Origin of the sequence: Microcoleus sp. CAWBG58 (genome assembly GCF_020883045.1) — a bacterium.
GTDB lineage: Bacteria > Cyanobacteriota > Cyanobacteriia > Cyanobacteriales > Microcoleaceae > Microcoleus.
In genome coordinates, this window is sequence record NZ_JAHRFA010000034.1 from 6,971 (window position 1) to 57,848 (window position 50,878).

The following is a 50,878-nucleotide window of genomic DNA, read 5'->3' on the forward strand; positions in this document are numbered from 1 at the left end:
GACGGCTTTCAATTTCGACAATTATGAAACAAGTGTATGAGATTGGTTCGTAGTGAGGACTTTAGTCCTTTCTTTTCTGAGGACTAAAGTCCTCACTACAAACCTTTTCGAGCGCAAATTACCAATTACCAATTACCATGAACAGACGCCAATTTTTAATCCAAACTGGACGGCTTTCAATTTCGACAATTATGAAACAAGTGTATGAGATTGGTTCGTAGTGAGGACTTTAGTCCTTTCTTTTCTGAGGACTAAAGTCCTCACTACAAACCTTTTCGAGCGCAAATTACCAATTGCCAATTACCATGAACAGACGCCAATTTTTAATCCAAACTGGACTGCTTTCAATTTCGACAATTATGTCTGTTGGACTCCACGGTTTAGCCGTGAAAGCCGCCGCACCCAAGAACAGCAAACGATTAATTGTGATATTTTTGCGCGGCGCAGTCGATGGCTTAAACGTAATTGTTCCCTACCAAGAAGCGAATTACTATCAATCTCGACCCAAAATAGCTATCCCAAAACCGGGGCTGCAAGGCGGTGCGATCGACCTTGACGGCCGTTTTGGACTCCACCCCGCACTCAGCGCGATCGCCCCGCTGTGGCAGCAAGGAACCCTCGCATTTGCCCACGCTTGCGGTTCTCCCGATCCCACCCGATCGCACTTCGAGGCCCAAGACTACATGGAAAGCGGCACTCCCGGCAAAAACAAAACCCCCGACGGCTGGATGAACCGCCTGCTGTCAGTCATATCCGCCAATTCCCCCGTCCAAGCCCTGAATGGTGGCACCTCCACACCCCGCATCCTGTCGGGAAAAATGGCAGTTGCCAGCTTTAGACTAGGTAAAAATGCCAACCGCCCGATCGCCATTGACAAACCCCAAATCGGTACCGCATTCGATCGACTTTACAGCGATAGCGACCAACTTGGGAGAGCATACCAAGAAAGTCGCGCCGCCCGCCAAACCCTGCTGGCTAACTTGGATGCAGAAATGAAAGCCGCCAACAACGGCGCACCCTTAGCCGATGGTTTCCCCGGCGACGCGAGGCAATTGGGGCGGCTGATGGCGAGAGACTCCAGCATTCAGCTAGCTTTCCTCGCCCTCGGAGGCTGGGATACCCACATCAATCAAGGAAGTTCCCAAGGCCAATTAGCCGCAAGATTGCGCCCTCTGGGACAGGGTTTAGCGAATTTGGTGCAGGGATTGGGTAATGTTTACTCCGAAAGTGCGATCGTAGTTATCTCAGAATTCGGCCGCACAGTGCGCGAAAATGGTAACGGCGGCACGGATCACGGACACGGAAATGCGATCTGGCTTTTGGGTGGTAAAATTAAGGGCGGCAAAGTTTATGGCGAGTGGCCGGGATTGGATGAAAGTCAGTTGTATCAAAAGCGCGATTTAGCCGTGACGACGGATTTTCGAGATGTAATTGCGACTGTGTTGCAGAGTCATTTACGACTGGATGGGGAAAAGGTCGATCGAGTTTTTCCCGGTTACAAATCAAATCGAATCGTTGGGTTGGTGTCAACAGTTGACAGTTGACAGTTGACAGTTGACATTGAGAAAGCTGTAGGGTGCGTCGTCATTCACAATCTCTGAAAAAAAATCGACTTTTCGAGTAGCGACGCACCTGTGTTATCGCCAGCAGAGTGCAAACAACATTCGTTTGACTCCGCCAACAATTATGTCGTACAAAGACTTGAGAAAAATGCTATTACTCTGAAATAGAATCGCTATCGTCTCGGTTTCTCGGCGGCGGTGCACCGTGAAAAGTTGCAATCAACAAACAGATAATCCCAGCATTAATAAACACATCTGCCAGATTAAATACCGGGAACCGAATGATCCGAAAATCGATAAAATCTACAACGTGGCCCAAAATAAATCGATCGATCCCATTACCCAGTGCGCCCCCCAAAATCAAACCGTAGCCAGCTTGTTCCCAGCGGTTAATTCGCGGCCCGAACCAAGCCAATACAATCAATCCCACACTCACGCCTAAAGACAGCCAGCGCAACCAACTCGCCCCGCCGTTGCTAAACAAACTAAAAGCCGCACCGGTATTAACAACATAAGTGAAGTGAAATATCCCCGGTAACAGCGGCTGAGTCTGCGGAGGAACCGTCAATTCAAAATTTTGCACCACCCAAAACTTAGTTAGGTGGTCTAAAATTAAACTGATAATAGCAGCCACCCAGAATAACGGATTTCTTTTAAAACGCATGGATTAGTTAAACAGTTGACAGTTGACAGTTGACAGTTGACAGCGAAGTGATAAGAACGGAGATTTAAACTCCGTTCTTATCACAATCTGCCGACCTGAGTAAGGGCTTCAAACCCTTGCTATTCCGTAATAGAACACGGGGCATTGGACACGATATAATTTATTGAAATCTCGCGTTTCATGGCGAGCAGAATGCAGTGTAGCAAAGCAATCCCAGCCCTAGCGAGATAATCTTCGGGTTTTGCAATGATAGTATAACCTGATTTGACATAATTACCAACAATTCCTTCTTCCTTCTTCCTTCTTCCTTCTTCCTTCGCAATTAATAAAACATCAAGCGGCGCAAAGTAAATGACAAAAGTGCGATCGCACAAACTACAGCCAATTGTCCCGGTAGAGGATAAACTGAATATTTTAGAATCTCATTGAATAAAGGTGTTTTTTTGCCCGGAATCAGCAAGTAACTAAAAATTAGATAAATTAAGCCGATCGCGTGAACTGTAAATAAACCGCACAAACAACTAAAAGCGATCGATTCCAACCGCGAAGCCACCTTAAAAGCAACCCAGCCGCACACCCAAGCACCAGGAACAAAACCCAACAAATACCCAAAACTTGCTTCTTTAATATAGCCGATGCCGCCACCTTGAGCAAAAACTGGCCACAAAGTCAATCCTAATACCAAATAGGCAATTTGCGAGAGAGCAGCCGCATTTTTGCCGCCCATGCAGCCTACTAGCAATACTGCTCCAATTTGATAAGTAACACCTAAAGAGTATGCCTGAAGTCCGCGATCGTCCCAAAACCCGATCGGCATTGTCACAGATGCAGGCAAAAAAGTGCCTCCTATGGTTAGGAGCAAACCAATAACAGCCCAGATTAATTCGATAGGAGCAGGCATTATAGCAGAAGGAAGAAGGAAGACGGAAGAAGGAAGATGCAAGCTGGAATGCCCGCAGCTTTTCAGTTCTTTATACTAGCACTACTGTCAAAACAACCACCATTGTATGGTTTTCTGGTTCTTAAGCCTGGATGTGGCGATCGCTTAATGGCGGATTTTTCGCGATCGCATACTTCTTTTCCTACCAATTTATCATGTACTATCTTATCTGATTGCACCTGTCAAGCTCATCAAGGCTATTTTATTGATTAATAGTATTAATACTAAAATAATATTAAAATGTGATTAAATGTAAAGATTTTTAACCTAACCTTTACTTTCGCACGATATGGTGGTGGGGGATACCTGTATAACGATCGTAAATTTTCTTTACCTATGCTTTTTCGTCTCAACTTGATTAATCCGAATCGTGTTACCACAGCAATTTCTGCTATGGCGATCGCCCTCAGCTTAGCAGCGTGCGGCGGCGGCAGCACAACCACCAGCAGCAGCCCCAGCCCCGGCAGCGACACCGCAGCAACCCCCGGCGCTTCCCCCGTTGCAGCTACCGGCACAGCAACTCCCAGCAAACTCGCCCTAGCCTCAGACGTGGCCATCACCGCAGCCGGTGCGTCATTCCCCGCCCCCCTGTACCAGCGTTGGTTTCAAGACTTCAACAAAATCAACCCCAAAGTACAAATTAACTATCAATCAGTAGGCAGCGGCGCCGGAGTCGAACAATTCACCAAAGGCACAGTAGACTTTGGTGCCAGCGACACCGCCATGAAAGACGACGAAATCGCCAAAGTGCCAGCAGACAAAGGCGTGATTTTGTTGCCAATGACAGCCGGCAGCATCGTCATCGGCTACAACCTCGCAGATGTACCCGAACTGAAACTTCCCAGAGACGTTTACACAGAAATCTTCCAAGGTAAAATTACCAAGTGGAACGACCCCAAAATTGCAGCAGCCAATCCGGGCGCTAAATTGCCAGACCAAGCCATCACCGTCGTCCACCGTTCCGACGGTAGCGGCACCACCGCCGTCTTCACCAAACACCTGAGTGCCATCAGCCCCGACTGGAAAACAGCAGTAGGCGACGGCAAAACAGTAGAGTGGTCCAAAACTGGTACCTTTGTCGGTGCAAAAGGCAACGAAGGCGTCACAGCCCAAGTCCTGCAAACCGCAGGCGCAGTTGGCTATGTAGAATACGGCTACGCCAAAAACAACAATCTCAAATTTGCATCTTTGCAAAACAAAGCAGGTACATTTGTAGTACCTAACGACGAATCAGCTTCAGCAGCTTTAGCGACAGTGCCCTTACCGGAAAATCTGCGAGCATTTATCGAAGACCCAGAAGGCGCTCAATCCTATCCAATTGTCACCTACACTTGGATGCTAGTTCCTAAAACAGTTGCTGACTCCAACAAAGCCAAAGCCATTGAAGCAATGGTTGAATACGGCTTGAATGAAGGTCAAAAAGTTAGTTCTGAATTGGGCTACGTTCCTTTGCCTGCAAGTGTTAAAGAAAAAGTAGCCGCAGCGGCCGACGGCATCAGCCCCGACTACAAAATTGAAGTTGCCAAATAGGGATTGAAGGAAGAAGGAAGAAGGAAGAAGGAAGAAGGAAGAGAGATATTTCTGTAGGGGCGGGTTCACCAACAATAACTGCCTAAAACCAATAATCTCGTCAACCCGCCCCCACCCAACGGTAAATCGCAATCTACGTCTTTCAAAATCAAAGGGGCGGGCTTCACCAGAAATATTTGTTGAAAAGTCAGGGGATTAATCAACCCGCCCCTTTGATTTTTTTATTCTCTTTCTTTCTGCTTTCTTCCAGCTAGCTTTTTCTTAAAATTAATCTTTCTCACTACTATTATTTGGTTTTTTGTTTATGGTTTCAGATAATAATAGCCCTCAATTAGAGAGCCGATCGCGCTCAGCAGCAGAAAAGTCGTTAGACCAAGCCTTTATCTGGCTGACGCGCATTTTGGGCATCGGAGTGGGTGCAATCTTGCTGGTAATCGCCGTGACGGTTGCTTATAGAGCCTTACCTGCGATTAAACAGTACGGTTTGGGATTTCTATTTAGCAGTAGCTGGAATCCGGTTAAAGAAGAGTACGGCGCGCTGCCGATGATTTATGGGACGATCGTCAGTTCGGCGATCGCGCTGCTAATTGCGGTACCATTAGGAGTAGGGACTGCTATTTTTTTAAGCGAGGACTTTCTGCCGCTCCCAGTACGCACAGCTTTAGTTTTTTTAGTAGAACTTTTAGCCGCCATTCCCAGCGTAGTCTACGGTTTGTGGGGAATTGCTGTATTGATTCCCATTATTACCAGCATCGGAAAGTTTCTCAACGGTAACTTTGGATGGCTGCCGATTTTTAGCACTCCGCCAGTTGGCCCGGGAATGTTACCCGCCGGAGTAATCTTGGGAATCATGACTTTGCCCATTATTACTGCTATTTCCCGCGACTCTTTAGCCAGTCTCCCGCCCGAATTGCGACAAGCATCTCTAGGTTTGGGAGCAACTCGCTGGACAACAATTTTTAGAGTGCTAGTACCCGCAGCTTTTTCCGGGATTGTCGGCGGAATCATGCTCGGCCTGGGCCGCGCGATGGGAGAAACAATGGCAGCCACCCTGTTAATTGGCAATTCCAATCAGTTAAGTGCTTCTCTGCTAGCTCCAGCAAATACTATTGCTTCTCTGATGGCAAATCAATTTGCCGAAGCTTCAGGTTTGCAAGTAGCAGCTCTGATGTACACGGGGCTAATTCTGTTTATTCTGACGCTGATTGTGAATATCTTGGCAGAGTGGATTGTTTCTAGAGTCAAAGCCAAGTACAACTAAAAGTTTGCTGCAATTTCCCATACAGTTTTGATTTATGTCAAATATCCCGTCGGAAGATCAAACTTCTTTTGCCTCGCAGACAAGCAGTTTCAAGAAGGTTAAAGGCAGTCCGCAATCGCTGTTCAATACCGCGATGACGGTATTAGCAGGAGCCTGTTTGACAATTACTTTGTTGCCTTTGTTTGCAGTGCTTTCTTACGTTACAGTCCAAGGTTTCAATCGCCTAAATTTAGATTTGTTTACCAAACTTCCACCCCCGCCTGGACTTTCGGGAGGCGGTATCGCGAATGCAATTCTCGGTACATTGATGACGGTGGGAATTGCTTCTTTAATTGCTGTTCCTTTTGGTGTACTGGCCGCCGTTTATTTGTCGGAATTTAGCAAAGGATCGATCGCACGTTGGGTGCGCTTTGCTACTAATGTCCTCAGCGGAGTTCCTTCGATTATTGCTGGGGTATTTGCCTACGGTTTGTTTGTGGTAAATATGGGAGGCTTTTCGGCAATTGCAGGCGGTGCGGCGCTGGCCGTGCTGATGTTGCCGACGATTGTGCGGACTACTGACGAAGCTCTACAAATCGTCCCGCAAGATATTCGATGGGCGTCGGTTGGTGTGGGTGCATCTAATTATCAAACGGTATTGCAGGTGGTTTTGCCTGCGGCAATTCCGGCTATTTTAACCGGCGTGACGCTGGCAATTGCTCGCGCTGCGGGAGAAACTGCTCCTTTGATTTTTACGGCGCTGAATTCCCCTTTTTGGCCGGGAGGATTTGATAAGCCAACTCCGTCACTTTCGGTGTTGGTGTACAACTTTGCAACGGTTCCTTTTAAGGCACAGAAAGAGTTGGCTTGGGCTGCATCTTTAATTTTGGTGTTCATGGTTTTGTTGACGAGTATTCTGTCTCGCTGGGCTACTCGCAAAAAGGTTTATTAGTCAGTTGACAGTTGACAGTTGGCATTAGTCAGTTGACAGTTGACAGTTGACAGTTGACAGTTGACAGTAGTCATTAGTCATTAGTCATTAGTTATTAGTCAGCAGAAAGAAAGAAGAAGTAAGATTTGTCGATTTTCATTATTTTCCCCTCCCACTCTCCCCCTCTCCCCCTCTCCCACTCTCCCACTCTCCCACTCTCCCACTCTCCCACTCTCCCCCTCTCCCCCTCTCCCCCTCTCCCTTTCATTTTCTTGTTATTTTGTAAAATTCGATTGGAGTATTTAGTGTATGATGAATTTGGAAAAAAAGACTGAAACGGTATTGCAAGTAGACAATATCAATATTTTTTACGGTGCTTTTCAAGCTGTAAAAAATGTTTCGATGGAGATTCCTAAAAATCAGATTACTGCTTTAATTGGGCCGTCTGGCTGCGGTAAAAGTACAATTCTTCGATGTTTTAACCGCCTGAACGATTTAGTTAACGGTTTTCGTTTAGAGGGCAGAATTGATTACCAGGGTCAAAATCTTTACGATCCTGATATTGATGCTGTGGAGGTGCGCCGCAAGATTGGGATGGTGTTTCAAAAGCCGAATCCTTTCCCGAAGTCGATTTATGACAATATTGCTTACGGTGCGAGGGTGAATAACTATAAGGGAGATATGGATGAGTTGGTGGAAAAGTCGCTGAAACAAGCGTATCTTTGGGATGAGGTGAAGGATAAGTTGAAGCAAAGCGGTTTTTCGCTTTCGGGTGGCCAGCAGCAGCGTTTGTGTATTGCTCGGGCGATCGCCATTAATCCTGATGTAGTATTGATGGATGAACCTTGCGCTTCTCTGGACCCGATTTCTACGATTAAGGTTGAGGAGTTGATGCGGGAACTAAAGGAAAAGTATACGATCGTCATCGTTACTCACAATATGCAGCAGGCTACCCGAGTTTCTGACTTGACTGCTTTTTTCAATGCTAAACTCTCTGACGATGGAAAGCGGTTTGGCTATCTTGTGGAGTGTGACAAAACTGAGGTGATTTTCCAAAATCCGAAGGAAGAGTCTACTATGGATTATGTTAGCGGCCGTTTTGGTTGATTTGCCGGAGTCTCCAACAGGTTGAAACAATCACGCTACACCAACGACTACAATCAAATTGGTTCGTAGTGAGGACTTTAGTCCTCATCCCTCACAGGACTAAAGTCCTTACTACGAACCAATTCGGACATAATATAACTTAAGAATCCCGGTTTCTTGGAGGAGCCGGGATTCTTGGTTTTTATGTTTAAAAGCTCGATCGTACTTTTTGCAGATACAATTCGCTGATTTTTTTTGGAAGAAGTTTTAAAAGAGTTCACATTTTCTTCATCCAATACTTTAACAGGTTTTCTTTGACCATGTTTTGCCGCATCACTTCTAGCAAGTATTCCTGAGCTTGGTCTTGACTCAATGTTTTGACTTGTTCGCGCAGCACTTGTAATTTAAACTGCTGTTCCATGCTGAGGCTGGTTGTAGGCATATCCATAAAATCGCTCCTCCAGTTTGTTACGTGAGATCCGAGATAGATCGGAATGACGTTTCGCAGACTTTGTTGTGTTCCCTCTATTGTAAACTATCATAACATCTGCTTGACAATATGTCCAAAGTACACATTTTGAAACTAATTTGTGCCGCAAAAGTACATCTAAGTGGGGGGAGCTTTATCATAAAACAGGGATAAAAACCGGGAAGCCTAAGCCAAAGGAGCTATTTTGTATGGATGCAATGGAGTTTTTTGTGAGCAGTGCAGGGGAGTGGCGATCGCAGCGCAGCACTCACCATCTGGCTTTTCGCCAAGCGGAGATTGGGGATTCAAATATTCAGGTAACGGCGCTGGGTGCAGATGACGATCGGGTGGCCCAGATTTGCCAGATGCACGAGGTCGATCCGAGCCGCGCTGCTGGGGGAGCGTTTGTGACTTGGAACGGCACTATGGCGTGGGATAAGGATGATGAGAATCATAAGGGGTCTACGGTATTCGCGATCGTCCCCGATCCTGAAAATCCGCGCCAGGGTTTGATGTTGCGGGAACGGGGCTATGCGGAAATTACGCCGGTGGCTGGCCGTTTTGAGATGGATGATGAGGATGCGCTGCTGCTGATTACCGAATATGAGACGATGAGTTCGATCGAGCGTTTTTGGTTTGCGACTCCCAACGTGCGGATGCGGACAAGTGCGGTAAAGCGCTTTGGCGGTTTCAGCACATCGACTTTTTGTACGGAAGTTCGAGTGGATCCCCGATCGGACGCAGCGGCCCAATCAGCCGAGAAGGAACCGGTTGCTAGCGAGTTTTACTCGGCTCTGGGCTGGTAGTTGAGTCATTAGTCATTAGTCATTGGTCATTGGTCATTACTTTGCGTTTCGAGACTCAGCCGACTGCTGACTGCTCACTAATGACTGCTGACTGCTGACTAATGACTTCCCCAAGGTCAACAAATGTTACAGATTGTTGCAAAAATTCAGGAAAATCGGATTTAGATTGCGGGAATCCCCTAATCTGTATGTTGGTTAGTTGTATCCGTTATGCTGGCAGCTCGCGGTGTCAACTATATCTGAAATTTGAGATAACGGAGATTTTAACGTGGCGCTTCCTTTATTAAGCTACGCCCCCAAAAGCCAAAACCAGCGCGTTGCTGGTTATGAAGTAGGGGGCGACGAGCAGCCCAGAGTTTTCACAACTGAAAATGTGCTCTCGTCCGGGGACATGGAAAACTTGATTTGGGCTGGATATCGCCAGATATACAGCGAACACCAAATCCTGAAGAGCAACCGCCAAACGTCTTTGGAGTCGCAACTCAAGTTCGGCCAAATTACTGTGCGGGATTTCATTCGCGGTTTGGCGACTTCTGCTCCTTTCTTGGAACGGAATTACCAAACTAACAGCAACTACCGGTTTGTGGAAATGTGCGTGCAGCGCGTTTTGGGCCGGGATGTGTACAGCGATCGCGAAAAGATTGCTTGGTCGATCGTGGTTGCAACCAAGGGGCCTCAAGGGTTTATTGACGAGTTGGTCAATAGCGATGAGTACCTGGACAACTTCGGCTACGATACAATTCCTTACCAAAAACGCCGAATTTTGCCTCAGCGTGTTGGAGGGGAAACTCCTTTCAACTTGAAGACACCCCGCTACGGTGCGTACCACCGCTCGCAGCTTGGTTTCCCACAAGTCATTTGGCAGTCAACGGTGCGCCGTTTTGTGCCTCAAGAACTACAGCCGAAAGCTGGCGATCCGGCAAACTATTTGAATATGGCTCGGAATATGTCCATGCCTGCTACTCCGCCGCAGCGCGTACCTCTGGCTAATATCAATATTGCCACGATGGTTCCTCGCCGCTAATTGATACTGCTTGGTACTATTGTTTGTGTCGGGCGATCGACTGAATCTATCAGTTTTTAGGCTGAGAGAGTTTTGAGTCTTGAGTTTTGAGGTTTGAGTTTTTTATTAAACTCGGAATCCAAAACTCAGGACTCATAATTTTTTGGGAAGAAGTTCGGCACCGAGCAATAGACTCAATGCATAAATCTTTACTTGATACAAAAACCGCAGATGTCAGGCAGATTAACGCCGATCAACGCCGATAATTTTAAAATAGTTTCCGAATCAAGGCCGATTGGTTCGTAGTGAGGACTTTAGTCCTTCTTTCTGAGGACTAAAGTCCTCACTACGAACCTTTGTTGCGGGTAATTGACAGAACATAATATCAAATATGAGCTCGCAGGCGCAATATTTTTAGCAGGGTGTTGAATTGATCGGGTAAAGGCGCGATCGCCTCAATCAACTCTCCAGTTAACGGATGCTGCAATTGCAGCCGCCATGCGTGGAGGGCTTGTCCGGTTAAATTGACGCCGATCGAACGGTTGGAACTGTACATCGGATCGCCGACTATGGGATGCTTGATTTCGGCTGTATGGACGCGAATTTGATGGGTGCGGCCGGTTTCTAATTGATAGTGGATTAGGCAATAGTTGCCGATTCTTTCTTTGATTGTCCAGTGAGTAACGGAGGGGCGGCCGCCTTTTTCTTCTGGTACTACTGCCATTTTTTTGCGGTCTGTAGGATGCCGACCGATCGGCAAATCTATTGTACCTGTTTCGGCGTTAGGAACTCCGTAAACTACGCCTAAATATTCCCGGCGGGCGGTTTTGGTTTTGAGTTGGGCTTGCAGGTTTTGGTGGGCTATGTCGGTTTTGGCGATCGCGATCGCACCTGTTGTATCTTTGTCTAATCTGTGGACGATTCCGGGGCGTTGAACTCCGCCGATTTCTGCAAGGGGACAGTGGGCTAACAGGGCGTTGACTAAGGTGCCGTCTTGATGGCCGGCTGCTGGGTGGACGACTAATCCGGCGGGTTTGTTGATGATTATTAGGCTGTCGTCTTCGTAAAGGATAGAGAGGGGAATTGCTTGGGGTTCTAATTTTGTGGGCTGGGCTTCGGGTAAAGTGATGTGGATGCGATCGCCCGTTTTGACTGATATTTTTTTCGAGGTGCAGGTTTCGTCATTGACTTTGACGTTGCCCTGTGCTATGAGGGTTTGGATTCGCGATCGGGATAAATCTGGGATCTGGTCTGACAGCCAAATATCTAATCGCTGATTAACATTATTTTGATTCAATTCCCCTGTATTTTCAACTGTATACATTTGTTCCGTGTCTATTTCTATCATTTACTTTTTAGAATTGTGATGGTAATTCATTGTATAATTACAATTTAATATAGCACATCTAAATCATTTTTGTGGATTGTTTATGCGACTTTCGCTATGACGGATCGCCAGAAACCGGGTTTTTACCCAAATACTTCGTGATAGCGCATAAACTGCGAAAAACCCGGTTTCTTTGGCTGTAATGAGTGCCCAGAAACCGGGTTTTTGCGAGAAAAATTCGTGATAACGTAGAAACTGCGAAAAACCCGGTTTCTTTGGCTGCGATCGGTAAATCCTTATATAATTATAAGTTAATCAAGCTCATCGCAAAAAATGGCACAAAACTCCCTACGCATTAATCATATTGACGATTCCATCCAACTATTCTGGCAGCGGGGCAACTCAGCACCCCGTTTCGCCCCTCCCGTCACCTTTGAACATCCGTTTGACAGCAAAGCATTAGACAGTTTGCGCTGGTATCTCGAAGAATATCTGCGCTTTCCCTACGCACTAGAACCGGAAAAGGCTAAAAAAATTGAACAGAAATTGCAAGCTTGGGGACAGCGGCTATTTGACTTAGTATTTCGCAGCAACGACAAAGCGCGGGAGTTTTTTCAGGAAGCGACACGCGCCGGATTGGATAAGTGCGAAATTAGCATTGTTTCCGACAATCCCGCCGTCCTCAATTTGCCTTGGGAATTGCTGTTTTCCCCCGATTATCAATTTCTCGCACCTTTGCTGGCGGGGATGTATCGCAGTCTGAGCGATTATGCGGTTCGGGCAGAATTGGGAACAATGTCTGACGAACAATTAAATATTTTATTAGTGATTGCTCGACCCTATGGAGAACGCGATATTAATTTTCAAACTATCGCCCGCCCCATGCTAGAGGCACTCAAACCTATTAAAAAACAGGTGAATCTCACTGTATTGCGTCCCCCTAGTTTAAAGCAGTTTGAAGCAGAACTTAACGCCCGGAAAGGCTTTTATCATATCGTTCATTTTGACGGACATGGAGATTTTCAAGCTGACAGCAAAACTGTTCAAACTCAATACGGTAAATCGGGAGAAGGCGTTTTAGTTTTTGAAGATGTTGATGGCAACCCAGAAATAATTACTGCTAGGGAAATTGCCCAATATTTGACAGATTGCCACGTGCCGATTTTTATTCTGAATGCTTGCAAGTCGGGACAAGCTGGGGAAGAAGCCTTTTCTTCCGTGGCGGGACAGTTGGTGAAGTTGGGCGCGAAAGGTGTTGTTGCTATGGCTTATTCCGTCTATGCGACAGGCGCAAAACACTTCATGGCGCGGCTTTACGGGGAATTGGTGCGGGGACAAGACATCGCCTCGGCGGTGGCTGCGGGGCGCAAATCTATGTCGATAGAAAAGCTGCGTCCCAGTCCCAAAGGGCTTTTACCGCTGCAAGATTGGCTGGTGCCGGTATTGTATCAGCAGGAACCTTGCCAGCCTTTCACTCCGAAAACTGTTCCTGATGATTGGCCGGAAGATGACGAAGATGATGCAGAGGCTTTGCTGGCGGTAGATTTGCCAGAAGTTAGCGGTTACGGTTTTATCGGGCGAGATTACGATATTTTGTGTTTGGAAAGAGCTTTTCGCCAAAATCGTATTGTTTTGTTGCAGGGGATGGGCGGCGTTGGGAAAACTGAGTTAGCCGGAGGGTTTGCGCGGTGGTTGGGTGATACTCAGGGGCGAAAAGGTGGCGTTTTTTTCACTTCCTTTGAACGCGGTGCGGGATTGAGTCAGGTAATTAATCAAATCGGTAAGGCAAAGTGGGGCGAAAAATTCGCTTCAGCTACTGCGGAAAAACAGCAAGATGTGGTGCGAAAATATTTGCAAACTAATCCTTGTTTGCTGATTTGGGATAATTTTGAACCGGTGAATGGGTTTCCCCAGGGGAATCCGCCGCTTGTACCGGCTGGGGAAAGAGAAAGTTTGAAACAGTTTCTCAAACAGTTGCGCGGGGGACAATCTTGGGTGCTGATTACCAGTCGGCGCGAGGAAAATTGGTTGGATTGCGGTTACGTCTTGCGGGGGTTGCGGGGATTGGTGCAGCCGGATGCGGAAGAGTTGGCGGCGCGGATTCTGCGGGAAGCGGGGGTTGACAGGGCGAAATTGCCTGGGGAATATCTGGAGTTGCTGAAACTGTTGGGCGGACATCCGCTGTCGTTGAGGGTGGTGTTGCGGCATTTGAAGTCGCAGACTCCGGTGCAGTTGATTGAGGCGCTGCGGCGGGGATTGGATACTTTTCAGGGTGCAGAGGAGGAAGGGAGAGAGAAATCTCTGGCGGTGTCGCTGGATTATTCATTTGCTAATTTGTCGGAAAAAGCGAGGCAGCATTTGCCGTTTTTAGGGCTATTTTGCGATCGAGTGTTTGCACATTGGCTTAATAATTTTTCAGCAAATCCAGATCGTAATTGGGGACAAGCATATCGGGCAGTGTTTGGAGAAAATTTGCAGCAATCTGATTGGATTGGACTATTGAATGAAGCGACTGCCGCCGGAATTCTGGAAGATTTGGGGGACACTATTTACAAAATTCACCCAGCATTGCCTTGGTATCTGCGACAACAGTTAAACAAAATGGGTTCGCAGGAGGTAATCAGTAATCTGGAAAAAAAGTTGCTGGATTTCTACGCAGGATTCGCGGATAAATATCGTCGGGAACTCATCAGCAATGCGGAACTAGCAAGCTTTGTACTGCGAGTGGAAGAACCGAATTTATTGCGACAGTTGCGGCTGGCAGAACAGCAACAGGAATGGGCTGATGCTCAAGCAATTCTGCAAGCTTTGGGAGAGGTGTATGAAAGGTGGGGACGCCAATCGGAATTTAAGTCTCTGCGAGAACGGGCGCTCAAGCAAATTGGCTTCCACTTGGCAGAAGCAAAGGCAAAGGGTAAAGATGCTTTTAATTTCTGGATATATCTGCGAGGAGAAAATGCGAATGAAGCTCTTAAAAATGCTGATTTGGAAACAGCAAGAGCAGTTTATAATGAAATTCTCGACCATGAGCTGACAGCTTTAAATAACCCTTCATTCAATAACAATATTGCTGGTACATATCACAATCTGGGAATGGTAGCCGAAGAGCAACGGCGCTTTGAGGAGGCGATCGATTTTTACAATAAAGCTCTCAAAATTTTTGAAGATGGGGAGGATTTTTACTCCGCTGCTAGTACATATCACAATCTGGGAAGAGTAGCCGAAGAGCGACGGCGCTTTGAGGAGGCGATCAATTTTTACAATACAGCTCTCCAAATTAAAGAAGATAAGGGGGATTTTTACTCCGCTGCTGGTACATATCACCATTTGGGAACAGTTGCCCAAGAGCAGGGGCGCTTTGATGATGCGATCGCTTTTTACAATACAGCTATCCAAATTAATAAAAAAGCGAGGGATTTTTACTCCGCTGCTAAGGGCTATCACCAACTGGGAATAGTAGCCGCAGAGCAACAGCGGTTTGACGAGGCGATCGATTTTTACAATACAGCTCTCCAAATTAAAGAAGATAAGGGGGATTTTTACTCCGCTGCTGGTACATATCACAATCTGGGAAGAGTAGCCGAAGAGCAAGAGCGCTTTGACGATGCTGTTGCCTATTTCCAAAAAGCATTTGAAGCTACAAGTGCAGCGAAGGATTGGCGTAAAGCTTCCCCAACTTTAACTGCATGGGGCGAAACTCTGGAATCCCGATCAAATTGGACTGAAGCAGCGAAAATTTACCTTCGCGCCTTAGCCATTGACATCGAGCATAATAAAGAGTGGATAGAATCGGGTATCGCCAATTTAGGGCGAATGCTTCAACAGTTGGGAGACAGTCAATTTAAGATGATTTGGCGAGAGTTTACGGGTAATGAGTGTCCAGAACATTGGTTTTTAGATATTCAGAAAGCCAGTTCGATCGACCCCAGTTAAATACACACAATTCCTGTAGGGGCGGGTTCACCAACAATATTAGCCTAAAACCGATAATCTCATAAACCCGCCCTCACCCAACGATAAACCCCCATGTACGTCTTTCAAAATACAAGGGCAAGGATAGCAAAATTCGATCGCACAAGTCCGAGATTCATTATATCGCTGAGCGATCGAGATTTCAGGTACATTGAAATTGTAGGTGAGGTGGGGGCGGGTTTACAAGATTGTTGATTTTGCCCAGAGATGGTTGGCGAACCCGCCCCTACAGACATTGCGTTCGATCGGGCATATTAGAGATTGTCGGATCGCGCAAGTCATGACTGGTATAATTATTACATGAAAATTGTTTGAGTAACTTACGGGCTATCTATAACATGGAACCGATACTAACTGATGCCGAAATAAATGAAAAGCGGGCGATGTTGCAAGATTACGCTCCCGCACAACAAGCCTTTGCCATGCTGGAAAAACACAACGGCAGACTTGACACCAGTTTTGATGAATTGTGGTTTAGGGGTGAAAAGATGGCAGTTCCCCAACAGCCAAAAAGTGGTAAATCCCTATTGCAAGTCACGCTGAAAACTCTCCGCGCTGAACTCTGCGGCAATGATGGTTTGCGCGCTCAATTCAAAGACTACACAAAAAATCCTGGAAGTGCGCCTTTACTTACGGGATTAATTGTTGCGATTGTTAGCTTGGGCGCTTCTTCGGGAATCCCGATCGATCCTAGTATTGCTACTATTGTTGTTCTGTATCTGCTCAAAATTGGTCTCAATATTTTTTGCGAATATACTGAGACAGCACAGTAGAAACTAGGCACGATTCAGATTAAATTAATATCCTGTTAAATTACCGACAATTATCGCAGTGGCCGCAACGCATTGACTTAGCTTCTTTTGCAAAGCCAAAAGCTTGCAACAAAAATTGCCACCTGCACTGTCGGTGTTTCAAATATTTTGCCATTTCTGCGGCAGCGGTAAAATTTGATTCGGCGGCTTGTTGCTGTGCAGATTTATTAATAACATAATTGAAAGGATCTTCCCATTTTAACTGTCCGCTGCTGTGTAAAATCGAAAGGGCGATCGCACTTTCGGGAAATTCCCGCCCCACAGCATCTGCATCGCCCTTCGCTGGGAGTTGTTTCGCCAACTGCTGCGCTTCTCGAAATTGCGATCGTAATTTGTCTTGAAAAAATTGTGCTCTTTGTTTGTCATCGGGATAAAGCAAACCCGTCGGTTCGCTAATCAACGTCAGGGCGATCGACGACTTACCGTCCCGTCCGCCTCTACCTATTTCCTGAATGTATTCCGATAATAGCAAAGGTGCTTGAAAATGAACAACCCAGCGCACATCCGGCTTATTAATTCCCATCCCGAAGGCGCAGGTACAAGTCACAAATTTAAGGTCATTATTCAGCCAAGCTGTTTCTATTTTTCGGCGCGACTCTGGACTCAAACCTGCATGATAGGCTGCGGTTTTATAACCCGCACCTGCCAAAAAATCCGCCAAATTCTCGCTATCTTTTCTCGTGCGGACATAGACTAAACCAGCTTCTTTTGGTCGAGCTTTGATAAAATTTAATAACTGTTGTCTCCGCCCTCTGGGTGTCCAGACAGTTTGCACTTTCAGGTGAAGGTTAGAACGGTACGGACTGAGCAAAAATGCTTCTGGCTTGTGCAGTTGCAAGACTTTGTTGATTGTTTGCTGCGCTTGGGGGTTGGCGGTGGCGGTGAAAGCTGCGATCGCAATTTTACTACCTTCCGGCTTAGATTTTAACAAAGCCGGCCGTACTGTTCCCAAACGGCGGTAAGCGGGTCGAAATGTGTCGCCCCACTGAACTAAACAGTGAGCTTCATCTAATATTAAACCGTTGATTGGGATGTGCGGCTGACTGATAATTGCCCAAACAGGTTTGCTGAGTAATGTTTCGGGAGACAGGTACAGCAATCTCAACTTGTTTTGTTGCAGCGATTGCATAGTTTGTTGCCGTTGCTGTGCTGGTAATTGACTGTGGAGGAGGCCAGCGGGTAAATTGCGATCGCGCAATTCTTGCACTTGATTTTCCATGAGTGCGACTAACGGCGAAATTACCAAAGTTAAGCCTGTTTGTAATAAAGCTGGCAGTTGAAAGCAGATTGATTTGCCACCACCTGTTGGCATAATTATCATTGTATCTTTCCCGGCTAACAAACTGCTGACGATTTCTCCTTGGGGCGGCCGAAAGTCGTCGTATCCCCAGATTTCTTTGAAGGCAGCGCGGGCTTGATTTAATAATGTTGGTTCTGGTTGGTATTTCATTTGGTTAATTCCCAAATCAGACCTGTCAATTATACCTGAGTCCATAGGGTGCTTAAACAGTTGACAGTTGACAGTTGACAGTTGACAGTTGACAGTTGACAGTTGACAGCGAAGTGATAAGAACCGAGATTTAAACTCCTTTCCGATCGCAATCTACCTGAAGGCAGGGGCTTCAAACCCCTGCTATTCGGTCAGCAAAAGTCTGATATGTTTTTAGCAAAGATTTTATAACTGACGCACCCTACAATAAATTTCGTTAAATTTGACTGTACAATTTAAATGCACTTGTAGTTAAGGATTTTTTGGCAAATTTGGATCTTTGCGACAAGTCGAAAGCGGTAATTGCTCGCCACCTCGTATTGCAATAATTCTCCTTAGATTCTTATTTGTTACCACATTTAAACAAGCACAACCGTATCCGTAATTGACATTAGTTTTGACATATTCATCATCCTTAAAAGGAGGAAGATTATCCATTCCTCTAGCTTGATATCCCCCTTGGGCTGAGATTAGCCAATTATCATCTTTATCTTTGAGAAACCAATTTGCAGGTGTCGGATTTTGCAACCACCCGCACCTGGTTTCAGTTGCTTTGGCAGGAGCAATTGCGATTGAAAAAGATGAGATAATTGCAGGTATCAACCACTTTAGTTTCATAGCTTTACATCCTAATTTTTAACTAATAATTATAACAAAGACTGCACAGAACTTGCGAACTTCGACAAAAGAAACCGGGTTTTTTAGCTAATTGGCGGGTGACAACGAAATATTGTCGCAAAAACCCGGTTTCTAAACACCCGCGCGCAATCTAAAATCTAAAATTCCCTAAGACTCGCCAGACTCGCCGTCTCGGCGCCCGAGCTCGTATACGCCACCGCCAATACAGGCGATCGTCCCCATGGATACTGCCCAACTGGTACCCAGCGACAATTCGACGCCCCAATTGCACAATCCGCCCACAATCAAAAAGGGCAGAATACTCAACAGGGAAGCATAAAAGGCATTTTGAGCTTCTCTGGCTTGGCGGGTTCTCTCAAACTCCGCTTCCGAGGTGTAGAGGGATCTTTCGGCAAAATTCATCCAGCGGTTGAGTTGCAGGATTATCCATTCTGTGATGGGTGACAGCCCCCAATACAGGGCCAAAGACCATAATGACGCACCGGCGATCGCAGTTGCATCTATGGCAAAACTAAAAGGAAAAATTTCAGTAAGCATTGCTTGATGTGTGTTATAAATTTGAGATTTCAGACTAGATCCAAAATCCTGGAACTACTATACTGTCCAACAAAAGCTCGATCGAATTCAAGCACAGCACGAATTTGGCTGGCACATAATTTTCCCTTCCCGGCAGCATTTAACCCGGAGCCTTGACACCTGTTCTGTATGCAGTAAGATACACGTTGGTCAACTGATTCGCTAGTGCGTAGAGCACGCGAGGCAATCTTGCAGCGAATTGGCACATCAGACAACGCAGATTCGCAAATACATTCAACTTTTAGGAGTTCAAGAAATCGTGCAAGACTCTACAAACGGGCTGACAGTAAAACGCTTTTTTCGTCCCAAATCGCTGCTGGTGGTAGCAGCTTCCATCGGCATTGGTTTACTTGGTATGGGATGGCGGCAGGAGTTAGTCCGGGCTCAGCAAACCTCACCAAGCAAAGTCGCTACGGGTAATTTATGGCAGGAAGCCTCTTTCCCAGTGGAAAGTTTTGAAGCCTATACTTCCCCCTTCGGCCCTCGCGGCGGGGATTTTCATTACGGTTTGGATCTGGCGGCCCCGGAAGGCAGCTACATCCGCAATTGGTGGGGGGGTCAAGTTGTGGAAGTTTGGGAAGATGGCCGGTGCGGTACTGGTATGGTAGTGCGATCGGGAAATTGGGATCACATCTACTGTCACCTCAAAGGTAGGGTGCAAACCGCTAACGGCGGGCGTTATTATATCGATCGCGAAGGCGGCCTGCAAATTTGGCAGGGTCAAACTGTGCCGGCCGGTGCGAGAATTGCCAGAGTGGGGATGACAGGGCGCACGAGTGGGCCTCACCTGCATTGGGGATTGAAGTACGGCGGCCGCTGGGTAGATCCGGCTTTGGTACTTCGCGAAATGTATTCCAATCAGTCTTAATTAGTCATTGGTCATTGGTCATTGGTCATATCATGTCTGCTTGATTACCATAAAAAACCGTTTGTAGTGCGGACTTAAGTCCGCTCGCTTGTTGCGGACTTAAGTCCGCACTACGAACCAATTTTATAGTGGTCGATCGACCTGACACGATATCATTAGTCATTAGAATCGAATTCCATTGATTCGCAAACAATTTTGAAACGCACCTGCGTTTATCTGTGTTTATTTGCCTTTGATCTGCGGTTAACCTATCCAATCAAACATTAAAGGCAATTCACATCTATTAGTCATTAGTCACCAATCAAAGAGAAGAAGTAGTAGACCATGTCTGCCATAGCCTGACTAATGACTAATGATATCATGTCCAGTCGATGACCATCACAAAAAAGGTTTGTAGTGCGGACTTCAGTCCGCTTTCTGCTGCGGACTGAAGTCCGCACTACAAACCTTACTTATTTCGCGGTTAATCGACCGGACATGATATGACTAATGACTATTGAAAACTGTCAACTTAAGAGGGCAGGCCCGCACCATCCACTGCCCCTACAACTGACAATTGACTAATTCACGTTGGTGCTAGCTCTTTTTTAGTCAACTCGGTGTATCGATCGACAATTCGCCGGAATTCCTCACCATCGATGGTTTCTTCATCCAACAGCGCTTCCACCAGCTTGTCTACCAAAGCGCGGTTTTCGCGGATAATTTGGCGGGCTTCTTCGTAGCAGTGAATCGCGATTTCTCGGACTTGCCGATCGATCTTCATCGCCATTGCTTCAGAATAGTCCGATCGCGAATTCCAGTCTCGACCCAAAAACACCTCATTGTTCGGACTTTCCAAAGCCACAGGCCCCAAATCCGACATTCCGTAAAGCGTTACCATCTGTCTCGCTAGTTTGCTGACTTCTGTGATATCGCTGCTGGCGCCCAGAGTTACTTCCGCATCGCCGTAAACTTCTGCCTCCGCAGCCCGTCCGCCCAAAGCTACCGTAATCCGGCTTAACAGCCACGCCCGACTCCTCAAACCTTCGCTGTCAAGCATTTCTTCGTCGAGCACGTAGTTGGCAAAGCCTGCGATGCCACCGGAACGAGGAATGATTGTTACTTTTTCTAGGGTGTCGGTATTTTTGAGCATAGTTGAGACGAGGGCGTGTCCGATTTCGTGGTATGCTACCAGCCACTTTTTCTTGCTGTCGAGCAGCGGATTCAGAGTCAGCCCGATCGTAATTCGGTCGATCGCGTCGTTAACTTCTAAAGTACCAATCGTGTCTTTGCGTCGCCTCGCGGTGAGAATTGCTGCTTCGTTGAGCAAGTTTGCCAAGTCAGCGCCGGAAAAGCCCGGAGTGCGACGGGCGATCGTATCTAGGGCAACTTCTTCGTCGAGTTTTTTGTTGCGCGCGTGCACTTCCAAAATCCCCAAACGCCCTTTGTAGCTGGGCAAATCTACCGTTACTTGGCGATCGAACCTACCGGGCCGCAGCAGGGCAGTATCGAGCACGTCGGGGCGGTTAGTAGCTGCAATCACAATTACGCCGCTGTTACCCTCAAAGCCGTCCATCTCTGTTAGCAACTGATTGAGAGTTTGTTCGCGTTCGTCATTTCCGCCGCCAATACCGGCACCGCGCTGCCTTCCTACGGCGTCTATTTCATCGATGAAGACGATGCAGGGCGCATTTTCTTTAGCTTTGCGGAACAAGTCGCGGACGCGCGAGGCGCCGACTCCGACGAACATTTCTACAAATTCGGAACCGGAGATGCTGAAGAAGGGGACTGCTGCTTCACCTGCGATCGCTTTTGCCAACATTGTTTTACCTGTTCCTGGAGGCCCGATTAACAGAACTCCTCTGGGAATTTTGGCGCCGATGGCGTTGAAGCGTTCGGGTTTTTTGAGGAAGGTGACTACTTCTTGCAATTCTTCTTTAGCTTCTTCGATTCCTGCTACGTCGTCGAACATCACGCCGGTTTTGGCTTCCATTTGGAAACGGGCTCGGGATTTGCCGAAGTTCATGGCATTTCCTTGCGATTGGGTCGATCGACGCAGGATAGCCATCAACACTGCCAACACTGCGAAAATTACCAGCAAGTTTACGACTAAACTTACTGCGGCGGCGTTGTCGGCTGTTTGTTTGACTTCAAAGTCGATCTTTTTGGCGCGGATTTGTGAGTATAGTTCTCGGTTGTTGTAGTCGAAGAGAGTAACAATTTGCGCCTGCTCGTTTTTTTGATCTTTTAGCCTAACTTTAGCGGTTCTTTGAATTTCGTCTATTTCGACTTTACTGACTTGTCCTTTTTCTATGTTTTCGATCAGTTGGCTGTAACTCATCGTGTTGTTTGGCGCGCTGTCGGCAAAAACCGGGGTAGAGAGCAATATTCCTTGAGAAATCACCAAACTACCCAGAATGCGCCACAGATTTCGTCCTGGAATTGATTTTTTAGGATTCTGCTGGCTCGATTTGTCTTTGTTTACAGCTAGATGTCCCAGCCATGCGTGTTTCCAAGAATTTTTCATATTGCTGTGCCCAAGGTTGAAGACTGCCAAGATTGATTGCTTTTAGTTTGCTACGTTCGTTTATTTTAACAAGATGCCGGGTATTCAATGGGTTTATCTGTCCTTGACATCTCAAGAGGTACCTCAAAATGCAGGATTGTGAACCCACTGCGACTCAGAAACCGGGTTTTTGACCAAATCAGAGAGGTACGTAGTTGGGCTTTAGCCTCCTTTATCTATAGGTTTAAAGGAGGCTAAAGCCCAACTACGTACCTTTATCCTGAGTTTTTAATTTTTTATCCCGACAATAAAACCACCCTGCTTCACTCTACGCACTGCGACTCAAAAAACCTGGTTTTTCGACCATAAATCTCAAATCGCCAATCCAAAATCTCAAATCGATTGACATTTGCCGATCGCACTTGTTAGACTAATCATAGTCGTAATGAGTACGCTTTGGTCAAGCAGTTATTGTTTTTCAACTCCTATGGTAAAGATTGTCGGCATTGGTGGAAGTTTGCGGGCTGGCTCCTACAGCCAGTTAGCGCTGACGGCAGCAGCAGGACGGGTGCAAACCCTGGGTGCAGAAGTTGAAATATTGGATTTGCGATCGCTCGATTTGCCATTCTGCGACGGCGAGAATGATTATCACCAAAAGCCCGATGTGGAAAAGCTGCGGAATGCGGTACGCCAAGCCGACGGTTTAATTTTGGCAACGCCGGAGTATCACGGTAGCGTTAGCGGTGTTCTCAAGAATGCCCTAGATTTGATGAGCTAGTACCTAGGTAGCGATTAAATAGACAAAGTGGTACACTTGTAGACAAATCTACGATATACCATCCTGTTCAAACCACAGGAATTCGCAAAAAGCTTAGATTGTCAGTAAAGACAATGCTTAGGGGCGAAATATCAACTGTCGGAGGTCGAGCAATGCTTTTATCCATCAAAACAAAGCTAAAGCTAAATAAGAGTCAAGAAACGGTCATGAGTAAGCACGCTGGAATAGCAAGGTTTACTTATAATTGGGGACTGGCTACTTGGAGCGCTCTCTATAAAGATGGATTAAAGCCCAATAAATACCTGCTCAAAAAAATCTTCAACAATCATGTGAAACCTGAGTTTACATGGATAAAAGAGACCGGAATTTGCCAGAAGATAACTCAATATGCTTTTGACAATTTAGGTGATGCTTTTGCTCGTTTCTTCTCTAAAAAGGGTGGATACCCCAATTTCAAAAAAAAAGGCCATCACGACTCTTTTACTATTGACGCTGGTGGCAAGCCGATTCCTGTGGGCGGTACATCCATCAAGTTGCCGACAATCGGCTGGGTAAAAACTCACGAAGGACTACCTCACACAACTTGTAAATCAATCACCATTTCACGTACTGCCGACAGTTGGTTTATCGCGTTCGCTTACGAACAAAGTCATGAACCAACGGTCAAAAGTCATGAGGTTGTAGGAGTGGACTTGGGAATTAAAGAATTGGCTACCCTTTCAACTGGCGTAGTATTTCCAAACCCAAAGCACTATAAAGCGCATCTCACAAAACTCAAGAGATTATCAAGAGTTCTTGCGAGAAAAGTCAAAGGTTCTGGAAATAGATATAAAGCTAAAGTTCAGTTAGCAAAACACCATGCAAAGATAGCAAACCTCAGGAAAGATACTCTGCATAAAATCACTACTTACTTATGCAAAAACCACGCAACAATAGTAGTAGAAGATTTGAATGTCAGTGGAATGCTAAAGAATCACAAACTAGCACAGGTAATAGCTGATTGTGGATTCCATGAATTTAAACGTCAGTTAGAATACAAAGCTAAAAAGTTTGGTTGTGAGATAATCGTTGCTAATCGCTGGTTTCCATCAAGCAAAACCTGTTCAAATTGTGGACACATCCAAGATATGCCACTGAAAGAAAGAACTTACAACTGTGGAAGTTGCGGTCATTCGATGGACAGGGACTTAAATGCAGCGATAAATTTATCACGGTTGGCTTTCACGGTGAAAGCTTACCGAGGGATAACCGCTCCCATGCTCCCGATGAAGTAAGAAGCAAATGTCTAGACTTGTCTAGTTTTTGTATAGCAGTTTCGAGCATTTGGACGGGAAAGTTGCAGGTGCAATCAGCGTGTTGGGAGGACAAGCGAACAACAACGCCCTTAACGATTTGCGAACCATTATGAGATGGGTACACGCTTGGGTAATTCCCGAACAAATTGCGATCGGACAAGCTTGGAAAGCTTTTAGTCCCGATGGTAAATTGTTGGATGAAAAACTGTCTCAAAGGTTCGATGAATTTGCCATGAGTTTGGTAGAAAACACTCAAAAATTGCGAGGAATTTCGTAATTCAGTTGACAGTTGACAGTTGACAGTTGACAGTTGAAAGCACTTGACCTATAAGTCCGAGGATTGGGGTAATGAATCGTCTGATTTTAATTTCTCAAGGGCGATCGGGGCTCCGGCTTTCAACCAATTTTTTCTGGTAATTAGACCGATCGCAAATGTAGTCGAGGATGCAACTGGGATAGCCTTATGGTGTGTCAGTTCCAATAATTGCTCGATTTGAAGAGGCTGACTCTGACGCACCCTACAAGCTATCTTAAAATGGCATATCGATTGCATCCCCGAAAGGATGCGGTACGTCGATCGGCATTCTTCCGGGTTTAGACTCATAGTTATCAATCCACTTTTTAGCCAATTCCAAAGCTTCCTCTTCAGTTTTGGCATTTTGGACGGCGACGTGGCGGTTGCCGCGGCTATCCCAAACTTCGACGTAGAATACTTTCTGGGATTGAAGAATCCAACCTTTATAAGTGTCTGCTGGTTCCATACTTAAAATCGTAAAATAATCCGGCGGGGAGTTGGACTGACGACCTAATTATAAATATTGCACCGTGTAAAATGAATTTTACAGGGGGTTCTATAGTATTTTTGGAAAAAAGTCAGTGTTACGGTTAACCTCGTCATTGACCCCAGCCCAAAGGCATGGGGCTTGAAAGAGGAAGGCTCACCACCTTCACAAATTCAGGACTAAACCAGTGTCTAGCCTACGTCTTTAAGACAAACTGAACTGTCTGGGAGTGGTATCCCGCAAAACGTTAAGAATGCCTCCCTAGTTTTTAACCACTTTGGCAGTCAGTGGCGAAGGGAAATATACACCTAGAAATAGGGCTTACCGCAACTTTTCGGTAGCAAACACTATGCGTACAGGGTCGCAAAATTTGAAACGGTAATTGTCCCGTTGAAAGTGCAACACTTTCATCACACCGAACTCTTGCGACTCCAAGGCGGTAGTAACAACAAATGTAAAGCCGTCCTGAAAGGACGGGGTTTCAAACCCATTTTTCTGATGACTAGACTAGAGCAATTATTTAACTGGAGAAATTATCTCCAACAAGCGGCTGTGACGATCGCGATCGTCCTGATCGCATCCCAGATAGCGGTATTGCCGGCATTGGCGACGGGCGTTTACGAAATGCCAATGTTGTCGGCGGGCGATCGAACTTGGGTGTGGGACAAAGGCGACGTACTCAGCCGGAGCACTGAAAGCAACATCAGCAGCGTACTCGACACCCTGGAACAGAAAACAGGAAAACAAGTCAGGTTTGTCACTATCCACCGCCTAGACTACGGCGAAACGACTGCCACTTTCGCAGATCAACTATTTGAACAGTGGTTTCCCGCAAAAGAAGACCAGAACAATCAAATTTTACTCGTTCTCGACACTGTTACCAACAGCGCGGCAATTCGCACCGGCGAAGGGGTAAAGTCACTGCTAAGCGATGAAATTGCCCAGAGTGTAGCTGGGGAAACTGTGCAAGTGCCGCTGCGAGAAGGTAATAAATACAACGAGGCATTTTCCGAAGCTAGTTCCCGGATTGCGACTGTGATGTCGGGCGAACCAGATCCGGGCGCGCCTAAAGTTGTGGATAACATTCAAGTTGAAGGCACGTTTAAGAAAGCTGAAGAAACAGACCAAGGTAATGCCACAGTTGTTGTGGTCGTGCTGTTGGTGTTGGCGACAGTGATTCCGATGGTGACTTATTTCTGGTATCAAGGTTTTTCTTGAACTGTTGACTGTTGACTGTTGACAGCGAGGTTTTTAAACAGTTGATGCTTCGACTAATCTTGAATGTATTCTCGATCGTTCAATAAGGCAATTTCTGCCCGCACAAATTCCCGTCCCAGATAAGCCGCGTGATCGAACATTGTCACCGGGCTGGGGCGGGTTTCTTCTAGGATTTTGACGCAAAGTTCTTTGGCGGTTCTGCCGCTAAAAAGCGTGCACTGAGTGCGTTCTACTTTGCCGCGGGCGGGGATCGGTTTGCCGGTTTCGGGATCGACAGCCAGACCGCGATCGTCGATGATGTTGGTGAAGTGTTTGGCGCAAATTGAGCTGGTGGTGCGATCGACATAGATGATGAAGTAGCCGCCCGGATCGAGGTCGATGTGACGTTTGGATAGCTTGTCATCAATTGCGGTGAGGTTTTCCAAGGTTTGACTCATGGTTGTTAAACAGTTGACAGTTGACAGTTGACAGTTGACAGCGAAGTGACAATAACGGAGATTTAAACTCCGTTCTTATCACAATCTACCTTCATGCTGGGCCTTCAAACCCCTGCTGTTGGCGAAAGGAAGTAGGTAATGGCTGTTTTTTGTTCTGCTATTTCTAGTTTAGTCGGCTGCGGGACAAGTTTGGGAGTTTTTTGGGCGATCGGCATTCTACCCGATATCTGCATACACGGCAATTCCCTGTGGGATGTCGGTTTTTGTTTAGATTAGTTTTTTGAACCACAGAGAGCGCAGAGAGCGCAGAGTGGAAGAAGAGAGAGGAACAAAATCTGTTATTATTAGATTTAGTAATGTTTTACGTTAAATTATAGATGAAATTTATAGACTTATTTTCGGGAATAGGAGGTTTCAGGCAAGGTTTTGAAAAAGTGGGGTTTAAATGCGTTTTTTCCTGCGAAATTAACAGCAAATGCCGGGAAGTGTACGCAGATAATTTCGGCGAAGTTCCGTTTGCAGACATTAGTAACATCAATCCCGCGGAGTTGGGAGACTTTGATGTTTTAGTTGCGGGGTTTCCCTGCCAACCTTTTAGCATCTGCGGCAAGAAGCTGGGGTTTGAAGATACTAGAGGTACGCTGTTTTTCGAGATTTGTAAAATCATCAAAATTAAGCAACCTCAAGTAGTTGTGCTGGAAAATGTCAAGCACTTAATCCATCACGACAAGGGAAATACTTTAAAAGTAATTATTGCCAGCCTTGAAGATTTGGGATACAGCGTAAATTATAAAATTTTGAATGCTAAAGATTTTGGAATTCCCCAACACCGCGAACGAATATTTATTATTGCAACTCAGGGTAAAAAGTTTAATTTTTCTCATCTCAAAACCAAGTTTCCGCCAAGACTCAGGGAATTTCTAGACGAGACAGGAGATTTTGAAATATTGGATAAATCTGAGTATACTTTAATTGAGTCTCCGAGAAAGCAAGATTCGGGACTTGTATTTGTAGGTTACAGAAATAAAGGTACTTGGAAAACTGGCGTGAGGCCGAATACAGAACATTTATCGAGGGTTCACAGACAGCCGAATCGCATTTATTCGGTGGATGGCGTGCATCCGACAATTCCTTCGCAAGAAACATCGGGCAGGTTTTTTGTCTATTTTCGCGATCGAGATTTGGTGCGAAAGTTGACGCTGAAGGAATGCTACCGTCTGATGGGTTTTCCTGAAGATTTTAAGAGTTATCCGAGTGCGGGGGAAAGTTACAAGCAAATTGGGAATTCTGTTTGTGTACCGGTGGTGGAGGCGATCGCAAAAGAAATACTCGACGGTTGAAACTGCCGAGTATTATCAAAGGTTTTTAATCCGGATTTAATCTGAAAACTTGCTCAGCTATGTTTGCGAAGGTGTCCATACAATTCTCGATCGATCTGCTAACAAATCGGCCAATCTTTCAGCCCTGTCTCGGTCATCTGCCACATAAGGTAAACCGACAATCTGAGCGTGGGACGCAGAGTCAGGTACTGCATCTAAACCTAATTCGCGAATTTGTCCTACTTGAATGCTAGCAACTCCGTAACAATTTCTGAATTTTGCTGCACATTGTTCGGGCGAACAAACACTGCCAATTGTTACCGATAAACCAGGCTCATTGGGTCGAAGTAAATAAGCGAAAAGTAAAACTATATCGCTGGTTTCATCAATCCATTGTCTCCGAAGTAAAGCTCTATAGACAATAGCACTGTCAGCTAAAGAATCGAATTTATAGTTTGCAGTCATAAGTATTTAGTCATAAAAATGTCATTCGCAGAACAAATCAGATAATTTATCCACGAACAATAAATATTATAGCACGAGAGCATCCCGTTTTTGTAGGGGCGAAGCATTCGCGCTGAAAATCTCTCGTATAGTCGATAAGATACAGGCGCGAATGCTTCACCCTTGCGGATATGTTTGCACAATCCGGATGCTCCCCATAGCACTTCATTACATATTTAAGACTAGATGAGAGTGACTCCGAGAAAATTTATCAGTTATACCTTGTTGAACCACTCTAACCAATGAACTAACGTTGACGCGGAAATCAGATCTTCCGATTTATATTCCTGATTTTTTTGATGATAAATGTAAGCTTTACCCTGGGCATTAGATGGGCAAAATAACCTGACTCTACAATCAGCATTTCTATTTTGCCAAGCAAGTCTAATACTACCTTGGTCATCAGTACCAGTCGAGCATTTTGGAAAACTGTTCCCCATAATATCATAAGCCTCAACAACCAATTTCATCGCTGTCCTGAAAGCATACTCAGTCGGTCTCAAAACCCCGTACTCATCCTCTTCTTCTAAATCTAAAAGTTCGATCAGACGTTCGATAGTGATGCGGAAATTCGATAAACCGCTATTGCTACTACTATCAGTAATTTTTTCGTTAGCTACTGTCATAATATTAAATTCCTTTTGGTCGATCGCCAATTCGATCCTAACACAGTTTAATGCTTGGGCATTTGCAGTAAGAACTTTTGTCGCTAGTTCATAAAAAAGTAGGACTGAAGTCCTTACTACAAACCTGTAAGAAAGGACTAAAGTCCTTACTACGAACCTTTATTAGGCGGGAATTTGGATTTTTTCTGTGCCGGCAAGTTCAAACGCGGCGTGAATTGCTTTCAAAGCTGTGACACCTTGGGCTTCATCCACAACGCAGCTAATCTTAATCTCAGAAGTGGCAATCATTTGAATGTTGATGTTGTGCTCGGAAAGCGCTTCAAACATCTTCGCCGCTACTCCCGGATGCAGTACCATGGCGGAACCTACTACGCTAACTTTAGCTATTTGTGTATCGACTGCTATTTCGCCCCAGCCGAATTCAACTGCTGATTTTTCTAGGACTGTTTTGGCTGCGGTGGCGTCTATTTGTGCTACGGTAAATGCTATGTCCCGTGTTAAGATGCCGTCGATATTGTGGCAGCGTTGCGATTGAATGATTATATCTACGCTGATGTTTTCTTCTGCTAACAGTCCGAACAGTTTTGCTGCTACTCCGGGTCGATCGGGCAATTGGCGAATTGCGAGACGCGCTTGATTGAGATCCAACGCTACGGCGCGCACTGCGGGCGGTTTGTTGGATGAGGAATGCAGCCCGATAGGAGAGTTGGCGACATCAAATACTTTGCAGAGTTCGGCAACTGCCCGATCGCACTCCGCAGCATCGATCGTACAACTAACTTTCACTTCGGAGGTGGAAATCATCTGAATGTTAATTCCCGCATCCGCTAAAGTCTTAAACATCTCGGCTGCTACCCTCGGCCGCCCGATCATTCCGGCACCGGCAATGCTAACTTTAGCTATGGGTCGTTCCTCTGCTTTTACTTCTGGTTCCCCCAATTCTGGGCGAGAATTTTTACCCAGGGCGGGGACAATTGCATCTGCAACCGCGACAGCTTGATTCAGGGAATTTCGCCTGACTGTAAAGGCGATATCGTTCGTATTTCCTTCGTGAATTGATTGGATAATTAAGTCTACATCGAGACTTTGCTGCGCGATCGCACCGAACAACCGCGCTGCTACTCCCGGGCGATCGGGCAAACGCAACAGCGACACGCCCGCCTGATCCAAGTCAAATTCCACCGCATCGACCGCTTTTGCGAGCTCTAAGCCCTCTAAAGGACGCGGTTGGGGGGGAGGCGACACCACGCGGGTACCGGGGGCGTCACTCCAGCTAGAAAGCACTACCAGGGGGACGCCGTAATTTTTGGCAATCTCTACGGCGCGCGGATGCAGGACTTTTGCACCCAAACTCGCCAATTCCAGCATTTCGTCGCAGGTGATCTCATCCATCAATTGCGCGTCGGCTACCAAGCGCGGATCTGTAGTTAGAATTCCGGGCACGTCGGTATAAATTTCGCACCTGTCGGCGCGCAAGGCTGCGGCGAGGGCTACTGCTGTGGTATCCGAACCGCCGCGCCCCAAGGTGGTGATTTCCAATTCTCCGGCGTCGGCGATGCCTTGAAAACCGGCAACGACGACGACTTTTCCGCTATTTAACTGGGTTTCCATGCGCGCCGGATCGATTCGCAAAATCCGGGCGCGGGTGTGGGCGGCTTCGGTGACGATGCCGACTTGGGCGCCGGTGAGGGAAATGGCGGGCTGTCCCATTTCCTGCAATGCCATGCTTAAAAGTGCGATCGATACTTGTTCCCCAGTGGAAAGCAACATATCCATTTCCCGTTTGTTGGGATTTGGGGAAATTTCCTTAGCGAGTTTCACTAAACCGTCAGTCGTTTTCCCCATTGCTGAAAGTACGACGACGAGGGAGTTTCCAAGCTGTACTGTTTTGACAACTCGTCGGGCTACTTCTAAAATGCGATCGACTGTACCAACCGATGTTCCGCCATATTTCTGAACAATTAGTGCCATAGGACTTACACAAAGCTACAAAATACTTATCAAATAATACAAGCAGCTTCTGGACTAGAAGCGATCTTTTTTAAATTTTCCATACTACAAATTAGTTGAACCACAAACAATATGTGCGTAGGGGCTGGTTTTACAGCCATTTACGAATCAAAAAAAATAATTTAATAAACCCGCCCTCTTGATTCTAGCAATTGCGATCGGTGCTTGAAATCAAGCAAACAAAAAATGTTTGTAGTAAGGACTTTAGTCCTTGATGCTCTGCTCTTAAGGACTGAAGTCCTGACTGCAAACCGGAGTTAATTTCACACCCGAAGATTGGAAATGATTTAGAATTGCCATATAGCAATCCTAAATGATTGATGAAGATTTGTAGGGGTAGTGCCCCCGTGCCTACCCCTTATCTATCCGGGGAACCAGGGTCTTTAAGAACCCTACAAAAATTATGCAAATAATTTAGGACTGCTATAGCTGTCAACTATCAACTATCAACTATCAACTGCCAACTATCAACTGTCAACTGTTAAGAGGGCAGGCACGGGGGCACTGCCCCTACAACTGTCAACTGTCAACTGTCAACTGTCAACTGTCAACTGTCAACTGATTAACCTCCTTCTAACTCTCGCAAACGCGCTTCCAAAGCTTGAATTCGCAACTCAGCTTCTATGCGCCTTTGTCGTTCTTTTTCTGCCTGTTCCTCCGCCGCCAACAGCAAAGTCCCCAAGTCATCCCACCAGCGCAGCCAAGGCAGTTCTACGCCCTGATAAACTCCTTGCCAAATGCCTAATTCTACTCCTATTTGTGCGATCGGGTAATGTCCGCGATTATTTGGTGCGGCTAACTCGAAGCGGTCTTCGACTAAATGATAGACTTCAACTTGGGCTTTTTTAACTTCATAAATCGCGTAAAAAGCAGGTCTAATAATCCGCTCGTAAATCCAGAACTTCCCCTTTCTGGGAGTCTTATCTCTTTCTTCGCTTCCATCTCCAGAAACAAATTCTAGTATAATTAACGGCGGTATTAATTCTTTCCACATCACATAGGAACGCCGCATATTTCCGTCGAGAGTTGGCGGCACGTCGGGGACGTAAAACCAATCTGGTGCTTCGGCTCCTTTTTCGGGCGGTTCTGGGGGTTGCGCTACTCGCCAATAAATACCTGAATCTTGACCGATGCAGTATTGTCCGTCGGGATGAATTTGGTCTAAAATGGGTCGAACAGATGTTGTTAGCAGGATGCTTTGAGGAAGTTCTTGAAAGTTTTTCACAAAAGTACCGTCGGAGTCGGGTAATTGAGTGTGGTCGGGAAATTCTGTAAAATCTGTTACTAGAAGTTCGGTTTTTTCGGTGACACTCATGTTGACCTCTTGAATGTTGAAAGATTATCGGCATTCACTTAAATTCGGCAGGATTGGTAATCGGTAATTGGGAAAAATGTAATTGCCAGCACACATTACTTAATTGAGTAATAGTATACTGGTTTATTGGGTGCATCTCAACTTTGAAGCCTGAAGAAGCATGACCGCATATAAGTTATTAGTTATAATCTCATATTCACTGCGGTCATGCTTCGCCCCGGAGCGATATATTTCCCAAACTCCCGATGCAACCCGTTTATTGTTATTTATAGATTGACAATTCTATTGTATCATCGTTTTCAGCCTCATGTTGCTATCTAGGGAATTTTGAATATGAGTCAGTACAAGTTAATTATTTTCGACTTCGACGGCACTTTGGCAATTACTCATAAAGCCATTATATCTTGCATTACTAAAACTTTTGAAAGTTTTGGTAACATACCGCCTGAGGCAGAGATAATTCAAGCGACGATCGGCATTAATTTACCAAATACTTTCAAAATCCTCCATCCGGCGATCGAGGAAAGCGCAATTCCGGAATGGGTTGAAACTTACCGCTCTTTTTATCGGACGGAAGGTGAAAAGCAGCTTGATTTATTTCCCGGGACAAAGCAAGTATTGCAGGTAGCAAGTAAGTCAGAATTGAGTCTGGGAGTTTTCAGCAACAAACACGTTAATTTTGTTAATTTGTTCCTGGAAAAGTTGAGAATTAACGGTTTTTTTGATTTAATTTTAGGTGATGACGGACAAATTATTCAAAAGCCAAATCCGAGTGTTTTCCACTCGATAATTAAACCCCTGTTCCCGGATTTGGATAACAGTCAAATGTTAATGGTTGGCGATACAGCGGTTGATTTGCTGTTTGCTAAAAATGCTGGGATAGATGTTTGTTGGGCGGCTTACGGATATGGCGATCGCGCTGAGTGTCTCGCCCTAGCACCGACTTTTGCGATCGATGATATTTCCGAACTGGCTGCGATCGTTCAAAATTAATCTTGACTCGGTTTTTTTGAGAATAGTTTGGATCGTTTAACAACTAAAAAAGATTTGATTAAAAATATTTCACTAGAGCCGGAGTCTCTATTTTGGCTCTAGAGGTAAAACTTTATTGCCGGCAGCAGTAAGCCGACTAAACGCTGTTAATTAATATTAGTTTTAAAAATGAATGCAACTGTAGGTAAACTCCCAACTGCGAGATTCATCAGCAAGTCTCAATCTAATGTCTAAAATCTCAAATGGTATAAACTATACCAGGGATAGAGAAAGCGCGACAACAACTATTATAAGTTAACGGGTAAGAGTCTTTTGAATGCAAAAAGTACAAGGTAGAAGGCAAGAAAAACCCGGCACACTGATTTATTGTTGGTATAATTTAATGCACAAATTTTGGAGAATGACTTTGTAACTTCGACATATAGCGGATCTAGCTCTCATATTCGCGGACGTTGTTGGGAAGAGAACCCTATACATTTAAGCGGTTATGTAAGCTGTCAGTCATACCTCATCTTTTTGAGAAAGGCTATATAAGAAAATAGGAAATTTTTGTTAATATTGCAGGGTATGCTGCCGATCGCGATCGATAATAAACTCAATCTATAAAAACTTATGCAGATCGATATAAGTATTCCTTTTGACAATCTATCGCCGAATCGTACCGGCCCCAATGCACCGAATTTAATAGAAGAAGTATGGAGGCTGTACGATCGCGCCCTGGCAGCTACCAGCAACGGCATCGCGATCGCGGACGCTACACAGCCGGATAACCCAATCGTCTACTGCAACCCAGCCTTCGAGAAGATTACAGGCTACGATCGCAGCGAAATCATCGGACACAACTGCCGTTTCCTGCAAGGCCCCGATACCGATCGCGCAGCCGTCGATCGCATCCGCGCAGCCCTGCGAGAACAACACGACTGCAAAGTAGTTCTCAAAAACTACCGCAAAGACGGCACCACCTTCTGGAACGAACTCACCATCTCACCGGTGCGCGATAGCAGCGGCACCGTTACCCACTTCATCGGCGTCCAAGCTGAGATCACCGATCGCATTCAAGCAGAAGAAGCCCTCAAACAAGCCGAGGCAAAATACCGCAGCATCTTTGAAAACGCCACCGAAGGCATATTTCAAATCGCCCCAGACGGGCGCTACCTCAGCGCCAACCCGGCACTCGCCCGCATCTACGGCTACGATTCTCCATCAGAACTGATCGCAAAATGTTCGGCAACAAACCTTTATGTCGATCGCACCCGCCGCGCTCAATTCGTCGCTACTATTACCAAAAAAGGCTCCCTGAAAGAGTTTGAGTCCTGCATACTCCGCCGGGACGGCAGCACTACCTGGATCTCGGAAAACGTGCGCGAAGTTGAGGGCGAAAATGGCGAACTCCTTTACTACGAAGGAACCGTCGCCGAAATCGCCGATCGCAAGCGCGCTGAAGCAGCCCTGCGCGATCGAGAATATTGGCTGAAAACCGCGATCGATGCCGTACCCGACGCCGTCAACCTCACAGACAGCGAGGGGCGCTGGCTGATTGCTAACGACTGCGCCCTCCAACTTTTGGGCTGGGAAACCTCCGACTATCAGGGCAAAACTACCGCCGAACTTGCTGCTACTGCCGATCCGAGAGTCAGAGAAATCCTGCTAACTTGGCAAGAAACCGAGGAAACTACCTGGAAAGCGGGTACTCTGACTTGCACCCGCCAAGTTGTCTCCTTACCTACAGGCGGCAGCAATTGGTTTGAAGTGCGGAAAGTGCCGCTGTTTAACCCCGACGGTTCGCGTAAAGGCATGGCAGTGGCGGGGCGGGACATCACTCAGGAAGTAGAAGCAGAGGCAGCTTTGCGGGACAGCGAACAGCGGTTTCGGGCAATTTTTGAACGCGCTGCGATCGGCATGGCAGTGGCTACCCTCGAAGGCGTGGCGATCGCGACTAATCCGGCATTTCAAGCTATGCTGGGGCGATCGGAAGCCCAACTGCGCGGCGCCGGCATCGACGACTGGGCGCATCCGGAAGACGCAAAGTCCGATCGCCACTTGCGCCAACAGTTGGCCTCAGGATCGCGCGAAGCTTACCAAATCGAGAAGCGCTACCTCCGCCCAGACGGCAGCATCAGGTGGGGACGCCTCAGCGCCTCTGTCATCCACAGCAGTCTCAAAACGCCACAGTTTATTTTGGAAATGGTAGAGGATATTACCGATCGCAAACTTGCCGAATCAGCTTTACTGCAAAATGAAGCTAAATGGCGATCGCTAATTCTCAACAGTTCCGACATCATAACCATTCTCGACGCCTGCGGTCGCATTGTTTACGAAAGCCCTTCTGTAGAAACAGTCTTGGACTACGAACCAGAGGAACTCATCGGTCAAATTGCCCTCGATTTCATTCACCCTGATGACCTGCCCTCGGCGATTTCCGACGGCGAAAAACTGCTCGCAAATCCCGGCGATCCGATCGCCCTCAAAGGTCGGTTCCGGCGCCCTGACGGTTCTTGGTGTTTTCTCGAAGGAGTCGGCATCAACTTGCTAGCAGACCCCGCTGTGAACGGAATTGCGATCAACTCCCGCGACATGACGGCGCGCAGACAAGCAGAGTACCGCCTCAGCAAAATCAACGAGTGCTTTTTGGGATTCACCACCGACGCCGCCGACAACATTCAGCGCCTGACATCCTTAGCCGGCGAGCTTTTGGGCGGCAGCAGCGCCATCTACAGCCACGTCGGTGGCGGGCTGCTGCGCGCGATCGCGACTTGGCAAGCGCCGCCCGATTACCCAGAGGTCGATCGCGCCGAAGGCCACATTTGTACCGATGTCTGCCACCAAGCCAGCGATCGGGCTGTGGTCATTCCTGACTTGCAGAACACCATCTACGGCGAAATCGATCCCGCTGTCATCCGCTACCAACTCAAAAGCTATTTGGGACAAGCAGTCAGGCTGGGAGAGAATTACGTAGGTGTGGTGTGCGTAATCTACACCGAGTCGATCGCACCCACAGAAGCCGACTGCAAGCTGATCGGAATTATCGCTGGGGCGATCGGAGTTGAAGAAGAAAGGGCTGTGGCTGCTGCGCGCGATCGACAAAAATCCCAGGAATTGCAAGCAGCTTTGCGCGAATTGCAACAAACTCAAATGCAGTTAGTCCAAACCGAAAAAATGTCTTCCCTCGGACAAGTGCTAGCAGGAATTGCCCACGAAATTAACAACCCAGTTGGCTTTGTCGCCGGCAACCTCTGCCACGTCCGCGGCTACGTTCTCGACTTACTAGACATCGTGCAGATGTATCGAGAAGAATTGCCGAATCCCCCAGCCAAAATTCAGAAACAAGCTGAAGATATAGACTTAGAATTTTTAGCAGAAGACCTGCCAAAATTGCTGGATTCAATGCACACAGGATGCGATCGAATTGTAGAAATCATTCAAACTCTCCGCAATTTTTCCCGGGCAGACGAAGCTAAATTCAAGCCTGCAGACCTTCACGAAGGTTTAGAAAGTACCTTGTTAATGTTGAACAGCAGGCTGAAAGCCAAGGCACACTGGCAGGGAATTGAAGTAATTAAACAATACGGAGAACTGCCAAAAATACCATGCCATCCCGGACAGCTCAATCAGGTATTTATGAATATCTTGGCAAATGCAATCGACGCTTTAGAAGAAAGCAGCAGCCCAGCCATAAATACCCCCAATTCAAATTTTCCAACAATCACCATCAAAACAGAAATGATTGATAACAATAGAATTTGTATTCGCATCTCAGACAACGGCCCGGGAATTCCCCAAGATAATATCGTGCGTTTATTTGACCCATTTTTCACGACAAAGCCCGTAGGTAAAGGCACAGGTTTGGGCTTGTCAATTTCGCATCAAATTGTGGTTGAAAAACACAAAGGTAAATTGCAGTGCCTCTCGGAACCTGGGAAAGGCACTGAATTTATCATCGAACTTCCAATCAAATAAGCTCGTATCTTCCACTTTGTACAATTGTCGCTCTAAATACCAAGCAAAAAAAAATCTTGCTACAACAAACACAAACTTTAGACCAAGTGAAATGGAGGGTTGTTTTATCAAATATTTTCGCGCTTTGCGTAGCTCGATTTTCGATCTTTTTTTGATACGATATTTCTGCCACGCAGCCTACAGATACTAATCATATCATGTCCGATCGATTACCATAACAAAAAAGGTTTGTAGTGCGGACTTCAGTCCGCAGCATTTTACGGACTGATATCAAATCCGCCCTTCATCGTCCTGTATTAATCTCTCTCTTCTCTTCCTTTGCGTCCTTTGCGCCTTCGCGGTTAAATCATTCCGATGCAACCGGAAACGATATGAAGTCCGCACTACGAGAAAAAATGGTTTGTAGTGCGGTTAATCCAGCGAACACCATATCAGTCATTCCCAAATCTAAAATCTCAAATCCTATGACTTCTGTCGCCTCTTGTTGTATACTAAGGAGATCAGAGGTGTCAGTCTGGCTGCTAATGTTGGCACTGTACCGACTTCAGTAGCTTTTTCAGACTGAGGAAAGTTTGCAATTTCTAACTCATTTGGGGGCAATTCACGAATTGCCCCCCTTACTTTTGGGGCTGTTGCTGCGATCGCCCTTTGCTGTATCTTGTCATAAAGCTCGATCGACAATTCAATCAATCAATCAATCAATCAATCAATCAATCAATCCGCCAGCCCTTCTCCCCGATAGCTGCGACACTTCCACCTCAACCCCTACCCGCCTTTCCTCGCTACAGACTCCCGCAGCTAAAAGATGAGGTACTAATGGGCATAGGGCATTGGGCATAGGGCATTGGGCATTGGGCATTGGGAAGAAGGCCAAACAGGGCATTGGGCATAGGGCATTGGGAAGAAGGCCAAACAGGGCATTGGCCAAACAGGGCATTGGGCATATCTCACTTTTTTGAGAACCGCTATAATTTTATTCTGATAATTAAGGAATTACCAGAAAGAATTGGTTGAAAGCCCCAACCCCGATCGGGAAAAATTAAAATCAGACTATTGATTACTCCAATCCTCTTCCTTCCTTTGTCAACAGTCAACAGTCAACAGTCAACTGAACAATTATCAAAATGAAATTCTTATTAGTGACAGATTTAGACAACACATTAGTCGGAGATGACGAAGCAACTCAACTTTTAAACCAGCACTTGCAATCAAAGCGATCGCAAATTTGTTTAGTTTACGCTACCGGGCGTTCCCATGCTTCAACCTGCGAGTTAATTTCCCAAAAGCAACTGCTAGCCCCCGACTATACGATCGCAGGTGTAGGCAGCGAGATTTACCAAAATGCCACCCTCGATTTAGATTGGGCGGAATATATTTCTCAAAACTGGGATAAAATTGCGATCGCCTCTTTAGCTCAACAGTTTAAGCAGCTTAAACCCCAATCCCTAACAGAACAAAATCCTTGGAAAATCAGTTATTGTCTGGAACCCGAAGCAGACAACAGCTCGATTCTCCAGGAATTGCAGCAAAAATTAACTACATCGGGACTAGCAGCTCAAATCATTTTTAGCAGCAATCGCGATCTAGATATCTTACCAAAAACTAGCAATAAAGGCAATGCCCTAACTTATTTACAACAGCACCTCCAAATTCCATCGGACACAACATTAGTTTGCGGCGATTCTGGCAATGATATTAGTATGTTTGAACAGGATGTTCGGGGAATAATCGTTGCTAACGCTATGTCAGAACTCTTAGCATGGCATCGCAAATATGGCACAACAAATCATTATTTAGCTGGCTCTGCTTGCGCTGGGGGCATCATGGAAGGAATGAATTATTTTTGGGGATTTTGATTTCATAAAATGCCGTTAAAGGTTTGTAGTGAGGACTTCAGTCCTCATAAAATCAGAGGACTGAAGTCCGAACGATCGAACCAAACAGATCGCACCCCAAGTCCCCCAAACCCTTAAAATTGAGTTGAGAATCTCCACCGCCTCTCGATCGAACCTGCGATTGCGATACCATCAGCTTGTACTCGCTTGCCGCACCGCCACATGGAACAAAATACTTTACCCGTAGAGGTGATTCTGATACATTTACGCGACAGTTACCCGGCGATTACCGGACAAAGCAACGATAGCACTATCACCCTCATAGGAGATAGAGGCGGTATCCCGCAAAGCTTTCAGTAAAATACCAAAAGCGCCATTATAATCCCGTGGGATTGAGTAGCCACATTCTGGGCAAGTAAACACTTTAGAACCACCTAACTTTTGATGCACATGACCACAATGGGTACAAGTTTTAGACGTGTATTCTTCAGTGACATCAATCACGCTGACGTTTCTGATATTTGCCTGATGTTTGATGGTTTGCTTGAATCTATAATGCGCCCATGTCAACATGGCTCTAGCAGTTTTTGAACGAATCTTTCTTCGTGCCTTGGCTACCATTTGGGAAGACTCAAAAGTAGGAAGAAATATGATTCGATAGTTGCTAGTTAAATAGCAAGCGGTTTGTTTCTGGCATTCGTCTACTAAATTCCGAATCCGTATTCTCATACGATGAGCCGCTTGTCTCATCCGTTTTCGGCGCCGTTTCTGGGCTTGAGATATTCGGCTCATTAAGTTATCTAAGTGTTGGCACAGACGAGCAATTCGTCCCATGTCACCACCTCCCCACTCTATGAATTTATTGCCATCAAATCCGGTCATAAATGTTCTCACGCCCGGATCTAACGCAATAATTCCCGTTGCATCGGTAGGGTGTAAAGTAACTGGCACAGGGAACACCGCAAACCAGCGACCCTTGCAGTATAACAACTGAGTGCCTCGATGTCGATCGGGAATCTCCTCAGAAGTATGATAGGTTAATCCTTTTGTCAAGGAAGAATACCAAGTGCCTTTGGTGAAATTTGTATCGTTAAATTTGATGGTTTGAGAGTAATCTCTGATGCTACGAAACTTGGCGTCTGAACTAGCCTTAAATGCTCGATGAGCATCAAAAATAGCGTTCTGCCTGATATGACAAGGTGTTTCTTTTATCCATTCTGGTAAATCACCTCGCATCACAGAGTTACGTAATTCCAGCTTGCTTAAGCGCTTTTTTCGTTGCATTGCTATTGCTTGATTGAAACAATAACGACAGGCTGCTAGCCATTTTCGCCAGACTTTATTTAATTCCTGACTCGGGTAGATCCGGATCTTCTTTGATTTGAGATTTATACTTTCTGAGTCCGTAGAGTCTACTACTAAAGCAGTGGAGGATTGCCAGGATGTCTTCAACCATTTCTTGCTCTGGACTAAGGTTTGTTTCGTTGAGTACCACGAGTTCACACCGGTTTTGCTCACAAAGCCATTTGAACAAGTCAAAGCCGAATCTTGCCAATCGGTCTGACGGGGCAACGACAACCATTCGCACATCTCCTTTGAGGATGCGTTCCAATAGGGCAAGAAGCTTTTTCCGTTTGAAATTAAGTCCTCCTCCAATTTCGCTACAGATTTCGGCTTCCGGGTAGAGACTACTAAGGTGGGCGACTTGTCGATTAAGGTCGGGCTGTTGTGCGCGACTACTGACTCTGGCGTAGACAACAGCCATCCGGTTGTCGGTTCTAGTGGATAGAGCGGCAAACCTGTCAACGTTATACCTTCTTTGCCCTGACGGTGTTCTTATTGCTTGGATTTTGCCTGCTTCTTCCCAACGTCGGAGAGTTCTTTCGTTGACTCCAAGGATGGACGAAGCTTCTTTGGGTGGGACGTACCTGACAATAGCTTTTTCCTCAACTCTTGTTCTGTTATAGCAGATTGTCCGGTGATGCCCAGCAAATTTGTTATTTAGTTATGACTCTCTCACCCCCGCCAATCTCTAGGTAGCATTCGGCTAGATTGGACGCCGCAACCGGGGAACTATCTCGATTTAGAGGGAAAAACCTACGCTGTCTTGGAACGCCACCACCGCTATCAACTCAAATTCGGGCGCTACCAACTGCAAAAAATTGCCTTGTACGTGCAGTCTGCCACACTGCCGATGGAAAGAACATTTGTCAGCGGCATCTGGGTTATCGGAGTTGCTAGCTGCCACTTTAACGCTCGATCGGAAATTCTGCGCTGTGCTGTCAACCCCAATGGCCCCTGCGAGGGCTGCCGCGATTACCAAAAGTGTTGAATGCAACCTCTGCGTACAGACAATTTTAGCTCGATCGGGCGATCGAGAGTGCCGAGGCTCTCGGCATCTCCCTCAATTGCCACAAACTATCTAAACCAACTAGCAACTCTAGAATCGAATTTAACTTCTTCCCAAACGCGATAATCTACCTTCTGATAGGAATGCAGCAAGTCGCAAATGCCAGCATGAATCAAATTTTCTATCTGTAGCAACTGTTCTGAAGAACAGCGAACCTGAATTGTCTGGTTCGACACAGACTCGCCGGAGTCGATCGCAGTATATTTATTAGGAACTCTGCTCAGCACGTAAGCAATTAAATCCTGCCGCAAGCCCGAGTGTGAAAAAACCTGTTGGTGGGGATGGTTGGGATAAGATCCCAAGATAATTTCTACTTCCTCTGTGACTACGCCCAAGGTGATATTGACAAGATTTTTCTGCATTTTCCCAATTTCCCAAATACTACTGAACTTAGATATTTGTTGCCCCCGATCCAGTTCGTCTCATTTCTTCGGAACTTTAGCGCGCTAATACCGCATATTTTGCTTCCGGAATAACCCGATCGAACTCAGAACTTACCTCTTCTATAACCCGCAGCACGTAGCAGGGAATATTGTCCGATAAAATAGCACTTGCCACCGCGCCTGTATGAATTTCTAATACTGCTGTTGCCGCAGCTTCAAACATCATTTGCTGCCCCGGAAACATCACTCTTTCAAAGTACCAGTTAGGAATGTTTCCAATCCGTAAAACCTGAATTTGGTTAGTAGTATTGGCGTAATAGCACAAGATTTGGTTGTTACCTTGAGAAGATAGCTGATATGACATTTGAGAAATCTCCACACTCTTTAAAAAACTTACCAGAAAGAATTGGTTGAAAGCCTCTCCCTTTGAGGGAGAAATTAAAATCAGACTATTCATTACTCCAATCCTCTGACTTCTAGGTAGAGGTCGCTTTTAAACTGTCCCAGGTCAACTGTCCCAGGTCAACTGTCAACTGTTGAATCAGACTTCGCTTTGCCTATTCGTCGTAATTGCGAGTTTGGCTTTTGACAAAATGACCTTATTATTTTCTCGACGTTATTCGACAGCACGAATCACATCCTCAGTTATTAATTTATTTTTGATTGATTTTTCCTGCCAACACTTAGAATACTTGCACCGAAACCAGTCTTTTCCGGTTGAAAAACCCAGTTTGGTTGGTATGCAGTGCCTAACCCCTGATTGATTCAGGTTGGTTGTGTTGTCGCACTCCTCAATCAAAAGTACCGTCACTCACCAAACTCTCCTGACAACAGGTTCGTTTTTTGGCAGCCGGATGCTACTGAGAGTGCGACCTTCACTTGAAGAACCTGGGATAAACATTATCTAAAAAATATGAGGAAATTATGAAGATCGTCATTGTTTTAAATCAATATATTTTGCTCAAAGCATGGATTATAACACTTAGGCAGAAACCGGGTTTTTCCCTACCAACTTCGCTGTATTAGGGAGTATGGCTTAAACCATTTGGTCGATCGAGCAACAATCTGTAATTTATATAACACTAATATAAGTATAAATACGCAGAAAGCCGATCGACTTTACGGGCAACAAAAGACCCCGAGTCCCTGAGGTTATCTCTGAAACTTCTAGGGAATCAGGGTTGGAAGTAACCAATCACCGATCGATCTCAAAGCTAAATCAAAAAAATGAGGAAATTCTGAAAACACCCGGAAAACTCGGACTTTCCTGGACGCAGAAAGCCGGTTCACCAAGATAATTGCGATATTTTAGCAAGAGTCTTAATTAATTTGTCGGCCGAGGACACTTCGTTTGTTTGGCGTGCCGTTGAAACCGCCGAGTCTTGTCTTGCATTTTTCCCCAGCTTAAAGCAACGTTTCCCAACCCAGAATTCCGGCAACTTGCTGCGCCAAACTCAAAGGATCGAAAGGCTTGGCAATCACCCCTGCTACCCCCAAATCAGCAAACTCGTTCAAATCCATTGCCTGCACCTTAGCCGTCAGAAAAATCACCGGAATCTCTCGAGTAGTCGCATTTTTTTGCAGCAAACCAAACAAAGTAACTCCGTCCATATCGGGCATCATTACATCGAGTAGAATAGCATCAGGGACTTGAGTTTCAGCTAAAACCAATCCTTTGCTGGCCTCGGGCGAAATCAGCACTCTCCAGCCACCTAAATGTTCTAGACAAGCCTGAATCACGCTACAGAGGTTTTGTTCGTCATCGATTACCAGAATCTGCTTTGCTGACATAATTAAAACCCTTATTTTAAATAAATTGTGGTCAACCGAAACAGGACTTACGCAGTAACTGCTCAATAACCGCTGAAAAAGCCTGCGGAACCGCTGGTAAATTAGCAGAAAGTCACGCCCAAACGAGAGTGAAATCGTTGGATATCATTTAGATTCTCTAAAATTACCAGCGGTTATTGAGTAGTTACCTTACCCACACGAGATGCACCTACTTAAACCAAAAATTTAAAAATCTAAATATATCTCAATAGACTTGGGTTAGGAGTTGTCCGAAGATACGAACGCTATACGTGAACGCGATCTTTTATGAAATCAATCGAGCGTATCTATTTTTCATAGTTTTGACTTCCCGGCTCTCGGATCCCAAGCGTATTGAAATATAGCTCTCCCTATTGGTGTCAACAACCTGGATAAAACCCTTTGTATATCTCGTTTATCGCCGAGGCAAGAACCCTATGGCATCCCCCTTAAGAAGGGGAACGAAAGAGAACAATCTTGTCGCCCCTTTTTAAGCTATGCGTTATTCACATCTTTCTTAACAAAGGCGAGAGCGATCGCTCGCTAAGCTATCAAACCCCATTCCTCGATCGACCATTTCTCAATCAACTCAAGTTTTTTTCAAGAAAGACAAGCGTCTTATTTTCAAGGTTTGTGGAATTAAATCAGCTTGAAACCCTTAGATAACAAGGCTTTCAAAATTGTTACAAAAAATGTGAGTAACGCCTAGCCGAATCGTTGCGGGAGTAGGGCGGTTGAACTGCGGGCGATCGAGACCTAATCTTCAAACATAATATCCTTGATAAATAAAACTTTAAATTGACACCAATTAACCCTCCCAAGCTCATACACTGGCTGTACATTACCAAGAACCAAGCAATGTCAAAACCGATTTCGCGTTGCGAGGAACCTTAGAGGATGTTTGAAAAGTCAAAGGTTGTCACAATTAACACCCGATCCCCCTCGCATCCCCCTTAAGAAGGGGGACTTTGAGCCGGATTCTGGTTCCCCCTTTTTAAGGCTACGGTGTACACACAAGTCGAGTTGGAAATCAATTGACCCAAAAAAAACGGAAATTTATTTTTTTAATCCTTGATTTCCCGTCACCCATTATCAATAATTTAAAACTATTGATAACGATCTCGATTGTCTAAAAACCTTGCCGACTAAGGGTTGTGTCAGACACAGCCAGGTTTTGGCAAGTTGTGTGTACACGGTAGCCTTTTTAAGGGGGCTAGGGGGATCGGGTGTTTTGATACCAACGCAAGGACTTGTCAAACACCCTCTTAGCAATCGCTTTTTCTTATGACAGCAATCTAACCTTTCCCCCCTTCGCCTTCCAACGGTGCAGGCACTGTGAAATAGAAACTCGTACCTTCAGAGACAACACTTTCGGCCCAAATTCTGCCGCCGTGCTGCTGCACGATGCTGCGACAGATAGCCAAACCCAAACCCGTACCTCCTTTTTGGCGGGAGTCAGAACCATCGACCTGTTGAAACCGTCCAAAGATAGTTTCTAATTTATCAGCAGGAATCCCCCTCCCTCGATCTTTGACTTCAAATAAAACCCGTGAAGCGTAGCTATCCCGTAGGGAATCGCCCAAATCTTCAACCCTGACAGTTACTGTACACCCCGGAGCCGAAAATTTAATCGCATTGCTCAACAAATTTACCAGCAGTTGCACAATCCTGTCCGGGTCAGCCCAAATTTGTGCCGACGAAGGCAAAATCGACAAATCAATCTTATTCTCAGCAGCCACAGACATCACAGCTTCTGCAGACTTCCGCATCAAAACCTGTGCATCGCACCACTGCTTAACAATGGTAACTTGGCTCGAATCGAGTCGCTCTAAATCGAGAATATCGTTGACCAAACGCACTAACCGTTCGGTATCGCTTGACGCAATTTCTAACATCTGTTTGGCAGTTTCCGGTCGATCTTTGAGCACCCCAGCCGCCAGCAAACCTAAAGAACCGCGAATTGAGGTCAGCGGCGTTCGCAGTTCGTGGCTGACAATGGAAATAAACTCATTTTTCATTTTTTCAATTGCCCGACTTTCTGTGATATCTGTGACTGTGCCGACGTGACCTATTAGTTGACATCGGTCGGCAAAAATCGGAGCTGTTTTTACCCGACCAAACCGGATGGTTCCGTCTGGCTGGATGTGGCGGAATTCGCAGGAAAATTCTTCATCTGGCGATCGCAATTCCGACCACTTAGACTGAATTAGTTTGATATCTTCGGGGTGAACAAACTGCATCCAGCCGTCTCCTAAAGCTTCTGCGGCTGTGAAGCCACCAATTGCTTGACAGCGCGGATTTGTATAGGTACATTTCCCCTCAGCATCTATTTTGAAGATGCCGACAGGAGAACTCTCGCTCAGAGAACGAAATAAAGCTTCGCTTTCCCGCAGTTCTGTTTGAGAAATTTCTAGTTCTCTGGTGCGCTGCAAAACTCGCATTTCTAAGAGTTCGTTGAGCTGTTGGAGGGCGGCTTCAGCTTGTTTGCGATCGCTAATGTCGCGCTGCACTGCCACCCAATGGGTAAACCAACCAGTTTCATCTGCGATCGGCACAATGCTCAATTCTACCCAAAACTGCGTCCCGTCTTTGCGGTAATTGATCAAGTCAACTCGCACCGGCTGCCAGGTTTTCAAAGCTCTCCGAATGCGATCGAGACTTGCCCTATTTGTTTTTGCTCCTTGCAAGATGCGCGGCGTTTTGCCCACAACTTCTTCTAGCGTATAGCCAGTCATCCGCGTGAAAGCTGGGTTGACATACAGAATTCGCGGGCCCGGTTCGTCAATCGGTTCAGCTTCGGTAATTAACACCGCGTCATTAGTCGTGGTGATGACTGATTCCAACAAATGCAACTGTAATTCTTTAGCTTTGCGATCGCTAATTTCTGTAACTGTGCCCACCATCCGCACAGCTTCGCCCGTTTCGCTATAAAAAAACTTACCTTTCCTCTCCATCCAGTGAATGCTGCCGTCGGGCCAAATCACGCGGTGTTCGTGACAAAAATCCGATCGCTCCGCGAGGGCCTGATTCCTAGCATTCTCCAAAGCTTTTAAATCTTCCGGGTGAATGCAAGCTGCAAAACTTTGATCTGTTCCGCCAAAAGTTCCAGGCGCCAATCCAAACAACTCTTCATGTTCCCTCGACCAAACCATGCGATTTTTCTGTATGTCCCAGTCCCAAAATCCGATTTTGGTAGCCGACAAAGCTAAGTTGAGCTGCTGGTTGATTTTCCGCAACTCAATGCTAGCAATAGCAACTCGCAGTTCTCGGGCAATTTCGATTTCGCAAGGCTGCCAAGGCAAAGATTTTGACCTCACAGTTTCTTGCCACAACTCAAAGGAAGTGCGAGGAGACATCAATGGGGTACCATCTGGTTTAAATTCAATTGGCCAATCTGGTTTGCCTGCCCAGTTGACAGTTTGAATTGCTTCGGGACGGAACCACAAAATGTAATAATTTTCAATCTCAGACATGGCAAGCACCAGCAAACCGCCAGCGACTTCTTTCAATTTTTCGGCAGGCGGATACAGTTTTGAGAGACAATCTGTATAAAAAACATCATTTTTATTTATTTTGGTTTTTATCCAATCAATTAAGTTTTCGATTTCTCGCAGTTTCGGGGTTTTTCCGATGGCGATCAAATTTTCGTTGGCACACACAACCCCACCGGTAGCGCCCACTAAGGCCAGCAATTCATCTGGGGATTTAAGTAAACCTTCTACAAAGCAGTTTTCTTGAGAAATTTCCCTAATAAATTTATGGCAAATTTCTTTTAAATTAATTGCATAGTCCCGGTCTTCGCTATCTTGTTTGTAGCTGAGTTCTAGATTCACAAACTTTGCTACCATTTCGCAAGCCGTTCTGGTTTCGTAGTTGATATACTTTGGTGTTCGGTGGTGACAGGCGATCAATCCCCAGAGTGTTCGATCTTTGATTAATGTCACGGTCATGCTAGCGCCAATGTTCATATTCTTGAGATATTGAACGTGGCAAGGCGAAACTGTTCTCAACAAAGAAAATGCCAGATCCAGGGGGCGCCCCGTCAGCGGATTGCACTCAGGAATTAGTTCTACAGCCTGATAGTGAAGATCGGGAATAAACCGAATTAAATTCATGGTGAACTGCTTTCTAGCCTGCGGGGGAATATCGGCAGCCGGATAGTGCATTCCCAATAAAGAAGCCAAATTTTCTGCTTTATCTTCGGCGACGACTTTTCCCGCACCTGTGGCATCAAATTGATAGACGATCGCCCGATCGAACCCAATCATCCTCCGCACCTCTTCTACCACTGTCTGACACAGCAATTGCAGGTTTGGCGTGTTGTGGATTTTGTCGATCGGCTTTTGGACTAAATGATAAGAATTGAAATAATTGCTCGCTTTTGGGGAAACAACCTGCTCTAGTTCAAAAATTAATACCGAACTTAATTGATACAGCGTCCCATGAAAAAAAGACTTGCGGTTTTGAATTTTGAATGATAAGCTGATATCGTTAGTTTGATTGCTGTTTTCACATAAAGCTTTTTGAATCGCCTTAATTTCCTCAGTCTCGACAAATCCATGTAAAAACTTGCCCAAAAGTTCTTGCGGGTAAATGCCGATCGCCTTAAAAGTATTATTGCTAACTTGCAAAATCTTCAACACAGTAGATTCTACCACCAACAGGATGCCGTGAGGTTGAATCGAAGCCGGAGCGTAAATTAATTCGCAGTCGCTGTCATCGCGATCGCCTGTCTCTGACGTTAATACCATTACTTTCTTTTGATTGTGAACATTTATCTAAATTAGCCTGTGTTCTGAAATGACCGGGCAAACATCCCTCGACGCCACCGCGTCCGAATCCTAGAATTTAATAATTAATTCCAAGTTTTGGCGAAAGCTTACCAGAAAGAATTGGTTGAAAGCCCGCCCGCCTTTGAGGGAGAAATTAAAATCAGACTATTCATTACTCCAATCCTCTGACTTAAGGGTAGAGGTCGCTCTCCTTCTGTCAACTGTCAACTGTCAAACTGTCAACTGTCAACTGTTGAACGGTGTTTCGGACGCCCGCTGCATAATTAGGTGTCAACAATCGCCTAAAAACTTTTGTATCTATCGTTTACCGTTGAGGCCTGAACCCCCTCGCATCCCCCGAGGATGGGGGAGTAGAGGGGTTGACGAAAGAGAAGACTCTTATCCCCCTGACAGTCCTATGCTTTATAAACATCTTTCTTAACAAGAAAGTTGACAAAAGTAACTACTGGTGTAAGAGCTATTGGGGAGATAAATTCTGATCGAATACGAATTCTGGTGCAAAGAATGTTCATTGATGTCTCCCTCTTTCAATAAGTTCGCTCAAGTGCTCTCGGTAAAAACCCCGAGATCGCATTTTGGACAAATAGCAATCTAAGGTTTTTCTGCCATTGGTGGCGGTTTGCCAAAATTATCACTTACATCATCGACACAATTTGTCATCACAGCTATTTTCACCCTGGCAAAATACCAATTCAAGTTGTTTTAAGTTGATTAAATAGCAGCCAACCCATCATAATATCATCCAATCTTCTCAATCCACGCCACAAGGTCTTAACTCCCGGAAAACCATCATGTTTTCTTCCCAAAAAACCTCCCAATTTAGCAATCCAACCAACCGCTTCTCCTAAAGTTGGCGGGTAAGAATGAGGATAACTTTTGTGATGATTTTTGGCATAAAGAGCCTGCCATTCCGGAGGTAATAACATAATTTCACAACTGACATTAGTCTCGCTACGAGCTAGATAAGTAATATAAAGTAAACGCCACGCTACAATTTGGTCGATAATGCCTAATGGTAGCCCCTCTGTTGTTGCTGCCTCCTTTGAATGTACTTTCAATCCATGAGCATATTTATTATCAAGATATCCGACTCCTTTGACTGCTTCATGCGTAGTATAATTTAATTCCGTTGTATCCTGTATTGCCAAGATAATTTGATGATTTTTAATTCTTGAAAGCGTCGCATATACGTGTCCTTTCCTAAGCTTCGTGGGGTTTGATATATGGTGAATCCCAGAAATCGTAAGTAGCCTTAGTTTCTGCCCACGTTCCACTAGCTTCTGGGACGCTAGATTCTGGCTTATTGCTCAAATTAGAAACAATTTTCATGAATCTATTTGTCCTTCTTGCGTCTCCCAATTCAGTTTTTTCTAATTCTTCCCTTACCCATTGATTGATCATTTTAACCTCATTCCTGGGCGATCGCCCGTTCGTTTAACAGCACAGATGTTGATTTTTGTCAACTTTATTGTTAAGAAAGATGTTTATAAAGCATAGCTTCTTAAGGGGGGGTTAGGGGGGATCTAGGCCTAATGGTCAAATAGTAGATCGGCAGTATATTTAACGTTAAGTTGACACTAATGGGTAATGGGGAATGGAAATTTAACCCAATCACTTATAACTTATCTCAAATTTCTGAAATATACAGAAGACCGGGTGAATGGAATTCGCACGCCAAACAAACACTCACGCGCCGGGAGCGGGTTGAAGTTTTATCTTCTCCTTCTTCTTTCTTCTCTCGCGACGATAACTCAAGCCTTATTCTATACAATCCGTTACATCCCGTACATTGCTCGTTGCCGAACTTTCTTTACCTAATAAAAAAAGGGGCGAGCCAGAAGCCCGCCCCACCCAAAATTATGCTGCTGCTATTTATTAGCCTAACAGCTTAGCCTAACAGCTTAGCCTAACAGCTTAGCCTAACAGCTTAGCCTAACAGCTTAGCCTAACAGCTTAGCCTAACAGCTTAGCCTAACAGCTTAGCCTAACAGCTTAGCCTAACAGCTTAGCCTAAC

General features: G+C 45.7%; 43 protein-coding genes and 2 pseudogenes. 21 read left to right on the forward strand and 24 right to left on the reverse strand.

Annotated features, from left to right (window positions below; all coding sequences use genetic code 11):
• Window positions 1–359: 359 nt before the first annotated feature.
• Window positions 360–1,544, forward strand: a complete 1,185-nt coding sequence (locus tag QZ918_RS16650) for a DUF1501 domain-containing protein (protein WP_367275360.1) — start codon at window positions 360–362, stop codon at window positions 1,542–1,544.
• Window positions 1,545–1,716: 172 nt separating this feature from the next.
• On the opposite strand, the gene lspA is transcribed toward QZ918_RS16650, so the two are convergent.
• Both lspA and QZ918_RS16660 read right to left on the reverse strand, forming a co-directional pair.
• Window positions 1,717–2,226 (reverse strand): signal peptidase II, encoded by a 510-nt coding sequence (gene lspA, locus QZ918_RS16655; protein WP_293336859.1) that lies wholly within the window; start codon window positions 2,224–2,226, stop codon window positions 1,717–1,719.
• Between the two features lie 322 nt (window positions 2,227–2,548).
• Window positions 2,549–3,127, reverse strand: coding sequence for a biotin transporter BioY (locus QZ918_RS16660; RefSeq protein WP_293157974.1), 579 nt, complete (start codon window positions 3,125–3,127; stop codon window positions 2,549–2,551).
• Between the two features lie 36 nt (window positions 3,128–3,163).
• Here QZ918_RS16660 and QZ918_RS16665 point away from each other — a divergent pair, with 36 nt between their 5' ends.
• The 5 genes from QZ918_RS16665 to pstB all read left to right on the forward strand — a co-directional run bounded on the left by QZ918_RS16665 (window position 3,164) and on the right by pstB (window position 7,974).
• On the forward strand, window positions 3,164–3,379 hold the full coding sequence (locus tag QZ918_RS16665) for a hypothetical protein (protein WP_293336861.1): 216 nt from the start codon (window positions 3,164–3,166) through the stop codon (window positions 3,377–3,379).
• Window positions 3,380–3,502: 123 nt separating this feature from the next.
• Window positions 3,503–4,696, forward strand: a complete 1,194-nt coding sequence (gene pstS / locus QZ918_RS16670) for a phosphate ABC transporter substrate-binding protein PstS (RefSeq protein WP_293336863.1) — start codon at window positions 3,503–3,505, stop codon at window positions 4,694–4,696.
• A 304-nt stretch (window positions 4,697–5,000) separates the two neighbouring features.
• Window positions 5,001–5,957, forward strand: a complete 957-nt coding sequence (gene pstC, locus QZ918_RS16675; protein ID WP_293336865.1) for a phosphate ABC transporter permease subunit PstC — start codon at window positions 5,001–5,003, stop codon at window positions 5,955–5,957.
• A 34-nt stretch (window positions 5,958–5,991) separates the two neighbouring features.
• Window positions 5,992–6,888, forward strand: a complete 897-nt coding sequence (pstA, locus tag QZ918_RS16680) for a phosphate ABC transporter permease PstA (RefSeq protein ID WP_293336867.1) — start codon at window positions 5,992–5,994, stop codon at window positions 6,886–6,888.
• Window positions 6,889–7,179: 291 nt separating this feature from the next.
• Window positions 7,180–7,974: a phosphate ABC transporter ATP-binding protein PstB gene (pstB, locus tag QZ918_RS16685; RefSeq protein WP_293336943.1), complete on the forward strand. Its 795-nt coding sequence runs from the start codon at window positions 7,180–7,182 to the stop codon at window positions 7,972–7,974.
• A 256-nt stretch (window positions 7,975–8,230) separates the two neighbouring features.
• Here the strand turns inward: pstB and QZ918_RS16690 are convergent, their stop codons facing one another.
• The gene (locus QZ918_RS16690; RefSeq protein ID WP_293154509.1) at window positions 8,231–8,401 is read right to left on the reverse strand and encodes an NblA/ycf18 family protein; all 171 of its coding nucleotides are present in this window, start codon (window positions 8,399–8,401) and stop codon (window positions 8,231–8,233) included.
• A gap of 230 nt (window positions 8,402–8,631) precedes the next feature.
• Here QZ918_RS16690 and QZ918_RS16695 point away from each other — a divergent pair, with 230 nt between their 5' ends.
• On the forward strand, window positions 8,632–9,228 hold the full coding sequence (locus QZ918_RS16695) for a phycobiliprotein lyase (RefSeq protein ID WP_293336869.1): 597 nt from the start codon (window positions 8,632–8,634) through the stop codon (window positions 9,226–9,228).
• Between the two features lie 268 nt (window positions 9,229–9,496).
• Window positions 9,497–10,252 carry a phycobilisome rod-core linker polypeptide gene (locus QZ918_RS16700; protein ID WP_293154504.1) on the forward strand — a complete coding sequence of 252 codons (756 nt, stop codon included), beginning with the start codon at window positions 9,497–9,499 and terminating at the stop codon, window positions 10,250–10,252.
• A 364-nt stretch (window positions 10,253–10,616) separates the two neighbouring features.
• Here QZ918_RS16700 and QZ918_RS16705 read toward each other — a convergent pair whose 3' ends face one another.
• On the reverse strand, window positions 10,617–11,579 hold the full coding sequence (locus QZ918_RS16705; RefSeq protein ID WP_293336871.1) for an RluA family pseudouridine synthase: 963 nt from the start codon (window positions 11,577–11,579) through the stop codon (window positions 10,617–10,619).
• A 312-nt stretch (window positions 11,580–11,891) separates the two neighbouring features.
• Between QZ918_RS16705 and QZ918_RS16710 the strand changes: the two genes are divergently transcribed.
• Together QZ918_RS16710 and QZ918_RS16715 are read left to right on the forward strand one after the other, a co-directional pair.
• A complete protein-coding gene (locus QZ918_RS16710; protein ID WP_293336873.1) occupies window positions 11,892–15,491 on the forward strand; it encodes a CHAT domain-containing tetratricopeptide repeat protein in 3,600 nt (1,199 codons plus the stop codon).
• 377 nt (window positions 15,492–15,868) lie between these two features.
• Window positions 15,869–16,303: a hypothetical protein gene (locus tag QZ918_RS16715; protein WP_293336875.1), complete on the forward strand. Its 435-nt coding sequence runs from the start codon at window positions 15,869–15,871 to the stop codon at window positions 16,301–16,303.
• A gap of 40 nt (window positions 16,304–16,343) precedes the next feature.
• Here the strand turns inward: QZ918_RS16715 and QZ918_RS16720 are convergent, their stop codons facing one another.
• From QZ918_RS16720 to QZ918_RS16735, 4 genes are all read right to left on the reverse strand, one after another.
• Complete coding sequence (locus QZ918_RS16720; protein WP_293336877.1) at window positions 16,344–17,792, reverse strand: RecQ family ATP-dependent DNA helicase; 1,449 nt, start codon at window positions 17,790–17,792, stop codon at window positions 16,344–16,346.
• Window positions 17,793–17,821: 29 nt separating this feature from the next.
• Window positions 17,822–17,968, reverse strand: coding sequence for a hypothetical protein (locus QZ918_RS16725; RefSeq protein WP_293336879.1), 147 nt, complete (start codon window positions 17,966–17,968; stop codon window positions 17,822–17,824).
• A gap of 115 nt (window positions 17,969–18,083) precedes the next feature.
• The gene (locus QZ918_RS16730; protein WP_293336881.1) at window positions 18,084–18,449 is read right to left on the reverse strand and encodes a DUF4087 domain-containing protein; all 366 of its coding nucleotides are present in this window, start codon (window positions 18,447–18,449) and stop codon (window positions 18,084–18,086) included.
• Window positions 18,450–18,617: 168 nt separating this feature from the next.
• Entirely contained in the window at window positions 18,618–19,007 is a 390-nt protein-coding gene (locus tag QZ918_RS16735) for a hypothetical protein (RefSeq protein WP_293336883.1), read from the reverse strand.
• A 394-nt stretch (window positions 19,008–19,401) separates the two neighbouring features.
• Between QZ918_RS16735 and QZ918_RS16740 the strand changes: the two genes are divergently transcribed.
• Entirely contained in the window at window positions 19,402–19,914 is a 513-nt protein-coding gene (locus tag QZ918_RS16740; protein WP_527250411.1) for a M23 family metallopeptidase, read from the forward strand.
• Between the two features lie 565 nt (window positions 19,915–20,479).
• Here the strand turns inward: QZ918_RS16740 and ftsH are convergent.
• Complete coding sequence (gene ftsH, locus QZ918_RS16745; protein ID WP_293336885.1) at window positions 20,480–22,420, reverse strand: ATP-dependent zinc metalloprotease FtsH; 1,941 nt, start codon at window positions 22,418–22,420, stop codon at window positions 20,480–20,482.
• Window positions 22,421–22,886: 466 nt separating this feature from the next.
• On the opposite strand from ftsH, the gene QZ918_RS16750 reads away from it, so the two are divergent.
• The 3 genes from QZ918_RS16750 to QZ918_RS16760 all read left to right on the forward strand — a co-directional run bounded on the left by QZ918_RS16750 (window position 22,887) and on the right by QZ918_RS16760 (window position 24,749).
• A complete protein-coding gene (locus tag QZ918_RS16750) occupies window positions 22,887–23,177 on the forward strand; it encodes an NADPH-dependent FMN reductase (protein ID WP_527250409.1) in 291 nt (96 codons plus the stop codon).
• 152 nt (window positions 23,178–23,329) lie between these two features.
• On the forward strand, window positions 23,330–24,451 hold the full coding sequence (locus QZ918_RS16755) for an RNA-guided endonuclease InsQ/TnpB family protein (RefSeq protein WP_293336887.1): 1,122 nt from the start codon (window positions 23,330–23,332) through the stop codon (window positions 24,449–24,451).
• Window positions 24,452–24,479: 28 nt separating this feature from the next.
• Window positions 24,480–24,749 (forward strand): NADPH-dependent FMN reductase, encoded by a 270-nt coding sequence (locus QZ918_RS16760; RefSeq protein WP_527250410.1) that lies wholly within the window; start codon window positions 24,480–24,482, stop codon window positions 24,747–24,749.
• A gap of 253 nt (window positions 24,750–25,002) precedes the next feature.
• Here QZ918_RS16760 and QZ918_RS16765 read toward each other — a convergent pair whose 3' ends face one another.
• Complete coding sequence (locus QZ918_RS16765; protein ID WP_293154483.1) at window positions 25,003–25,233, reverse strand: hypothetical protein; 231 nt, start codon at window positions 25,231–25,233, stop codon at window positions 25,003–25,005.
• A 519-nt stretch (window positions 25,234–25,752) separates the two neighbouring features.
• On the opposite strand from QZ918_RS16765, the gene psb32 reads away from it, so the two are divergent.
• Entirely contained in the window at window positions 25,753–26,472 is a 720-nt protein-coding gene (gene psb32, locus QZ918_RS16770; protein ID WP_293336889.1) for a photosystem II repair protein Psb32, read from the forward strand.
• A 53-nt stretch (window positions 26,473–26,525) separates the two neighbouring features.
• On the opposite strand, the gene QZ918_RS16775 is transcribed toward psb32, so the two are convergent.
• Window positions 26,526–26,909 (reverse strand): DUF4346 domain-containing protein, encoded by a 384-nt coding sequence (locus QZ918_RS16775; protein ID WP_293336891.1) that lies wholly within the window; start codon window positions 26,907–26,909, stop codon window positions 26,526–26,528.
• Between the two features lie 138 nt (window positions 26,910–27,047).
• Between QZ918_RS16775 and QZ918_RS16780 the strand changes: the two genes are divergently transcribed.
• Together QZ918_RS16780 and dcm are read left to right on the forward strand one after the other, a co-directional pair.
• The gene (locus tag QZ918_RS16780; protein ID WP_293336893.1) at window positions 27,048–27,185 is read left to right on the forward strand and encodes a hypothetical protein; all 138 of its coding nucleotides are present in this window, start codon (window positions 27,048–27,050) and stop codon (window positions 27,183–27,185) included.
• Window positions 27,186–27,286: 101 nt separating this feature from the next.
• Window positions 27,287–28,249 carry a DNA (cytosine-5-)-methyltransferase gene (gene dcm / locus QZ918_RS16785; RefSeq protein ID WP_293336895.1) on the forward strand — a complete coding sequence of 321 codons (963 nt, stop codon included), beginning with the start codon at window positions 27,287–27,289 and terminating at the stop codon, window positions 28,247–28,249.
• Between the two features lie 57 nt (window positions 28,250–28,306).
• Here the strand turns inward: dcm and QZ918_RS16790 are convergent, their stop codons facing one another.
• From QZ918_RS16790 to QZ918_RS16805, 4 genes are all read right to left on the reverse strand, one after another.
• The gene (locus QZ918_RS16790; RefSeq protein ID WP_293336897.1) at window positions 28,307–28,693 is read right to left on the reverse strand and encodes a hypothetical protein; all 387 of its coding nucleotides are present in this window, start codon (window positions 28,691–28,693) and stop codon (window positions 28,307–28,309) included.
• Between the two features lie 254 nt (window positions 28,694–28,947).
• Window positions 28,948–29,358, reverse strand: a complete 411-nt coding sequence (locus tag QZ918_RS16795) for a hypothetical protein (RefSeq protein WP_293336899.1) — start codon at window positions 29,356–29,358, stop codon at window positions 28,948–28,950.
• 162 nt (window positions 29,359–29,520) lie between these two features.
• Complete coding sequence (locus QZ918_RS16800; RefSeq protein WP_293336901.1) at window positions 29,521–31,329, reverse strand: aspartate kinase; 1,809 nt, start codon at window positions 31,327–31,329, stop codon at window positions 29,521–29,523.
• Between the two features lie 601 nt (window positions 31,330–31,930).
• On the reverse strand, window positions 31,931–32,683 hold the full coding sequence (locus QZ918_RS16805; protein WP_293336903.1) for a Uma2 family endonuclease: 753 nt from the start codon (window positions 32,681–32,683) through the stop codon (window positions 31,931–31,933).
• A 333-nt stretch (window positions 32,684–33,016) separates the two neighbouring features.
• Between QZ918_RS16805 and QZ918_RS16810 the strand changes: the two genes are divergently transcribed.
• Together QZ918_RS16810 and QZ918_RS16815 are read left to right on the forward strand one after the other, a co-directional pair.
• A complete protein-coding gene (locus tag QZ918_RS16810) occupies window positions 33,017–33,676 on the forward strand; it encodes an HAD family hydrolase (RefSeq protein WP_293336905.1) in 660 nt (219 codons plus the stop codon).
• Between the two features lie 612 nt (window positions 33,677–34,288).
• Window positions 34,289–37,633: a PAS domain S-box protein gene (locus QZ918_RS16815; RefSeq protein WP_293336907.1), complete on the forward strand. Its 3,345-nt coding sequence runs from the start codon at window positions 34,289–34,291 to the stop codon at window positions 37,631–37,633.
• Between the two features lie 462 nt (window positions 37,634–38,095).
• Here the strand turns inward: QZ918_RS16815 and QZ918_RS16820 are convergent, their stop codons facing one another.
• Both QZ918_RS16820 and QZ918_RS16825 read right to left on the reverse strand, forming a co-directional pair.
• Window positions 38,096–38,323, reverse strand: a complete 228-nt coding sequence (locus QZ918_RS16820) for a hypothetical protein (RefSeq protein WP_293336909.1) — start codon at window positions 38,321–38,323, stop codon at window positions 38,096–38,098.
• Between the two features lie 16 nt (window positions 38,324–38,339).
• Window positions 38,340–38,471, reverse strand: coding sequence for a hypothetical protein (locus QZ918_RS16825; protein ID WP_293336911.1), 132 nt, complete (start codon window positions 38,469–38,471; stop codon window positions 38,340–38,342).
• 286 nt (window positions 38,472–38,757) lie between these two features.
• On the opposite strand from QZ918_RS16825, the gene QZ918_RS16830 reads away from it, so the two are divergent.
• Window positions 38,758–39,489 (forward strand): sucrose-phosphate phosphatase, encoded by a 732-nt coding sequence (locus QZ918_RS16830; protein WP_293336913.1) that lies wholly within the window; start codon window positions 38,758–38,760, stop codon window positions 39,487–39,489.
• 243 nt (window positions 39,490–39,732) lie between these two features.
• On the opposite strand, the gene QZ918_RS16835 is transcribed toward QZ918_RS16830, so the two are convergent.
• Window positions 39,733–40,920, reverse strand: coding sequence for an RNA-guided endonuclease InsQ/TnpB family protein (locus tag QZ918_RS16835; RefSeq protein WP_293336947.1), 1,188 nt, complete (start codon window positions 40,918–40,920; stop codon window positions 39,733–39,735).
• Window positions 40,808–41,404, reverse strand: a complete 597-nt coding sequence (locus QZ918_RS16840) for an IS607 family transposase (protein WP_293336949.1) — start codon at window positions 41,402–41,404, stop codon at window positions 40,808–40,810. The genes QZ918_RS16835 and QZ918_RS16840 overlap by 113 nt, the downstream gene beginning before the upstream one ends.
• Window positions 41,405–41,479: 75 nt before the next feature.
• On the opposite strand from QZ918_RS16840, the pseudogene QZ918_RS16845 reads away from it, so the two are divergent.
• Window positions 41,480–41,800 (forward strand): annotated as a pseudogene (locus QZ918_RS16845) (DUF6464 family protein); the annotation flags it as partial.
• Window positions 41,801–41,886: 86 nt separating this feature from the next.
• Here the strand turns inward: QZ918_RS16845 and QZ918_RS16850 are convergent.
• The 5 genes and pseudogenes from QZ918_RS16850 to QZ918_RS16870 form a co-directional block, all read right to left on the reverse strand.
• Window positions 41,887–42,240, reverse strand: coding sequence for a late competence development ComFB family protein (locus QZ918_RS16850; RefSeq protein WP_293154438.1), 354 nt, complete (start codon window positions 42,238–42,240; stop codon window positions 41,887–41,889).
• 76 nt (window positions 42,241–42,316) lie between these two features.
• The gene (locus tag QZ918_RS16855) at window positions 42,317–42,718 is read right to left on the reverse strand and encodes a DUF1830 domain-containing protein (RefSeq protein ID WP_293154435.1); all 402 of its coding nucleotides are present in this window, start codon (window positions 42,716–42,718) and stop codon (window positions 42,317–42,319) included.
• 947 nt (window positions 42,719–43,665) lie between these two features.
• Window positions 43,666–44,052: a response regulator gene (locus tag QZ918_RS16860; protein WP_293154432.1), complete on the reverse strand. Its 387-nt coding sequence runs from the start codon at window positions 44,050–44,052 to the stop codon at window positions 43,666–43,668.
• 1,313 nt (window positions 44,053–45,365) lie between these two features.
• Window positions 45,366–48,821, reverse strand: coding sequence for a PAS domain S-box protein (locus QZ918_RS16865; RefSeq protein ID WP_293336915.1), 3,456 nt, complete (start codon window positions 48,819–48,821; stop codon window positions 45,366–45,368).
• 734 nt (window positions 48,822–49,555) lie between these two features.
• Window positions 49,556–50,264, reverse strand: a pseudogene (locus tag QZ918_RS16870) (IS4/Tn5 family transposase DNA-binding protein).
• Between the last annotated feature and the right edge of the window lie 614 nt (window positions 50,265–50,878).

What these genes read in the sequence shown, in the direction of transcription:
- QZ918_RS16650 (WP_367275360.1), top strand. Translation starts at nt 360, where the DNA reads ATGTCTGTTGGACTCCACGGTTTAGCCGTGAAAGCCGCCGCACCCAAG.
- lspA (WP_293336859.1), bottom strand. Translation starts at nt 2,226, where the DNA reads ATGCGTTTTAAAAGAAATCCGTTATTCTGGGTGGCTGCTATTATCAGT.
- QZ918_RS16660 (WP_293157974.1), bottom strand. Translation starts at nt 3,127, where the DNA reads ATGCCTGCTCCTATCGAATTAATCTGGGCTGTTATTGGTTTGCTCCTA.
- QZ918_RS16665 (WP_293336861.1), top strand. Translation starts at nt 3,164, where the DNA reads ATGCAAGCTGGAATGCCCGCAGCTTTTCAGTTCTTTATACTAGCACTA.
- pstS (WP_293336863.1), top strand. Translation starts at nt 3,503, where the DNA reads ATGCTTTTTCGTCTCAACTTGATTAATCCGAATCGTGTTACCACAGCA.
- pstC (WP_293336865.1), top strand. Translation starts at nt 5,001, where the DNA reads ATGGTTTCAGATAATAATAGCCCTCAATTAGAGAGCCGATCGCGCTCA.
- pstA (WP_293336867.1), top strand. Translation starts at nt 5,992, where the DNA reads ATGTCAAATATCCCGTCGGAAGATCAAACTTCTTTTGCCTCGCAGACA.
- pstB (WP_293336943.1), top strand. Translation starts at nt 7,180, where the DNA reads ATGAATTTGGAAAAAAAGACTGAAACGGTATTGCAAGTAGACAATATC.
- QZ918_RS16690 (WP_293154509.1), bottom strand. Translation starts at nt 8,401, where the DNA reads ATGGATATGCCTACAACCAGCCTCAGCATGGAACAGCAGTTTAAATTA.
- QZ918_RS16695 (WP_293336869.1), top strand. Translation starts at nt 8,632, where the DNA reads ATGGATGCAATGGAGTTTTTTGTGAGCAGTGCAGGGGAGTGGCGATCG.
- QZ918_RS16705 (WP_293336871.1), bottom strand. Translation starts at nt 11,579, where the DNA reads ATGATAGAAATAGACACGGAACAAATGTATACAGTTGAAAATACAGGG.
- QZ918_RS16710 (WP_293336873.1), top strand. Translation starts at nt 11,892, where the DNA reads ATGGCACAAAACTCCCTACGCATTAATCATATTGACGATTCCATCCAA.
- QZ918_RS16715 (WP_293336875.1), top strand. Translation starts at nt 15,869, where the DNA reads ATGGAACCGATACTAACTGATGCCGAAATAAATGAAAAGCGGGCGATG.
- QZ918_RS16720 (WP_293336877.1), bottom strand. Translation starts at nt 17,792, where the DNA reads ATGAAATACCAACCAGAACCAACATTATTAAATCAAGCCCGCGCTGCC.
- QZ918_RS16730 (WP_293336881.1), bottom strand. Translation starts at nt 18,449, where the DNA reads ATGAAACTAAAGTGGTTGATACCTGCAATTATCTCATCTTTTTCAATC.
- QZ918_RS16735 (WP_293336883.1), bottom strand. Translation starts at nt 19,007, where the DNA reads ATGCTTACTGAAATTTTTCCTTTTAGTTTTGCCATAGATGCAACTGCG.
- QZ918_RS16740 (WP_527250411.1), top strand. Translation starts at nt 19,402, where the DNA reads ATGGGATGGCGGCAGGAGTTAGTCCGGGCTCAGCAAACCTCACCAAGC.
- ftsH (WP_293336885.1), bottom strand. Translation starts at nt 22,420, where the DNA reads ATGAAAAATTCTTGGAAACACGCATGGCTGGGACATCTAGCTGTAAAC.
- QZ918_RS16750 (WP_527250409.1), top strand. Translation starts at nt 22,887, where the DNA reads ATGGTAAAGATTGTCGGCATTGGTGGAAGTTTGCGGGCTGGCTCCTAC.
- QZ918_RS16755 (WP_293336887.1), top strand. Translation starts at nt 23,330, where the DNA reads ATGCTTTTATCCATCAAAACAAAGCTAAAGCTAAATAAGAGTCAAGAA.
- QZ918_RS16765 (WP_293154483.1), bottom strand. Translation starts at nt 25,233, where the DNA reads ATGGAACCAGCAGACACTTATAAAGGTTGGATTCTTCAATCCCAGAAA.
- psb32 (WP_293336889.1), top strand. Translation starts at nt 25,753, where the DNA reads ATGACTAGACTAGAGCAATTATTTAACTGGAGAAATTATCTCCAACAA.
- QZ918_RS16775 (WP_293336891.1), bottom strand. Translation starts at nt 26,909, where the DNA reads ATGAGTCAAACCTTGGAAAACCTCACCGCAATTGATGACAAGCTATCC.
- QZ918_RS16780 (WP_293336893.1), top strand. Translation starts at nt 27,048, where the DNA reads ATGGCTGTTTTTTGTTCTGCTATTTCTAGTTTAGTCGGCTGCGGGACA.
- dcm (WP_293336895.1), top strand. Translation starts at nt 27,287, where the DNA reads ATGAAATTTATAGACTTATTTTCGGGAATAGGAGGTTTCAGGCAAGGT.
- QZ918_RS16790 (WP_293336897.1), bottom strand. Translation starts at nt 28,693, where the DNA reads ATGACTGCAAACTATAAATTCGATTCTTTAGCTGACAGTGCTATTGTC.
- QZ918_RS16795 (WP_293336899.1), bottom strand. Translation starts at nt 29,358, where the DNA reads ATGACAGTAGCTAACGAAAAAATTACTGATAGTAGTAGCAATAGCGGT.
- QZ918_RS16800 (WP_293336901.1), bottom strand. Translation starts at nt 31,329, where the DNA reads ATGGCACTAATTGTTCAGAAATATGGCGGAACATCGGTTGGTACAGTC.
- QZ918_RS16805 (WP_293336903.1), bottom strand. Translation starts at nt 32,683, where the DNA reads ATGAGTGTCACCGAAAAAACCGAACTTCTAGTAACAGATTTTACAGAA.
- QZ918_RS16810 (WP_293336905.1), top strand. Translation starts at nt 33,017, where the DNA reads ATGAGTCAGTACAAGTTAATTATTTTCGACTTCGACGGCACTTTGGCA.
- QZ918_RS16815 (WP_293336907.1), top strand. Translation starts at nt 34,289, where the DNA reads ATGCAGATCGATATAAGTATTCCTTTTGACAATCTATCGCCGAATCGT.
- QZ918_RS16825 (WP_293336911.1), bottom strand. Translation starts at nt 38,471, where the DNA reads ATGCCCAATGCCCTATGCCCATTAGTACCTCATCTTTTAGCTGCGGGA.
- QZ918_RS16830 (WP_293336913.1), top strand. Translation starts at nt 38,758, where the DNA reads ATGAAATTCTTATTAGTGACAGATTTAGACAACACATTAGTCGGAGAT.
- QZ918_RS16850 (WP_293154438.1), bottom strand. Translation starts at nt 42,240, where the DNA reads ATGCAGAAAAATCTTGTCAATATCACCTTGGGCGTAGTCACAGAGGAA.
- QZ918_RS16855 (WP_293154435.1), bottom strand. Translation starts at nt 42,718, where the DNA reads ATGAATAGTCTGATTTTAATTTCTCCCTCAAAGGGAGAGGCTTTCAAC.
- QZ918_RS16860 (WP_293154432.1), bottom strand. Translation starts at nt 44,052, where the DNA reads ATGTCAGCAAAGCAGATTCTGGTAATCGATGACGAACAAAACCTCTGT.
- QZ918_RS16865 (WP_293336915.1), bottom strand. Translation starts at nt 48,821, where the DNA reads ATGGTATTAACGTCAGAGACAGGCGATCGCGATGACAGCGACTGCGAA.